We start from the raw sequence: 55,578 nt of genomic DNA, 5'->3' as shown, positions 1-55,578 counted from the left end.
CCCGATCCCCGGCTGTCCACCGGTTCCCTTTGGCTGCGCCATGCTCTAGAAGGCTCACCAGATACGATAGGAGTTTGATGATGCGGCCATCCGGCAGAAAAATCGACCAAATGCGCAAGGTTTCGTTCGAGCGCAATTTCTCCAAGCACGCGGAAGGCTCCTGTCTGGTGCGATTCGGCGATACGCACGTGCTGTGCACAGCCAGCCTTGAGGAAAAGGTTCCGGCCTGGCTGCGCAACGGCGGCAAGGGTTGGGTGACGGCCGAATACGGCATGCTGCCGCGCGCCACCGGCGAGCGCATGCGTCGCGAAGCCTCGAGCGGCAAGCAGAGCGGCCGCACCCAGGAAATCCAGCGCTTGATCGGCCGGTCGCTGCGCGCCGTCGTCGATCTGCCCGCACTCGGCGAACGCCAGATCTCGATCGACTGCGACGTCATCCAGGCTGATGGCGGCACGCGCACGGCCTCGATCACCGGCGCCTGGGTGGCGCTGCATGACTGCCTGAAGTGGATGGAAGCCCGCAACATGGTGAAGGTCGAGAAGGTCCTGAAGGACCATGTCGCCGCCATATCCTGTGGCATCTTCGCCAACCAGTCGATCATCGACCTCGACTACCTCGAAGATTCCGCCGCCGAGACCGACGCGAATTTCGTCATGACCGGCACCGGCGGCATTGTCGAGATCCAGGGCACGGCCGAAGGCAAACCCTTCAGCGAAGCGGAATTCGCAAGCCTGCTCGGACTGGCAAAGACCGGCATTGCCGAGCTTGTCGCACTGCAGAAGCAGGCGATCGCCGGCTGACGAGAAGGACGGAGACGATGGCCCCGGCGCTGGATGGCATTCTTGAGACTGCGCTCTATGCGTCGGATCTCGACGCCGCCGAGGCCTTCTACAGCGGTGTGCTGGGGCTGGAGAAGATTACACGGCGGGAGAACCGACATGTGTTCTTTCGCTGTGGCTCGGGCGTTCTGCTGATTTTCAATCCTGCGGAAACGGTCAAACCGCCTTCGCCGGATGCGGCCCTGCCGGTGCCGCCGCACGGCACCACCGGCCAGGGCCACATGTGCTTCCGCGTTTCCGCGTCGGCACTCGACGCCTGGAGGGCCAAGCTGGAAACGGCGGGTGTCACGATCGAAGCCGATGTTGTCTGGCCGAACGGCACGCGCTCCTTCTACTTCCGCGATCCGGCCGGCAACAGCCTCGAATGCGCGGAACCGGGCCTCTGGTCCATCGAATGAACCGCGGCCTTCGCGCCGCATCTTTTAAGAGACGACACATCATGCGCACACTGGATGACAAGACGCTCATCGTCGCCAGCCACAATGCCGGCAAGATCCGCGAGATCCGCGACCTGATCGGGCCGCTCGGCTTCGAGGCCAAGTCGGCAGCCGACCTCGACTTCGTCGAACCGGATGAGACCGGCACGACCTTCGAGGAAAACGCGACGATCAAGGCGCTCGCCTCGGCCAAGGCCTCGGGCCTGCCGGCGCTTTCGGACGATTCCGGCCTGGCGATCGACGCACTTGATGGCGCACCTGGCGTCTACACCGCCAACTGGGCCGAACGCGAAGACGGCAGCCGCGATTTCGCCATGGCGATGGAAAAGGTCGAAAAGGCGCTGCAGGGCAAGGGCGCAAGTGCGCCTGAAAAACGCACGGCCCGTTTCGTCTCGGTGCTTTGCCTTGCCTGGCCAGACGGCCATGTCGAACTTTTCCGCGGCGAGGTCGAGGGCCATGTCGTGTGGCCGCCGCGCGGCGACCAGGGTTTTGGCTACGATCCGGTCTTTCAGCCGAAGGGTTACGACACTACATTCGGCGAGATGAGCGCGGACGAGAAACACGGCTGGAAGCCGGGCGATGCTGAAGCGCTGTCGCACCGTGCCCGCGCCTTCAAGATCTTCGCCGAAACCTGCCTTGGAGCGGGCTGAGGAAACGTGTATGCGGTTTTCCGCAACATCCCGCTCCAATTTGTTAGAAGCGATCGCGGTCATGACTTCGGGTCGATCGGCCCAAGGTCAACGTGATCTACCGCATGAGAGACGCAACGATGCAGACGGCCACGCTATCGGCACTCGGTGACGGCATGGATCCCGGTTTCGGGATCTATGTGCACTGGCCGTTCTGCGCGGCCAAATGCCCCTATTGCGACTTCAACAGCCACGTGCGCCACCAGCCGATCGACCAGCCGCGTTTCGTCGCCGCTTTCCTCAAGGAAATGGCGGAGGCGCGTGAGCTTTCCGGTCCACGCACCGTCACCAGCATCTTCATCGGCGGCGGCACGCCGTCGTTGATGGATCCGGCAACGGTCGACGCTATCCTCTCGGGCATCGCCCGCGAATGGCATGTGCCCGATGGCATCGAGATCACCATGGAGGCGAACCCTTCGAGTGTCGAGGCGACGCGCTTCCACGGCTATCGCGCGGCCGGCGTCAACCGTGTCTCGCTCGGCGTGCAGGCGCTGAACGACCGGGACCTCAAATTTCTCGGCCGGCTGCACAATGTCGAAGACGCGCTGAAAGCGATCCGGCTGGCGCGCGAGATCTTCCCGCGCATGTCCTTCGACCTGATCTATGCCCGCCCCAACCAGACGGTCGAGGAATGGGAACGCGAGCTCAAGGAGGCCGTCTCCTATGCCGTCGACCACCTGTCGCTCTACCAGCTGACGATCGAGGAGGGCACGCCCTTCTTCGGCCTGCACAAGGCCGGCAAGCTGATCGTTCCTGATGGTGAGCAATCGGCGGTCCTCTACGAGGCGACCCAAGACATCACGGCGGCGATCGGCATGCCCGCCTACGAGGTCTCCAACCATGCCCGCCCTGGTGCCGAGAGCCGGCACAACCTCACCTACTGGCGCTATGGCGACTATGCCGGCGTCGGGCCTGGTGCCCATGGCCGCCTCAGCGTCGGCGGCGCCAAGCTGGCGACGGCGACCGAGCGCAAGCCGGAGGAATGGCTGCGGCTGGTCGAAACCTACGGCCACGGCATGGTCGAGCGCGAAGTGCTCGACCTCGAGGCCCAGTCCGACGAATTGTTACTGATGGGCCTGCGCCTCAAGGAAGGCGTCGATCTCGCCCGCTGGCAGACGCTGTCCGGCCGCGATCCCGATCCAGACCGCGAGCAGTTCCTGATCGACCACGGGTTCATCGAGCGGCTGGGAAATTCCCGCCTGCGCTGCACGCCTTCCGGCATGTTGATTCTCGACGCCGTCGTCGCCGACCTCGCCTGCTAGCGCTTTTCCAGGAAAAGTGCGAAGCGGTTTTCCGTCAGGAAATGCGTAGAGCAAGGAAATATCGCGTCTCGATGCCACCGTCTGAGACGCAAATGTTTTAGCGGCCGCCCTGCCTGCATCCAACGCAAGGAAACCGAAGGCTCAATCGTGGGTCTCGCCGGAGAGCGGCGTCGCGCGCATCGATGGTCGTTCCTCGAAGGCATCGAACCAGACGCTCAGCTTCGTCCGGTCACGGAACGACGGCAGGTCGCGGAACGCCATCCAGGACAGGGTCGTGGCGAGCGCGATGTGGCCGATATCAAGCGGCGCGTCGACATCGAGCGTCTGCTCCAGCCAGTCATAGGTCTGCTCGATCTTTTCGGCATAGCCGTCGGCGAGCGCCGGATAGCGCAAGGCTTCCGGGCGTCGCTCCGTTTCCCAACGCAACCCGATCCCCGCCTGCGCCAGCCCTTGCGCCACGGCCTGCAATCTCAGGGCATGCCAGCGCGCCTCGCCGCTTTCGGGGATGAGCTTGCGGCTATCATGCAGCGTATCGAAATAGGCGCAGATGACGTCGGAATCGAAGATCGCCGCATCCTCGGGGCGCAAGAGAACCGGCACCTTGCCGAGTGGATTTTCGGCATGGACCTCTTCATTGCGCAGCGTCGGGCTGGTCTCGTGGTGGATCACCTCCAGTCGCTCAGCGATGCCGACCTCGTGGGCGAAGACGAGTGCCTTGCGGGCGAAAGGGGAATGGGTCTGGTAATAGAGGATCATCGTGCCTCGCGGGTGTTGGAAGGAAATTATCCGGTCCCGCGAAGATGTATTGCATCGGACAAGAGAAAGGCGCTCTGTTTCGGAGCGCCCTTTGCAAGTTTGTTTCGTCGTTCAAGATTTGAACGGATCGCCCTTCTCGGCATTGAGGGCGATACCCTTGGCTACCAGCCGCGCCACCTGGGCGCCGTCGACCTCGCCGGTCGCTTTCACCTTGATGAAGGCCATGTCGCCCTTGCCGCCGCCCTTGGCCAGTCGTGGGTCGAGATCGAGCATATCGGCGCCGCGCCAGAAGCCGAGCGTCACATAGTCGTTGGCAGCCTTGATCAGGCAGACCGGTCCGCCGGCCTCATAGATCGGATGGCCCCATTTCACGCTGTCCCTGGTGCCGCCGGCGGCAAGAATGGCACCGTGCAACTCTTTCGCCACGGCAGCCGGCGTACCGGAAAGGCCTGCAATGTAGTCGCTAACCGTTTTGCTCATCGCGAAATTCTCCTTAGGCTTGCTCGTTCTTGAACGGGATCAGCGCGCGCACGCGACGGTCTCGGAGCCACAGGCCAGCCCAGGCGATGACGCCGAGATAGAACCCGAACAGCAGATGGGTGAAAAGAGGGCTATCCGCGCGCAGATGCGTCGCCATGGCACCGCCGAGATAACCGGTGAGCAGAATGGCGCCGAGGACCGACGTTCTCGGGATCGCATAGAGCAGCGCACACAGAAGCGTGAGTACGCCGAGCAGACGCGCAAGGCCAACATCGGCGGGATAGCCGAGCACCGCCAAAGTCTCAGTCACCACGTCCAGTGGCACGAGCTTGATCGCTCCGTCGAAGGCCAGGAACGCAACAACCAGACCGCTCAGCACGCGGCCGAGGATCACCATTTTTCCAGCCGGAGCCGTCATAACAAGAGCAGTGTTCATTCGGGGAGTTCTCCTCGTTTCCCGTTGTCACAAATCGTTCTTCAGTCTGTCTTCTTGGCCGGTCCGACGATGCCCCAGCGGATGCCAAAGGGGTCACGCAGCTGGCCATAGAGGTCGCCCCAGAAGGCGACCGCAAGCGGCATCGTCACTTCGGCGCCGGCGGCAACCGCGCGATCCCACCAGAATTGCGCGTCCTCGACCACCAGATGCAGCACGACGCCCTGCGGCGCGGCATAGGGCATGCCGTGTTCCGGGAAGGGATCGTTGAGCATCAATGCACCGCCATTGATCGTCAGATGGCAATGCATCAGCCGTTTACCGTCTTCGGCGAGCATCCGCCCGCCATCCGTTGCGGCGAAGGCGCGGACGTAGAAATCAGCGGTCGCGTACGCATCCTCGACGCAGAGGTAGGCGATCGGGCCTAGCATCGGTGGCGGCGCCGGCGCTTGCCCGTCGACCGTCGATTTCGGATTGAGATCGACGGCTGCCTTGAGGCTGCCATCCATGTAGAAAGGCACGGACTCGTGCTGGTGTGCGATCTTCCAGCCGGCAGCCATGCGCTTCAAACCGAGGGTCTGGCGGAACCAGACCGACATTTTCCCGGCATCGATCTTCTCGCCGGAAAGTTCGGTGAGCATACTGACGAATGCGACATCGCCGACGACTTCAGCGGCGGCGCCAGCGAAAAGAGGACACAATCAGGCGTCCCATGGCCGATGACGCGCTTGGCGTCCTTTACCCTCATGGCATCCGCCCAATCATCGATCACCGTACGGATTTCGGCGACGGCGGCACTCTTGTTGTCGATCACGGACATGGCGGGTCTCCCTTCCCGATGGTGGCAGGCGCGAGGGCGACGGCCGTCGAGCCCTGGGCTTGATCAGAGTTGCCTGGCTACCCCTTCGAGCTGGGTGGCGCATTGGCCCCAGCCTTCGTGAAAGCCCATCTTTTCGTGGGCTTCGCGATCCTCGACGGACCAATGGCGGACCCGTGCGGTGTAGCGGGTCTTGGCCCCGACGTCCTCGAAGGTGATGGTCACGACCATGAACGGCTTGTCGGATGGCGACCAGGCATCGGTGAAGGCGTCTGTGAAGACCAGCTTCTCGTTCGGCACCACTTCGAGATAGACGCCGAGATTGGGATAGTCCTCGCCCTCGGGCGAGCGCATGACGATGCGGTTGGCGCCGCCGGCGCGAACCTCGAGCTTTGCCTCCGGCGTCGTCCACGGCGAAGGCGCGAACCACTTCTTCAGCAGCTTGGCATCCGTCCAGCAGCGGTAGACGAGCGCGCGGGGCGCATCGATCAGGCGGGTGATGACCAGTTCGCGGTCGTCGGCAGGTTTGATTTCAGTGACAACGGTCATTGTTTGTTTCTCCGTCAGCGGGTTCAGTCCAAGGACGAAGTTGCAGCCACGGTTCCGACAACCGCCGACAAGATTTTTTATCTTTTTTCAGTGGCCAGGTTTTTCTCGCCCGCATCCTTGCTCAGATGATCGAGCTGCATGCGGATGTGGGAGGCCTCGGCGGCATTGGTGGCCAGCGCGATCGCCCGGTCAAAGGCGACGCGCGCCTCGCGAACCCGGCCTGCCTGCTTCAACAGCGCGCCATTCAACCCATGGAAGTAGAAATAACCCGCGAGTTTTTCGGCAAGTGGCTCGATCAGCGCGAGCGCCGCTTCAGGCCCGTCCCTCTTCGACACTGCGACGGCGCGGTTGAGCGTGATGACCGGCGACGGTTGCAGCCGCTCCAACGCCTGGTAGAGCAGGTCGATTTCTTCCCAATCGGTTTCTTCCGGGCGCGTCGCACGCGCATGCAAGGCGGCGATCGCGGCCTGGATCTGGTAGGGACCCGGCTGGCGATGGCGCACCGCCTTGTCGATCATGGCCAGCGCCTCGATGATCAGAGGCTTTTTCCAAAGGCTGCGATCCTGATCATCGAGCAGGATGATGCCGCCATCGGCATCGAAACGTGCGCGCGAGCGTGAGTGCTGCAGCAGGAGCAGAGCCGTCAGCCCCATCATTTCTGGCTCGGAGGGGAACAGCCGCAGGAGCAGCCGCGCGAGCCGGATCGCCTCCTCACAAAGATCGGCCGAGACGCTGTCCGGCCCGTTCATCGCCGAATAGCCCTCGTTGAAAACCAGATAGATCATGGTTGCGACGGCCGCCAGCCGCTCCGACCGATCGGCCGCGTCAGGCGTTTCGAAGGCGATGCCGGCGGCGGTGACCCGGGCCTTTGCCCGGGTGATGCGCTGCTCCATCGCCGCCTCGCCGACGAGAAAGGCACGGGCAATCTGCTTGACCGACAGGCCGGAGACGATGCGCAGCGCCAGCGCGATCTGCTGCGTTGCCGGAAGGACCGGATTGCTGCAGACAAACAAGAGCTTGAGAATGTCGTCCCGGTAGTGGGAGCCATCGAGACGTTCGGCAAGATCGCTCTCCTGATCCTCGAGATCGGAGAGCAATTCTTCCGGCGGCAACGCGGTCTCGCGAGATTGCCGGCGCACCTTGTCGATGCCGCTGTTGCGACCGACGAAGATCAGCCAGGCGGCCGGGTCACGCGGCGGGCCGCTCTTCGGCCAGGTCTTCAATGCCCGGATACAGGCCTCCTGGAATGCTTCCTCGGCCGTATCGAGATTGCGGAAATAGCGCAGAAGCGCGCCCATTGCCTGCGGCCGAGCGGAAACAAGTGCGAGGTCGATCCAGGTCGTGTCTGTCATGAGGGAAACTCACTTGGCTTGTAGATGGCAAGGGGACGAATTTCATAGGAGCCGTCTGCAGGATTGGCCGCACTGAGCTCGCGGGCGAAATCGAGCGCTTCGTCCAGTGAAGCGCAATCGACGACATAGAAGCCGAGCAGCTGCTCCTTCGTTTCGGCAAATGGGCCATCGATGACGACGGTCTCGCCAACGGCGTGGCGGAGCGTCGTTGCCGCCGTGGTCGGCAACAACCGCGCCACCGGCCCGAGCTTGCCGGCATCGCCATATTTGCGTTGGACGGCAGCAAGGTCACGCATGACCTTGTCGTCCTCGTCCTTGGTCCAGTTGGCAGTGACGTCTTCCTGGTTGTAACAAAATACGGCGTAAAGCATTGGAACTCTCCTGCTCCTGTAACAAGGACGATCTGGAGAAGAGATAGTCGACAAGACCGCCAAAAAAAATACCTGCAATCACGGGCCCAAACGCAATGATCGCGGCAGGTGCCTGCGCACCGCCGCGATCGTTCATGAGCTTGCCTGATTTCAGATATTTTCGCCGCAGGCGAGATCCGGATCGACCGTTTGTTTGCGACGGAAACGCCGGACCAGGCGACCGTCGATAGCGGCGAGGCCGGCGGCGATCAGCACCATGCCGAAGAAATGCTTGGGCTCGAGGTTTTCGCCGAGGAACAAGGCGCCGAGCAGAATGGCGCTGACCGGGATCAGAAACGTCACCAGCATCAGATTGGTGACACCCGCCGTTTCCAGGATGCGGAAGAACAGCACATAGGCAAGCGCGGTCGAGATCAAGGCAATGCCGATGATCGCTCCCCATACTTCAAGGCCCGGCACGGTCAGGGTCCAGGGGTGATCGACGAGCAGCGCGATCGGCACGAGCATGATGCTCGATGCACTGACCTGCCCGGTCGCGGTGACGATGGGCGCAACGCCCATCCGCTTGAAACGACGGGCGAAAACGCCGGCAAAGGCGTAGGAAAGGGCAGCTCCCAGCACGGCGAACTGCGCCAGCACATTCGAGCCGAGCCCGCCGAGCGCTGCAGGCCCGATCATCACCGCCACGCCGAGAAAACCGATCAACACGCCGGAGAGCTTGTTGGCGGTCAGCTTCTCGTCGTCGGTCAGCAGATGGGCGACGACGACGCCGAAGAGTGGCGTGGTGGCATTGAGGATGGAGGCAAGGCCGCTGGCGATATGAGTCTGGCCCCAGACGATCAGCGAAAACGGGATCAGGTTGTTGAGCAGACCCATGCCGAAGAAGGCAAGCCAGATGCGGGGATCGCGCGGCATCGCGCGGCCGGTGAAGCGCAGGAAAATCAAAAGCGCCGTCGCCGCGAGGCTGACCCGCAGGGCAACGATGGTGAACGGCGGCAGCGCCTTGACCGCAACGCCGACGAAGAAAAACGAGCCGCCCCACAACAGGGACAGTGTGATCAGCATGGCCCATTCACCGGGTCCCATCACCTTCGCCTTAAGTGTTTCCGGCATCTCCATACCCTCCTATGATTTAGTTCTTCGCCTTCATCTGAAACAACCATATTGGTTGACTTCGATTTACATAAATAGTGTCAGCATGTTAGTGTTTGCACAAACGAGCATTTCTCTTTCCATGATTGAGTATGGCTAAATCATAATGACACCTCTTCCTTCCCTTGCAGCACTGCGCGCATTCGAGGCCACGGCCCGACACCTGAGTGTGACGCTCGCGGCGCGCGAGCTCAGCGTCACACCTGGTGCGGTCAGTCTGCAGGTGCGTGAACTGGAGCAGACGCTGGGTGTGATGCTGTTTGAGCGACGGCCGCGGCAACTGGTTCTGACCGAGGATGGCAGCACCTATTTTTCGACGCTGCGCCGCGCCTTCCGGATGATGCGGGAAGCGACAGAGGAACTGACGGCGCGAAATCGCGCGCCGGTACTGACGGTGAGCTGCACGCCAACTTTTGCGGCGCAATGGCTGGTGCCGAGGATCAGCGACTTCGAGCAGCGTCTCAACGGCATCGACATCCGCATCAGCGCCTCTAACCGGCTGACCGACTTCGTGTCAGATGGCGTCGATATCGCTATCCGCCACGGTTTCGGTCGCTATGAGGGTCTGACGAGCGAGCGGCTGATCGATGACGAGCTGGTGCCGGTCGTCAACGCGGCCCTTGCCCGCAAGCATCCGCTCACCACGCCGGCCGATCTTTCGGCCCATGTGCTGTTGTATGACGTTCAGAGGTCGGATTGGCAGCTGTGGCTGGAGGCCGTCGGCGCCGAAGGCATAGACACGACGCGCGGTCCGGTGTTCGTCAACAGCAATGGCGCCATCGAGGCGGCAAGAGCCGGCGATGGCGTCGCTCTCGTGCGCCTGTCGCTGGTTTCGCGCGAGCTTGCCGAAGGCGTGTTGGTCGCGCCGTTTCCAACCGGCATCGCCACCGATCTCGCCTATCACCTGGTCTATCCGCCATCGGCCCTCGACCGGCCGGCCGTCACAGCATTCCGTGCCTGGATCGTCGCGCAGGCACGCGGCGCCTGAAACGAAAAAAGCCCGGTTTCCCGGGCCTTTCTCGCAATCGGAAAGTAAATCTATCTCGCGCCTATTCGTTGATCAGGCGCTTCAGAAGCTCGATCTCATGGCTGAGCTTGGTATCGCCGGAGATCAACTCCTCGATCTTGCGCACCGCATGCAGAACGGTCGTGTGGTCGCGACCACCGAAGCGGCGGCCGATTTCCGGGAAAGACCGCGGCGTCAGCGTCTTCGACAGATACATCGCGATCTGACGCGGCTTGACGATGACGCGGGTGCGGCGGTTCGACACCAGCTCCTGGCGCGATACGTTGTAATGCTTGGCAACGACACGCTGGATGTCCTCGATACGGACACGGCGCGGTTCGCCGGCATTGACGAGATGCCCAAGCAGTTCGTCAACGCGTTCGATCGACAGATGCGGTTCGAACGAGCGACGGAAGAGCAACTGGTTGAAGGCGCCTTCGAGTTCGCGGCCGCTGGCGGTGATGTTGCGTGCAACATGGCTCAGGATATCGCCGGGAATGTCCAGCGAAGTATCGTCCTGACGAGCGGAGTCGAGACGGCGCTTCAGCATTTCGAGGCGCATGTCGTAGTCCGGTCCGTCCATTTCGATGGCGACACCGCCCTGAAGACGCGAGCGAACACGGCTATCGAGCGATTCCAGCTCCCAAGGAGCGCGGTCGGCGGCGACGACGACCTGTTTGGCCGAGTCGAGAAGCATGTTCAGCAGATGGCAGAACTCGTGCTGGATCGACTTGCCCTGCAGGAACTGCATGTCGTCGATGACGAGGAGGTCGATGTTGCGCAGCGATTCCTTCAGCGACAGCGCGTCGTTGTCGCGGATTGCGGTGGCAAAGCGCCACATGAAGTATTCGGCCGTCAGATAGACGACGCGTGGAGCGCGGGCGCTCTGCAGCGCCTGGATGGCGATCGCCTGCAGAAGGTGGGTCTTGCCGAGCCCGACGCTTGAATGAATGAACAGCGGGTTGAAGCGCACGGCACCGGCGCCGGCTTCCGCAATCGTGCGGGCGGCTGCAAGCGCAACGCGGTTGGAAGAGCCCTCGACGAAGCTGTCGAAGGTGTAACGCTGGTCGAGCGGCGAGCCGAAAAGCGGCGCCTGGGTCGGCCGCTGAACGCTGGCAACCGCAGAGGCTGCGACCGAAGCCACGGACTGCGCCGTCGTCGGACGGCGTGCGGGCGTTGCAGGAGCCGATTCCGTTGCCTGCGGCAGCGTCTCTTCCTGTGAAACCGGACGGGCGCCACGGGTCGCGGTCCGCACCAGGATCTCGACCTTCAGGATTTCGCCGTCTTCCTGCTGGAAGATCTGGGTGATGATATCGAGATAGCGGTTGTTGATCCAGGACTTCAGGAATGTCGTGGGCACCGAGAGACGCACGACGCTCTTGGAAACCGAATGGAGCTTCAGACGCCCAAACCAGCTGGCGAAGACATCGGGACCGACCTGGGCTTTCAAACGCGCACTCACTCGTTCGAACAGTGCGTCATGCCTCATGTCGTGCTTATCTCCCGCCGCCTGAGATAGATTGCTTCCGGCCTGAAATACGTCGCCGTTCTTTTGAAACGCGCCCGCCGCCGTCACCAAGTTCATCCGCATTTTGCCGCCTTCCGATTATGTTCAGACGCCGTCATCTCTGCCGGCCCCATCTCTTATGTCCGGCACCCACGGCTTCCTCATCGAGGTCATGCCGCTTCACCGAACGTCACAGTCGCAATCCAACCGGGCTCCTCATCTCCCGACCGGGTGCGCGCTACGCGCATCTGCCAGGCCTTGCCGGCCGGCTGATGTCCCCTCGCGCCTCATTGTCAACAAATCCCCCAGTCCGCCCTGGACCGTGCCGGATCCTCCTCCTCGCCGACAACTGTCTCGCACCCTCGTACGAAGCGGACAGCCGAGCGCTGGATTCTATCTCTCGTCAGGCACCGCTTGCACCTGACTTTGAGCAGTGGCGCCACCGGCAACCAGAAGTCGAAATGTCCTCGTCCGGAATGGTTGGGCCATCCGGTTTTTCGTTCTCGACTTGTCTGATTGAACGACGTGGAGCCGCCCTGATACAGGGAACAGAAAGCCTGAAACCATCTCGTTGAAATGGCCTCCGTACTTCCCTTTACAGATATGGTCTGTGTCCCCTGTGGAGGGCATTTAGGCAGGATCGATGGGCAAGATCAATCGCGATTTTTACGCAACCTTAAGCGCTGCCCGTTGACTCTCATGCTGCCTTTTGCTTGCCGCAATCCGAGTCCGGGAAGAATCGCTTTTGAATCAAGGGTTTTGATTTTCGGCTCTTTGATTAGCTGGCGAAAAAGAAAAAAAATAAAAATTCGCTTGACTCATCACGGGCCCAGAAGACCCCCAGCCAGAGACACCCTATCACCAAGGACCTCTCGTAAGTCTCTGAAATTCCTATAGAAATTCTGTCATCGCATTGACACGAGAAATGTCGTGCAGGTTAACCATCGTGATGACACATGTATGAATCGGAAAAGCCCGACGCAAGGGTCGGGCTTTCAATTAACAGATTTTTATTAGCCGGATTAGGCCGAAAGTGCCTTCACGCGCTGTGCAAGGCGCGAAACCTTGCGCGAAGCGGTGTTGGAATGCAGCACGCCCTTGATGGCAGCGCGCATCAGCTCGGGCTGAGCGGCCTTCAGGGCTGCGGCTGCGACCGCCTGATCGCCGGTTGCGATCGCTTCTTCGACCTTGCGGACGAAGTTACGGACGCGCGAACGGCGGGCTTTGTTCACTGCAGTGCGGCGTGCGATCTTGCGGGTCGCCTTTTTCGCCGAAGTTGTATTGGCCATTGATGCCTCTCTTCGAAAACTGACATGAACTCCGCCCTCGCCGTGCCGGGTCACTGCGACCTGTCATCAAAGCAATTCGGGAGCATTATCGGAAAGCCCAGATTTGGCGTTCCAAACTGAGGGCGGCATATAGCGAGAAACGGCCGCCCCGTCAACGCGCAATTTGGAGAAAACTGCGCGTCGCCCCTTGATCTACCTGTGTTTGAACTCCGGCTTGCGCTTCGCTGCGAAGGCGGCCATGCCTTCCTTCTGGTCTTCAGTGGCAAACAGCGAATGGAAAAGCCGCCGTTCGAACCGCAGGCCTTCGGCAAGCGTGAGCTCCAGCGAGCGATTGACGGCCTCTTTTGCCATCATCACCGCCGGCAGCGAGAACGATGCGATCTTCTCGGCCGCAGCCAGCGCTTCCTCCATCAATTTCTCCGGCGCCACCACACGCGAAACGAGTCCTGCGCGTTCCGCCTCGGTCGCGTCCATCATCCGTCCGGTGAGGACGAGGTCCATCGCCTTCGCCTTGCCGACGGCACGGGTGAGGCGCTGCGACCCGCCCATGCCGGGGATGACGCCAAGGGTAATTTCCGGTTGGCCGAACTTTGCCGTCTCGGAAGCGATGATGAAGTCACACATCATCGCCAGTTCGCACCCGCCGCCGAGCGCGTAGCCGGAAACGGCTGCAATGACCGGTTTGCGGGCAGCAGCCACCTGATCCCAGCCGCCGATGAAATCGCCGAGATAGCTTTCGACGAAGTCCAGCGTCTGCATCTCCTTGATGTCGGCGCCGGCCGCAAAGGCCTTCTCCGAACCGGTGACAACAACGGCGCCGATCTCGTTATCGGCATCGAACGCTTTCAGCACCGCGGCAAGCTCGCGCATAACGGTCGAGTTCAGCGCATTCAGCGCCTGCGGGCGATTGAGCGTGACCAGGCCCACGCGTCCGCGCGTCTCGACCAGCAGCGTCTCGTAACTCATTGTCGTCTCCTCCGAATTCGTGTCAGCGGTCGGGTCCGGCCGGACCCGGATGTTCATTTCTGGCAGCGCGGGCAATGAAACGTCGAGCGTCCCGCCTGCACGATGCGGGCGACCGTACCGCCGCAACCCGGCGTGCGGCAAGCCTCCCCTTCCCGGTCATAGACGGAAAAGGAATGCTGGAAATAGCCGAGCGATCCGTCGGCCTGGATATGATCTTTCAGCGACGAGCCGCCCGCGGCGATGGCATCGGCAATGACCTCGCGGATTGCAACGGTCAGGCCCTGCAGTTCCGGCTTCGACCCACCTTGGCTGTCGACGAGGGCGCCTGCCGGCTTCAGCGGCGACAGGCCTGAACGCCAGAGCGCCTCGCACACATATATATTGCCGAGGCCGGCAATATTCTTCTGGTCGAGCAAGGCTACCTTCAGCGGTTGCGCCTTTCCGGCAAAGCGTGCCGCCAGATAGGCGGCGTCGAGCGCGTTGCCGGTCGGCTCTTCCCCGAGTGCGCGGAAGAAGGCGTGGGCCGCCACCGTGTCCCGTCGGGCGAGATCCATGAAACCGAAACGGCGCGGATCGTTATAGATGACACGGGCGGGGCCGACGGCACCTTCCAGATGGAAGATCACATGATCGTGCTTCTCATCCTTGGCGCGTGGGTGGTGAAATTCGTCCGGCGTTTCTGGCAGCGCGCCCTGTTCGATACGGAACGAACCTGACATGCCGAGATGGGCAATGATGACGTCACCGGCCTCCAGATCGATCATCAGATATTTTGCCCGGCGCGACAGCGAGACGATGCGCTGACCGGCAACGGTGGCTGCAAAATTGACAGGGAAGGGAAAACGCAGATCCGGCCGACGCAGTTCTGCACTGACGAGGAGCGCGCCTTCCATGGTCGGCGCCAGACCCCGTTTTACCGTTTCGACCTCCGGCAGTTCCGGCATGCGTCGTCTCCTTCTTTCTTAACCACCACACGCCCGGCATTCTTAACCACCATAAGCCCGGCCGTTGGCATTTCCTTGGCGGGCTACTTATCCTATAGGGGTGCGCTATGCCGCAGCCATGGCCCTGCCCCCGAGATAGCGCGGGTCGGACGATTTCGCTATGGTGCCGGAAAAATTGGTTCAGGTGGAGTTCTTCGTATGACGGATCAGCGGGTATCGGCCAATGGCGGAATGGAAACCTCCTTCGGTTTCCGCAACGTCGGTACGGGCGAAAAGCAGCCGCTCGTCAACGACGTCTTCCATAAGGTGGCCAAGCGCTACGACATCATGAACGACGTGATGTCGGCCGGGCTGCACCGCGCCTGGAAGGATGCGATGATTGCCGCGCTCAATCCGCCGCGCCGCGAGGGCTACAGGACGCTCGACGTCGCCGGCGGCACCGGCGACATCGCCTTCCGCATCATCGAAGCCTCCGACCGCAAGGCGCATTCGACGGTTCTCGACATCAACGGCTCGATGCTCGCCGTCGGCGCGGAACGGGCGGAAAAGAAGAAGCTTTCGGCCAATCTCGATTTTGTCGAGGCCAATGCTGAGGAACTGCCGTTCGACGCGAATTCCTTCGACGCCTATACGATCGCCTTCGGCATCCGCAACGTCCCGCGTATCGATGTCGCGCTCAAAGAAGCCTATCGTGTGTTGAAGCGCGGCGGGCGACTGCTGGTGCTCGAATTCTCCGAAGTGGAGATGCCGCTTCTCGACCGTTTCTACGATGCATGGTCGTTCAACGCGATCCCGAAATTCGGCAAGCTGATCACCGGCGACGAAGCGCCCTATCAGTATCTGGTGGAATCGATCCGCAAGTTCCCGAACCAGCGCGATTTTGCCGCCATGATCAAGGAGGCGGGCTTCTCGCGCGTCTCCTTCACCAATTACACCGGCGGCATCGCAGCGCTGCATTCCGGCTGGAAAATCTGATCTTATGAGCACAGCTGGAGCATATGTCCGCCTCGTGCGGATCGGCTGGGTTCTCGTGCGCGAAGGCGTCGTCTCGGCGGTCCCGACCGAACACCTGCCGCCCTTTGCCCGTTTCGCCCAGAAGGCAGCCGGGCTTTTCGCCCGCCGCAAGGTGCTAGGCGAGGAGCGCAGCGACCGGCTGTCGCGCGCCGTTGCACGCCTCGGCCCCTCCTATGTGAAAATCGGCCAGTTCCTGGCAACCCGCCCCGACGTCGTCGGCGCGGAATTTGCCGCTGACCTGTCGCTGCTGCAGGACCAGATGGCGACCTTTCCGCAAAGCGAAGCCAAGGCCGCGATCGAGGGATCGCTCGGCCGCAAGGTCGAAGACCTCTACGCCGAATTTTCCCTGCCGATGGCGGCCGCCTCGATCGCCCAGGTTCATCCGGCCATCGTCATGCGCGACGGCCGGCCCGACAAGGTTGCCGTCAAGGTCATCCGCCCCGGCATCCGCCAGCGTTTTGCCTCCGATATCGAGGCGATGTATCTCGTCAGCCACATGCAGGAGCGTTTCCTGCCCTATACGCGGCGGCTGAAACCGGTCGAGGTCACCAAGACGCTAGAGCAGACGACCAAGATCGAAATGGATCTTCGGTTGGAAGCAGCCGCCCTTTCCGAACTCGGCGAGAACACCAAGGAAGATTCCGGCTTTCGCGTACCGAAGGTCGATTGGGAACGCACCGGCCGCGACGTCGTCACCATGGAATGGATCGACGGCGTCAAGATGTCGGATATCGACGGGCTGAAGGCGGCGGGCCACGATCTCGACGCGCTGGGCGACACCCTGATCCAGTCCTTTCTCCGCCACACATTGCGCGACGGCTTCTTCCACGCCGACATGCATCAGGGCAACCTGTTCGTCGACGATGCCGGCCATATCGTCGCCGTCGACATGGGCATCGTCGGCCGTCTCGGCAAGAAGGAACGCCGCTTCCTCGCCGAGATCCTGTTCGGCTTCATCACCCGCGACTACCAGCGCGTCGCCGACGTGCATTTCGAGGCAGGCTACGTGCCGTCGCATCATGATGCCGCGAGCTTCGCCCAGGCGATCCGCGCCATTGGCGAGCCGATCCACGGCCAGCCGGCCGAGACCATCTCGATGGCAAAGCTGCTGACGCTTCTGTTCGAGGTGACCGAGCTCTTCGACATGCAGACACGGCCGGAACTGGTCATGCTGCAGAAGACCATGGTCGTCGTCGAGGGCGTCGCGCGCACGCTCAATCCGCGTTTCAACATGTGGAAAGCATCCGAGCCTGTGGTCGGCAAGTGGATCCGCGACAATCTCGGACCGAAGCGCATCGTCACCGACCTGCGCGACGGCCTGCACGCGGCCCTTCGTCTGGCCGAAGCAGCACCGGAAATCGCCGCCCGCACGGAAAAATTCTCCAGCGAGATCATGGCCATGAGCGAAAACGGCCTACGGTTCGACGCCGAGACGGCGCATGCCATCGGCAAGGCCGAGGCACGCCACACGCGCTCCGGCCGCCTGGCGCTGTGGCTGATTGCCGCCACGCTCGTCTATATCGCCTGGCAGGTGACCTGAGCGCCACCGGCAATCCGGTCGCCGAACCGGCTTGCAATTCCACTGCCGCTTGTTATCGTTCCGACATGGACAATCGTTCGATGATCGCAATGGTGCTTTGCACGCATATCCAGGGGTGTGCGGGAGACCACGTGCGTTAAACGGACTGTCCCCCGACCAACCCTGCCGAGGCGAGCAGGGTTTGGTCCTGTTTCCTCGGTGCCAGCGAGCTGATGAGGAAACAATGACCGAAGCCACCCCCTCCCCGACACTCAGGATTCGAGCGGCGCGCGTCGTCGACTGGGAAGCGATCGCCGCACTTATGAGCCAGCCGGGCATCCGCTCCGGCACGCTCAGACTGCCCTATTCGACACCGGAGCAGACGCGCAAGTGGATGGAGGGCCTGTCGGAGGACAACACTGTGATCGTGGCCGAGCGCGACGGCCGCATCGTCGGCATGGCCGGTCTGCACCGCAATAAGGGGCGCCGGCATCACTCCGCCGTGCTCGGCATCAGCGTCGATGACAACCACCGCGGCGAAGGCATCGGTAAGACACTTCTTACATCTCTGATCGATGCTGCCGATAACTGGCTTGGGATCAGCCGCATCGAGCTGACCGTCTTTACCGACAACGAAGCGGCAATCGCGCTTTATCGCAAGACCGGCTTCGAACCCGAAGGCACGCACAGGGCCTATGCTCTGCGCAATGGCGTGCTGGCCGACGTGCTGGCGATGGCGCGCATTCGCGCCTGATCGCGGCCGGACCATGCGTCCGGGTGGTGAGGAAGAGGTGGCAGGGCTTTCGGTTCTGCCGCCGGCTGCAACCATGTTCCATCCGGAACTGCGAATAAGCAGACGACATGCGATCTTCTCCCCATGGATGACGGGAGTTCATCCCTGGAGGAGAGAACACCATGCGCAAGATCATCATCGCCGCGGCCGTCGCAATCACCGCAGCCGTTTCCTTTGCCGCGCCGTCACAGGCTGGCGGTGTGACGATCGGCTTCAGCAACGGCGCCTACGGCCATGGCTGGAGCGGCCAGATCGGCTATGTCGACGGCTATTACGGTGGCTACTACGACGAGTATCGCCCCTATTGCTTCATCAAGAAAGTCAGGCGCTACGATCACTACGGCAATGTCTACTACGAGCGTATCCGCATCTGCCGTTAATAATAGCAAGGGGCGAGGGACACGAGGCCCGGCCGGTTTCCGGCCGGGCTTTTCGACGTCTGGCGCTCATCACCTTCATCCGAATTGCCGGTTCCCATCCGCTTACCCCATTGACGCCGCGTCGCTGCCGGGCTCCAAAAGCAGCAACGCAAATCGCATGGGAAGGTAGACCGTCATGGATCTCGGCATCACAGGCAAGAAGGCGCTCGTGCTCGGCGGCAGCAAGGGGCTTGGACGCGGCATCGCCGAAGCACTCGCGGCTGAAGGCGTTGCCGTCGCGGTGACCGGTCGCGACGCAACTACGGCCGAAAAGGTCGCAGCAGAGCTCAGTTCGAGCGCCCGCGGTTTTGCGCTCGATCTTTCCAAGCCCGAAAGCCTCGACGCGCTGCTCGATCGGCTCGCCGCCGATTTCGGCGCGATCGACATTCTCATCCTGAATGGCGGCGGGCCGCCGCCGTCGCTTGCGTCCACCATCGAGCCGGAGTTCTGGCGGACGCAGTTCGAGACCATGGTGCTCGCCGGCATGCGCATCACCGGCCGGGTTCTGCCCGGCATGAGGGAGCGCGGTTTCGGCCGCATCATTGCCGTCGCTTCGACCAGCATCCGCGAGCCGATCCCGGGCCTGACCGCCTCCAACGCGCTTCGAAGCGCTGTTGCCGGCTGGCTGAAGACGCTGGCCGGCGAAGTCGCCGCCGACGGCGTGACCGTCAACATGCTGTTGCCGGGGCGGCTTGCGACCGACCGCACCTTGGGCTTCGACCGCATGGACGCCGAGAACGAAGGCGTCGATATCGCCACGGTTGCCGCGCGCAGCCAGGCGGATATTCCAATCGGCCGCTATGGAACGCCGGCGGAATTCGGCGCTGCCGCCGCATTTCTCGCGGGCCGGCCCGCGGCCTATGTCACGGGCGTGGCACTTCCCGTCGACGGCGGTCTCAGCCGATCGATGCTCTGAGTTGCCGCGTCTGTCCGCCCTGCCCCTCCCTTGAAAATACAAGCGACCGGCTCAAGGCGGTCATTTATTATTGCATCGTGCGTCAGACATGGCGTTCAGAAGCTTCAATTTCGCAGGTGAACTTCACCGCAAATTGATGCTGGTTTCAGGGGTTATGCAGTAAAACCTGCAGCCGGGCGCCGTTTGCCCGGCTGACCATACGACTGGCTAAACGACTGGAATGACCCCCATGAACTCACCATCGACCGGGTGGCTGCTCGGGATTGCACTCTTCGCCTCAGCCCTTCTTCCCGCCGCTGCAGGAGCCGCCATGCTTGAAAAGGAAATGATTGCCGCAGCTTCGGCCGGCAACGCCGCCGAACTGCGCGAATTGATCAAGCGCGGAGCAACGCTCGACGCGCGTGACGCAAGCGGCGCGACCGCTCTGCTCGTCGCCACACACGAAAACCGCATCGACGCTGCCCGCGCGCTCATCGAAGCCGGCGCGGATGTCAATGCGAAGGACAAGATCGAGGACAGTCCCTACCTCTATGCTGGCGCGCGCGGCCATCTCGAAATCCTGAAGCTGACGCTTGCCAACGGCGCCGACCTCAAAAGCACCAACCGTTACGGCGGCACGGCGCTGATCCCTGCGGCAGAACGCGGCCACGTCGAAACGGTGAAGACGCTGATCGAGGCGGGCGTCGATGTCGATCACGTCAACCGGCTGGGCTGGACGGCGCTGATCGAAGCCATCATTCTCGGCACCGGCGGCGAAAAGCATACGGAGATCGTGCGATTGCTGATCGACGCGGGCGCGAACGTCAATCTTGCCGATGGCGAGGGCGTGAGCCCATTGAGCCACGCCCGGCAGCGCGGCTATGGCCGGATTGAAAAGCTGCTTACCGCCGCCGGCGCCCGTTGAAATCGGAGGGGACATGAAGCAGGAAAGACGCTTTCTCGGCGAGGCTGTCGCCCTTGCCCGCGCCAATGTCGAAAAAGGTGGCCGTCCCTTCGGCGCGGTTGCCGTTCGCAACGGCGAGGTTATCGCCAGCGGCGTCAACGAGATGCTTGAAACCGGCGATCCGACATCGCATGCCGAGATGAATGCCCTTCGCCTGGCGGCAAAGCGCCTCGGGTCTCCCCGTCTTGAAGGCGTTGCGATCTATGCCAGCGGCCAACCCTGCCCGATGTGCATTGCGGCCATGCGCATGGCCGGCATCACCGAGATCGCCTACGCCCACTCGAATGCCGACGCCGAACCCTACGGGCTGTCGACGGCGGCAGTCTATGCCGAACTGGCAAAACCCCTTGGCGAACAGTCGATGCGCTTTCGCCATGTGCCGGTCGACGATAACGACCTGGCACCGCTCTATGCGGAATGGCAGCATCGTCAAAAAGAGGGCTGACAAGCGGCCGGCACCGGTCAAGCCCAGCCACAGCTTGGGCAGCCCCCTGCGGCGGCCACTGCCAGCGCCGGCCGGTGGTGCCTCCGACGGGCGGACGGGCACGGCAAAGGCAGTGAGGCGCCGGAACAACCCGCCTGCTCACGCCGACCGACGGTGTCTCGACAACCAGAGCCCTTGCCGAACACACGCGGCGAGTGTAATCGCGAAGGTGAGATTGCCCTCTCCTCCCTGCCGCCCAGCGTTCCTCGGAGAACGTCGGCGGCCCAGCCCGCGGGTGCTGCGATGAATGCCTTTTCCGAACGCACGGGCCGCCTGGTGGCGCTGCTTCTCATCGCCGGCTCCGGCGTGGTGACGATCGCCAAGGGCATGAGCCTGACCTTCCTCGCGATCCGCCTGCAGCGGGATTTTGGCCTTACCCCGGCAGGTATCGGCGTCCTGATTGGCGCGGGCCCCCTGCTCGGCGCGATCATCAGCCCGTTTGCCGGCAGCCTGTCCGATCGCATCGGCCGAACGGGTGTGCTGACCATAGCGCTCTTCATGGCCGGACTGGCGCTGGCGGGGCTCGGGCTGGCGCACTCGATCGCCGCCTTCGCGCTGGCGCATATCGTCTCTGCGGTTGCCGCCGCCGTCTATGAACCGGTTTCGCGCGCATTGATGAGCGATGCCGCGCCAGCGCATCTGCGCCTGCGGGTATTCTCCTGGCGCTATCTGGCGATCAATGCCGGCTGGGCCGTCGGGCCGTTGATCGGCGTCTGGGTCGGCGCTGCCTATTCGACCCTATTCATCATTGCCGGCATCATGCATGCGGCCTTCGGCCTCGTGCTGTTCTTCACCGTGCCGGAAGCGAGCAACAGACGGGCGGTCGAGACGGGACCGGGGTCCAACACCACGGGCGGCTGGCGCGGGCTTGTCGCTGCCTTGCGCGACCGCCGACTGATCTTCTTCGTCATCGGCGGCACCCTGCTTTTGGCCGTTCATGGTCAATGGTCGGTGACATTGTCGCAATATCTCAACACCGGCTTCGAGGATGGCGTCACCCTGTTCGCGCTGCTGGTTTCGACCAACGCAGCAACGGTGCTCGTCGCCAGCACGCCCGCCCGCTTCGTCATTGAAAGGATCGGCGCGCTCAAGGCGCTGTCGCTCGGCTGCCTGCTGTTCCTGCTTGGTGAAATCGGCTTTGCAGCCTCGTCCGGCGTCGAAATGCTGGTCGCCTCGATGATCCTCTTCACCATCGGCGAGGTGCTCGTCGTGCCCTCGGAATATGTGCTGGTCGACGGCAGGATGCCGGCAATCGCGGCACCTATTTCGGCGCCCATTCACTGTCCACCGTCGGCAATTTCCTTGGGCCGCTCATCGGCGGCCTTGCACTCGGCGCAAGCGGCGGCGCCGGCATGTTCCTGCTGTTCGCGCTGCTTTCAGCGGCAAGCGCGCTCCTGTTTGCAATCGGCCATTCCATGCCGCCGCCCCGCCCGCAGGCGGCACGCACCGATGCGCTCGATGGCAGCGCCGTCGGCCGAGATCTCATGCGCTTCGGTCAATTCGCCTAGGGCCGGAGGCAGCATTGCCCCACGCAGGGGTGGTATTCGTGTTCACAATCATCATGCTTGGGCTCATCGATCGCCTCCCTGGTGCGACACGAGATCGCCGCAGGGCAGCGCTGCCGCCGCTTTTTCTTGCCAACCGGAAGCGCTACCATCGCCTCGTCTGCGTGATCACCGTCACCATTTCGTCACTGGCACAGCCTAAGCACCGCGTCGAAACAGGAGTGAATACAAGATCATGACCACCGCCACCGAACAAACCGTCCTCAAGCGATCGATCGCCGCCACCATCGTCGTCGGCGCGACAGGCGTGCTGTTCGGCCTGTTGTCCGGATCGGTGTCGATCGTGTTCGACGGGGTGTTTTCCGTCGTCGACGCCGCCATGACGCTGCTGGCGCTGGGAGTGACGCGGCTGATCCCACGGGAAAGCAGCCGCTTTCAAATGGGCTTCTGGCATATCGAGCCGATGGTCCTGCTGTTAAACGCCGGCCTACTCACGACGCTCTCCTTCTACGCCCTTATCAACGCCGTCGACTCGCTGCTGTCGGGCGGCCGCGAACTCGCCTTCGACTGGGCGATCGCCTATGCCGCCGTCGTCGTCGTCATCTGCATCGTGATGTTCATCTACGGGCGGCGGGCGAACCGCACGATCGGCTCGGAATTCCTGGCGTTGGATGTGCGTGCCTGGGCGATGTCGGGCACGATTACCGCAGCCCTGCTTGTTGCTTTCGTGGTCGCCGCGATGCTGAAGGGCACCGCCTATGAAGACTGGACGCCCTATGCCGACCCGGCAATTCTGGTGGTTCTGACACTTTGCCTGATCCCGCTTCCGCTGAAGACCGTCTATGCCGCGCTGAAGGAAATCTTCCTAGTCGCCCCGGCGGAACTGGACGAGAAAGTGCGCGAGGCAGCGCGCAATGCCGCCAGCCGCCACGGCTTTGCCGATTATCGCACATACGTCGCCAAGGTCGGCAGGGCCCGGCTGATCGAGATCTACCTGATCGGATCGGCCGAAACCCGGGTGGATACGCTTGCGAGCCTCGATGCGATCCGCGCCGAGATCGGCGCGGAAATCGGCGAGGCCGGGCGCGATCGCTGGCTGACGATCGCCTTTACCGGCGACGTGAAATGGGCGCAGTAGCGCCCACTGCCGGCGTGCCGCCCGAAATCATCCGCCTTTAACGAACGTTCGAGCGACGACCTGCCGACGGGGTCGTCAGATCGATCCGGCGCGTTATGCCGATCGCCTCCAGAAACGCCTCGTCGTGGCTGACGACGATGAGCGCCCCGTCGAAAGCCCGCAGTCCCGCCTCCACCGTCTCGATGGAATCGATATCGAGATGGTTGGTCGGCTCGTCGAGAATCAGGAGATCAGGCGGGCTCTCGCCGCCAAGCACGCAGGCGAGCCCCGCACGCAGCATCTGCCCGCCACTCAGGCTGGAGACGCGCTGCAGTGCCGCGTCGGCGCGGAACATGAACCGCGCGAGCGCCGCCCGACAGGCGTTTTCGCCGGCGCCGGGATGGAGCCGGCGGAAGTTGTCGCGGATCGACACCTGCGGATCGAGCAGGCTCACCTGTTGATCCAGAATGGCAAAGTCCGTCAGAACCCGAACCTGACCCGACCAGGGAGCAAGCTTGCCTGACATCAGCGACAGAAACGTCGTCTTGCCTGAACCGTTGCGGCCGGTGATCGCCACCCGCTCCGGCCCGGCAATCGTCAGCGACAGATTGGCGAGCACCGGACGGTCCGGGATATAACCGGCGCTGACATCATCGACCTGAAGAACGGCACGGCCGGGCGGCAGCCCGGTCGAAGGCAGCCGGACCGAAAACGGCTGGAGGGTCTCGATGCGTTCGCGGGCCGCGGCAAGATCGCCGAGCGCCTGATCGCGTCGCCGCTCGGAAAGCCGCGCGTTGTCGCCCGCCGTCTTTTCGCTGCGCTCCTTCTTCGCATCGAGCAGCAGAAGCGGCTCGTCACCTTTGGCGCGCTTTCTGCGGCCGGCGCTATCCTTTCGGGCCTTGCGCTCCGCGAGCTCCTGCGTCTTGCGGTCGACCTCCGCAAGGCGTCGTTCCGCGTCGGCAAGATCGTGCCGGGCCGATGCGAGTTCGATCGCCTTGCGCTCGCGATAGTGGCTCCAGTTGCCGCCGTAGCTGGTGGCGCCGAGAGAGGTGAGTTCGACGATCACATCCATCGTGTCGAGAAGCTCGCGATCGTGGCTCACGACGATGGCGCCGCCACGCCAGTTCGCCATCAGCTCGATCACTGCCTCGCGCCCGGCGCGGTCGAGATTGTTGGTGGGTTCGTCGAGCAGGATGAAATCGGGATCGGCAAAGACCAATGCCGCCAGCTTGGCACGGGTCAGCTGCCCGCCGGATAGCGATGAGAGCGGCGTCTGCGCTTCTGCCTCCAGCCCGAGGCGAGCGAGCGCTGCGGCCAGTCGCGCCTCCAGCGTCCAGTCGGCAATCGACAGCTCGTCGATGCTGGCGGTGCCTTCCTCCGCTCGGCGTAGAAGCGCCAGCGCATCGGCAATGCCGAAGAGGTCGGCGACGCTCTCCTGTTCGGCGACCTGCACCGTCTGGCGCAGGATGCCGAGGCTGCCGTCGACCGAGACTGTGCCGGCCTGCGGCTGGAGTGTTCCCGCAATCAGCTTCAGCAGCGTGCTTTTGCCGACGCCATTGCGCCCGACAAGGCCAGAGCGCGCCGGGCCGAACGTCAGGCTCAGGTCGGAAAAGAGGCTGCGGCCGTCAGGCGTTGACCAGGTGAGATGGGAGAGCGAGATCGAAACAGGCATGGATACGGATTTCCCTGATGGCAAAAAGAGTGGGCTTTGCTGTCAGGTGGAAATCCATCGATGCGTGTATCCTGTGGTAATTTCTATCGATGCAAAGATAACATCGATCGTGTTTTCTTCAAGGCAAGGATGCCATAGCCGCTCGCCGCGAACCGTGAGCACTTGGTCGCCGCTCAGTCTGGAAACATCCTTGGCGCCCGTGCAACCGGCATTCTGCTTGCTTTGAAGCCAGATCCGGCCGCGTTCGGCACTGATCGATTGGAGATGGTGTTGGAACACAGTGTGGGCGGCACACGAGCGTGGTCGCCCGGTCTGGAGCAGATGGTGCCGCCTTTGGACGATTACCAGACGAGACCGTTCAGCGTGATCAGCGCGATCACCAGCAGGGACAGGATGAGCGACATCTTGATTGCGGCAAGCGCGTAGTCATAGCGGCGAATATGCATTGCAAAGGTATGAAGCATGGCATTCTCCCTGGCGTCGAAATGCCCGACGGCCGTTGGGGCCGGGCCACGCGATCGCCTGCGTGTCATCTTATGAGGTGCGGGAGGCCCGCGCGGAAATCTGGAGCGGCATCCGCGACGCGTTTTGGCTGCTGAGGACGGCAGATCCGAAGGTCGACAGCTATTGGACCAGGGGCAGCCGACTTTCGACACGGCTGTGGTGCAAGTCCATGAGTCGGGCCAGGATTGCCTCGCCCTCTTCGCGATCAAGCGCCGGGTATCGCACCCGGACGGCATCCCGAAAAACATCGGCAACCATCGGGAATTCCTCGGGAAGGATCGGTCGCCCACGAAATCCGTCGATGGGGTGCATCACGCGATCTCCTCAGTTGGGGCGAAAGCGTAACGATCTCTCAGCCACCGACGCCCGTTCGATCGGTCGATGATGGATGCACTATGCGCCTTCGGCAGTGAGATACCAAGGGATATTCGCCGCTAGAAAGGGAACGCGGCCAGGCGCGCCATCTGGATCGGGTGATCTGCTGCCGGCGCGCAAGGATCGCCGAACGCCCCTCCAGGCGTGCGCCGCCACGGCTGCAATTGTGGCGTTCGGCCAGACACGTTGCGCCCGATGAAACGCTCAAGTAGGGTCGCTGCAACCGCGTCCCTCCGCCGGCGAAGCCGTCGAAAGGGATGCTGTTGAACACCATGGCTGAACCGGAAAGAACTCCGGTTAAGAAGGCGGCCGCAAGGCTGGGACGCAATGACACTGTCGGGCAAACGCATTCTCCTGATCATCTCCGGCGGCATTGCGGCCTATAAGAGCCTGGACCTTATCCGCCGGCTGCGCGAGCGCGGCGCCAGCGTCCGGCCAGTCATGACATCAGGTGCGCAACAGTTCGTGACACCGCTTGCCGTCGGCGCGCTTTCCGCCTCGCATGTCTATCTCGAGCTGTTTTCGCGCGAGGACGAACAGGATGTCGGCCATATCCGGCTGGCGCGCGAATGCGATCTGATCGTCGTCGCCCCTGTTACCGCCGACCTGATGGCGAAGATGGCGAACGGTCATGCCGACGATCTCGCCTCGACCATCCTGCTGGCCACCGACCGTCCGGTGCTGGTCGCGCCGGCGATGAACCCGAAGATGTGGGCGCACCCGGCAACCCGGCGCAACCGCGCGACGCTCGCCGCCGACGGCATCCATTTCATCGGCCCTGAAGCCGGCGAAATGGCGGAGAGCGGCGAGGCCGGAGAAGGACGGATGAGCGAGCCGCTGGCGATCGTCGCTGCCGTCGAAAACCTGCTTGCAGGCGGCGCGAAGCCACTTGCCGGACGCAAGGCGGTCGTCACATCCGGCCCGACGCATGAGCCGATCGACCCGGTGCGCTACATCGCCAACCGCTCGTCGGGCAAGCAGGGCCACGCCATTGCCGCGGCGCTCGCCAGGCTCGGCGCGGATGTGACGCTGGTGTCCGGCCCTGTGACGATCCCCGATCCCACAGGTGTCAACGTGATCCATGTCGAGCGCGCCGAGGAAATGCGCGATGCAGTGCTTGCCGCCCTTCCCGCCGACGTTGCGGTGATGGTCGCGGCCGTTGCCGACTGGCGGGTGGCAAGTGCGGCCGGCAACAAGATCAAGAAGAAGCCGGGCGAAGCGCCGCCACCGCTTCAATTGGCCGAGAACCCGGACATCCTCAAGACGGTCGGCCACCATGCAAACCGGCCGAAGCTGGTCGTCGGCTTTGCCGCCGAGACGGAGAACGTCGCCGACAACGGCCGCTCGAAGCTCGAGCGCAAGGGTGCCGATTACATTCTCGCCAACGACGTCTCGCCGGCAACCGGCATCATGGGTGGCGATCGCAACCGGGTGAAGCTGATCTCGGCCGACGGCAACGACGACTGGCCGGAGATGGACAAGGAAGCGGTTGCCGAAAAATTGGCGGCGCTGATTGCGGCTGAGCTGGAGCGAAGAGAACAGGGTTGATCAATCGCCGTACCTGGCCAAAAAGCCCCTCACCCTAACCCTCTCCCCGCAGGCGGGGCGAGGGAACGTGCCCTGTGTGGATGAAGCATCCGCAGCAAAAGGAACGCGCGAGTGCGGCGTATCCCTTCTCCCCGTGAAAACGGGGAGAAGGTGGCGGCAGCCGAATGAGGGGCCGCTCACTGCCCACCGATATGCTGAAAGCCTCAGGCCGAACGGTGCTTGCGTACCGGCGCGCCCTGCGTCGAGAACAGCCTGACATCGACGCCGTTTTCGCCGACGATCACGGCCGTGCCGTCAGGAATTTCGACCCAGGCGCCGTCGTCGTCGTTGAGCGGTTCGGAGACAAGACAGTAACCGCCGCTCGGGCCCATGGGTGCTGCGTAGAGCGTCGGCGCCTTCCAGTCGGAGGCATAGCGCACCGCATAAAGATCGTTGCCGTCAGAGAAGGCGGCGGTGAAGCGCACCAGAACCTGGCGCTCCAGATGTTCGGCAAGCTGTTCGATGAAGGCCAGCGCTTCGGCGATCGCGCCGAGCGGATTGTGGTCGAGACCAAACTGCATGGCGAGCAGGAACAGGAGTTCGGAATCCGTCGTGCCGGTGCGGGCCGAATAGAGGTCGTTGTCGAGCATGCTCTCCATCGGCCGGCGCAGATGTTCGAAGTCGCCGATCTGGCCGTTGTGCATGAAGGACCAGCGCCCGAAGACGAAGGGATGGCAGTTGTCGCGCCGGGTGCCGCCACCGGTCGACGCCCGCACATGGGCGAGGAACAGCGGCGAGCGGATCTGGCGGGCAATGCTCTTCAGATTGCAGTCGGACCAGGCGGGGAGAATGTCGCGGTAGCGCCCAGGTTCCGGATGGTCGCCGTACCAGGCAATGCCGAAGCCGTCGCCGTTGGTCGCCGTCTTTGCCCGCGTGGCGCAATGGGACTGCTCGATCAGCGAGTGCGCCGGAGAGGTCACCAGTTCCTCGAGATAGAGCGGCTCCCCGCGATAGGCTGCCCAGCGGCACATGCTGAAATCACTCCGGTTTCGCACCGTTCATACGGATGCGATTCGTTAACCATGAGCGATGTTCCGACGAAACATGGTAAAAATGCGTTAACAAATTCATCCAGGCTCTGCCGGGACCGTATTCTCGGCCACCCGATCGCGCTGTCTCGACAGAAACATCAACCAAGGCGCCTCCATAGACCTCCAATATATTTTCGAACAAATATTCCATGTTGACAAATCTTGCACATTTCATTTCATTCCGAGCCACGACACGGTCGTTGACCCCGGAGGAATGGCATGAGCAGCAAGAAGAAACTGGGTGTGGGCCTGATTGGCACGGGCTTCATGGGCAAGGCGCATGCGCTCGGCTTTACCATCGCCGCGCGGGTGTTCGATCTGCCCTTCGAGCTTGACCTGGTTTCGGTTGCCGATGTGACCACCGAAAGCGCGGAAAACGCCCGCCGGCGTCTCGGCTTTCGCAAGGCGACGGCGGACTGGCGCGAACTTTTGACCGACCCCGACATCGACATCATCGACATTACCACGCCGAACCTTCTGCACAAGGAGATGGCGTTGGCGGCCATTGCCCATGGCAAACATGTCTATTGCGAAAAGCCGCTGGCGCCGATGGTCACTGACTGCGCCGAAATGGTCGCGGCTGCGGAAAAGGCCGGCGTCACGACCCAGGTCGGTTTCAACTACCTGAAAAACCCGCTGATCTTCCTCGCCAAGGACATCATCGAGAGCGGCGAGATCGGCGAGATCCGCTCCATGCGCGGCGTCCATGCCGAAGACTTCATGGCCGATGCCTCGGTGCCGTGGGGCTGGCGGCTGAACCCGGCCAGCGGCGGCGGCGCGCTTGCCGATATCGGCAGCCACATCATCGCCTCCATGCGTCACCTCGTCGGGCCGATCAAATCGGTGCTTGCCGAAACCATCATCCAGATCCCTGAGCGCCCCGTCTCTGCCGGCGCCAGCGAGATGCGCGCCGTCGAGGTCGACGACATCACCCGCGCCTTCGTGCGCTTCGAAAACGGCGCGACCGGCAGCTTCGAGGCCAACTGGATCGCCACCGGCCGCAAGATGCAGCACGATTTCGAGATCTACGGCTCCAAGGGCAGCATCGTCTTCACGCAGGAGCGCCTGAACGAGATCCGCGTCTACTCCACCGGCGACGATATTCGCAGCCGCGGCTTCCGCACCATCTGGGCCGGGCCCGAGCATCCGCCCTACGGCGCCTTCTGCGTGGCACCCGGCCACCAGATCGGCTTCAATGATCTGAAGGCCATCGAGGTGAACGAGTTCCTTGAGGCGATCGCCAAGGGCAAACCGCCATCGACCGATTTCCGCGAGGGTTATGAGGTGCAGAAGGTGCTCTCGGCCACCTATCAATCGGCAAAGACCAACGAATGGGTCCAGATCGGCTGACGAAAAGTCGGAATGGAAAAGGCGGCAAAAAATGGAATGCCTGTTCTATCCCAGCCGCCGCTATTCGATTAGTGTGAGGTCACTAGAGAACACGGGTCAGACTGGAGACAGACAAGAATGGCAACGCCTGAAACGACGACGGAGGTCCCGCAGGATTTCGAAGCGCTGAAGGCGGTCATTCTGGAGCGAAAGGCGCAGCTGCCGAAACGGTTGAAGCAGGTGGCCGCCTATTCGCTTGACAATCCCGACGAGATTGCCTTCGGCACCGCCGCAAGCATCGCCACCTCGGCCGACGTCCAGCCGTCGACCCTGGTGCGCTTTGCCCAGCACTTCGGCTTCGAGGGCTTCTCCAGCCTGCAACAGATTTTCCGCGCCCGCCTGCGCGAGCGCACGCCTGGCTACGAAGACCGGCTGAAGGCACTGAGCGAGAACGAACACAGCAAGCTCGAGAGCGGCTCGATCTTCAACGGCTTCGTCGCCGCCGCCCACCGCTCGCTCGACAACATCGCAACCTCGGTCGACCCGGAAGCCTTTGAGCGCGCGGTCGACATCCTCGCCAAGGCCGAGACGGTCTATCTGATCGCCAAGCGCCGCTCCTATCCGATCTCCAGCTACATGGCCTATGCCTTCGGCAAGCTGAAGGTGAAATACCAGCTGGTCGGCACGGCCGCCGGCATCGATGACGACATGCTGGCGATGGCTGGCAAGAACGATGCCGCGTTTGCCGTCAGCTTCTCGCCTTACGCCTCCGAAAGCGCCACCCAGGCGCGGCTGCTTGCCGAGCGCAAGGTGCCGGTGGTGTCGCTGACCGACTCGGCGTTCTCGCCGCTGGCGGAATCTTCCAAGGTCTGGTTCGAACTGGTCGAGGCGGATCACGCCGGCTTCCGCTCGCTTTCCGCCAGCATGGCCTTCGCCATGGCGCTGACAGTCGCCATTGCCGAGAAGCGTCGCCGCCTGCTTGAAGAGACGAGGACGGAATAGAACGGATAGAATGAAAATTCTATATTGACGAAACGCCGGAATTTATGTTTCATACCTGCATCACCCACAGAACGAGAATGGTCGGGGCCGCAAAGGCGTCCGCGGGGAGGAAGCAGTGAGCCAGAACGTTTCGCCACAGGGAGCAAAGCCGCTCGACCTCATCACCATAGGCCGGGCATCGGTCGACCTCTATGGCCAGCAGATCGGCACCCGGCTTGAGGACGTTGCGAGCTTTGCCAAATCGGTCGGCGGCTGCCCCTGCAACATCTCCGTCGGCACCGCGCGCCTCGGGTTGAAGTCGGCGCTTTTGACCCGCGTCGGCGACGAGCAGATGGGCCGTTTCATTCGTGAGCAGCTGACCCGCGAAGGCGTCGAGACCCGCGGCATGGTAACCGACCCGGAGCGCCTGACGGCGCTCGCCATCCTCGCCGTCGAGAACGACAAGTCCTTTCCGCTGCTGTTCTACCGCGACAACTGCGCCGACAATGCGCTGTGCGAAGACGACGTTTCTGAAGACTTCATTCGTTCGGCGCGGGCCATCCTGGTTTCCGGCACGCACTTTTCCAAGCCCAACACCGATGCGGCGCAGCGCAAGGCGATGCGTATCGCCAAGGAAAACGGCGCGAAGATCGTCTTCGACATCGACTACCGCCCGAACCTCTGGGGCCTTGCCGGCCATGATGCCGGCGAAAGCCGCTACATCGCCTCCGACCGCGTCTCGGCCCATCTGAAGACAGTTCTCGCCGACTGCGACCTGATCGTCGGCACCGAGGAAGAAGTGTTGATCGCGTCGGGCGAAAGCGACCTGCTGCAAGCGCTGAAGACGATCCGGGCGCTGTCCACGGCGACGATCGTCCTGAAGCGCGGCCCGATGGGCTGTATCGTCTATGACGGTCCGATTTCCGATAACCTCGAAGACGGCATCGTCGGCAAGGGTTTCCCGATCGAAGTCTACAATGTGCTCGGCGCCGGAGACGCCTTCATGTCCGGCTTCCTGCGCGGCTGGCTGAAGAACGAACCGCATGCGACCTCCGCGACCTGGGCCAACGCCTGCGGCGCCTTTGCCGTCTCCCGCCTGCTCTGCGCGCCTGAGATCCCGACCTGGACCGAGCTGCAGTTCTTCCTGGAGAAGGGCAGCAAGGAACGGGCGCTGCGCAAGGACGAGGCGATCAATCACGTGCATTGGGCGACCACGCGCCGCCGCGAAATCCCGCTGTTGATGGCGCTGGCGATCGACCATCGCAGCCAGCTGGAAGATGTGGCCGCCGGCAACCCGGAGCTACTTGCCCGCATCCCGGCCTTCAAGGTTCTGGCAGTCAAGGCGGCGGCACAGGTGGCGGCCGGCCGTTCCGGCTTCGGCATGTTGATCGACGACAAATACGGCCGCGACGCGCTTTATGCTGCCGGCGCCCACCGCGACTTCTGGATCGGCAAGCCGATCGAGCTTCCGGGCTCGCGGCCGCTGCAGTTCGAATTCAGCCAGGACCTCGGCAGCCGCCTGATCGACTGGCCGGTCGACCACTGCATCAAGGTGCTGTCCTTCTACCATCCGGACGACCCGGCCGAGATGAAAGCGACGCAGGTGGCCAAGCTGCGCTCGGCCTTCGAGGCGGCTCGCAAGGTCGGCCGCGAAATCCTGATCGAGATCATCGCCGGCAAACACGGCAAGCTCGACGACCAGACCATTCCGCGCGCGCTCAACGAGCTTTACGATGCCGGCCTCAAGCCCGACTGGTGGAAGCTCGAGCCGCAGGCAAGCCGCAGCGCCTGGGCAGCGATCGATGCGGTCATCGAAAAGCGCGATCCGCTCTGCCGCGGCGTCGTGCTGCTCGGCCTCGAAGCCCCCTACGAGGCGCTGAAGGACGGCTTTGCCGCGGCCCGCACATCGAAGACGGTCAAGGGTTTTGCCGTCGGCCGCACCATCTTTGCCGATGCCAGCAAGGCCTGGCTCGGCGGCACCATGACCGACGAGCAGGCGATCGCCGACATGGCCGGAAAATTCAAGGCGCTGGTGGATCTCTGGCTGCAACTGGGTGAAACAAAGGCGGCGTAGGATCGGCGGAGTCCTTAACTCGATTCCGATCTGAGAAATTATACAGTCGGCGAAACGGGACGATTTCGCCACGAGGAGGAAACAGAGTATGAGCCAGAAGACCGTGCGCCTGACCATGGCACAGGCCGTGGCGCGGTTCCTGACCCGCCAGATGACCGTCATCGACGGCAACAAGGTACCGATCTTCGGCGGCGTCTTCGCCATCTTCGGCCATGGCAACGTCGCCGGCGTCGGCGAGGCGCTGCACGGCATCAAGGATACGCTGCCCACCTACCGCGCCCAGAACGAGCAGGGCATGGCCAATGCCGCGATCGCCTTTGCCAAGGCGAGCTTCCGCCGCCGCTTCATGGCCTGCACCACCTCGATCGGCCCCGGGGCGCTGAACATGGTGACGTCGGCAGCCCTTGCCCACGTCAACCGCCTGCCCGTTCTTTTCCTGCCCGGCGATGTCTTCGCCAATCGAAGGCCCGATCCGGTGCTGCAGCAGGTGGAAGGTTTTGCCGACGGCACGATCTCGGCCAACGACTGCTTCCGTCCGGTTTCGCGCTATTTCGACCGCATCACCCGGCCGGAGCAGATCATCCCGGCGCTGCGTCGCGCCATGCAGGTTTTGACGGATCCGGCCGATTGCGGCCCGGTCACGCTCTCGCTTTGCCAGGACGTGCAGGCGGAAGCCTATGACTATCCGGAAGCCTTCTTCGACGAGAAGGTCTGGTCTTCGCGCCGCATCGAGCCCGATGCCGATGAGCTCGCCTCTGCTATTGCTGCGCTGAAGGCAGCCGAGAAGCCGGTGATCGTCGCCGGCGGCGGCGTGCTCTATTCGGAAGCCAGCAAGGCGCTGGCCGCCTTCGCGGAAAAGCATGGCATTCCGGTTGTCGAGACCCAGGCCGGCAAGTCCTCCCTGCCGCACAGCCATCCGCTCAACATGGGTTCGGTCGGCGTCACCGGCACGTCAGCCTCCAACCAGCTGGCGGAAGCGGCCGACGTCGTGCTCGCCGTCGGCTCGCGGCTGCAGGACTTCACCACCGGCTCCTGGTCGCTGTTCAAGAACGAAGGGCTGAAGATCGTCGGCCTCAATGTCCAGCCGTTCGATGCGGCCAAGCATGAGGGGCTGCCGCTGGTCGCCGATGCGCGCATCGGCCTCGAACGCATTTCCGCCGGGCTCGGCAATCACAAGGCCGACACCGCCTGGACCGACAAGGCCAAGGCCGGCAAGGCCGAGTGGCTGAAGGCCGCCGACAAGGCGACGGCAACCACGAATGCGGCGCTGCCTTCGGACGCACAGGTCATCGGTGCGGTCCAGCGTGCACGCGGCGGAGCGGAGACGGTCCTCGTCTGTGCGGCAGGCGGGCTGCCCGGCGAGTTGCACAAGCTCTGGCAGGCGGAAACGCCCGGCGGCTACCACATGGAATACGGCTTCTCGACCATGGGCTATGAAGTCGCAGGCGGCCTCGGCGCCAAGCTCGCCCGCCCCGACAGCGACGTCATCGTCATGGTCGGCGACGGCAGCTACATGATGCTGAATTCAGAGATCGCCTCGTCGATCATGCTCGGCGCCAAGATCACCATCGTGCTGCTCGACAATGCCGGCTACGGCTGCATCAACCGGCTGCAGATGGCAACCGGCGGTGCCAACTTCAACAACCTCTTGCGCGACACGCACCATGTCGAGCTGCCGGTGATCGATTTCGCTGCGCACGCCGCGGCGATGGGCGCGCTCACCCGCAAGGTCGGCTCGATTTCCGAACTGGAATCGGCGCTGAAGGAAACGGCAGGCGAAGCCCGCACGACCGTGATCGTCATCGACACCGATCCGCTGATCACCACCGACGAAGGCGGCCATTGGTGGGATGTCGCAGTCCCCGAGGTTTCCAACCGTACGGAAGTCAACGAGGCCCGCAAGGGCTACGAGAAGGCGCTGACCTCCCAGCGCTTTGGCTGAGATTGCCCTTTCGGCGCCCGCGTTGTCCACGTGGGCGCCGTTGCGCATTTATGCCCCTCACCCTAACCGTCTCCCCGCCTGCGGGGAGAGGGAACTTCGGAGAGCGCGGCATATCCCTTCTCCCTGCAAGCGGGGAGAAGGTGGCGGCAGCCGGATGAGGAGCCATCGTCGCCCTCCCCTGCCGTACGAGTGAGACACAACAAACCTTCCGCCCCAAGCGGATGACGCAAGAGAAAGTGAAAGACATGATCCGCTACGGAACCAATCCGATCGCCTGGAGCAACGACGACGATCATTCGATCGGCGCGCATCTGACGCTCGAGGATTGCCTCTCCGATTGCCAGAAGATCGGCTTCGACGGCATCGAGAAGGGCCACAAGATGCCTTCCGATCCGGAAGCACTGAAGGCAAAGCTCGCCTCCTACGACCTCGTCTTCGTCTCCGGCTGGCACTCGACCAACCTGCTCACCCATGACGTCGAGACAGAGAAGAAGGCGATCCAGCCGCATCTCGACCTCCTGAAGCACAATGGCTGCAAGGTGGCGATCGTCTGCGAGACCTCGAACGCCATTCACGGCGATGACACCAAGTCGGTCGCCAACGACAAGCCGGTGCTGCCGGCAGACCAGTGGAAGAAATTCGGTGCAGACCTCGAAGCGATCGCGCAATATTGCGCCGACCAGGGCGTCGATCTCGTCTACCATCACCACATGGGCACGATCGTCCAGACCGGCGAGGAAATCGACCTGTTGATGCAGAACACCGGTCCGGCAACCAAGCTTTTGCTCGACACCGGCCATGCCTGGTTCGGCGGCTCCGACCCGGCCGAGGTTGCGAAAAAATGCATGCACCGCGTCCGCCATATCCATTGCAAGAACGTGCGCACTGCCGTGCGCAAGGTCGTCGAAGGCGAAGGCCTCTCCTTCCTCGAAGGCGTGCGCCGCGGCGTCTTCACCGTTCCGGGCGACAGCGAAGGCGGCGTCGATTTCCTCCCCGTCCTGAAAATCGCCGCCGAACACAATTACGATGGCTGGCTGGTGATCGAAGCCGAGCAGGATTCCGCCGTGCGCAATCCCTTCGAGTATCAGTCGCTCGGACTGAAATCGCTGAAGGCGTTTGCCAAGGAAGCCGGGCTCGATCGGGCTTAGCAGCCCCTCATCCGGCTGCCAGGTTCGAGGGGAACGCCCCTCATCCGGCTGCCGCCACCTTCTCCCGCTCGCGCGGAGAAGGGAAATGCCGCTAGCTCCGCGCCCCCCCTCGCAGCGTAAGGCGAAGAAGATCAGGCGCACTCCAGAATCCCCTCTCCCCGCTTGCGGGGAGAGGGCTAGGGTGAGGGGCAGGCCAAGAATGCCGCCGCCAAGTAAGAAGTCAGGAGACCGCCAAATGTCCAAACTGCTCGTCAAACCGAAGGCCAAGTCCGGCCTGATGCAGAACGTCACACCCGAAAGCGCCGGCTGGACCTATGTCGGTTTCGCGCTCAATCGGCTGAAGCCGGGCGAGACGACGCAGGGCGAGGCGGGCGACAAGGAAATTTGCCTTGTGCTGGTTTCGGGCAAGGCGAAGGTTTCGGTCGATGGCGAGGATTTCGGCGAGCTCGGTGAGCGCATGACGCCGTTCGAGGGGCAGCCCTATGCCGTCTACGTGCCGAAGGGCAGCCGCTGGCAAGTGGCGGCGACGACCGATCTCGATCTTGCGATCTGCTCGGCCCCGGGCGGCGAGGGTTTCAAGGCCAAGGTGATCAAGCCGGGAACACACCCGCAGCTGACCCGCGGCAAGGGCACCAACACCCGCTATGTCACCAACATCATGCCCGAGGACGACAGCTCCGCCCAGTCGCTGCTGGTGGTCGAAGTGATCACGCCGGGCGGACACACCTCTTCCTACCCGCCGCACAAGCACGACCAGGACGATCTGCCCGCCGAGAGCTACCTGGAAGAAACCTATTATCACCGCCTGAACCCGCCGCAGGGATTTGCCGTGCAGCGCGTCTATACCGACGATCGCTCGCTGGACGAGACCATGGCGGTGGAAGACGGGGACGTGACGCTGGTGCCGAGGGGATATCACCCCGTTGCGGCCGTGCACGGCTACGACGTCTATTATCTCAACGTCATGGCCGGGCCGAAGCGGGTCTGGAAGTTCCACAACGCCCGCGAACACGAGTGGCTGTTTACCGGCGTTTAGGAGCGACGTGGCGCACCTACCGATCAGGACCTTAGGTGTGCGCCGATCCGTACGGCACCGTGCCGTACCGTTGCACTGGGATGGACGGATGCGGGCCGCCCCAGAGCCGTTAGTGCGAAGCGGCTTTCCTTCAGGAAATGCGAAAAATGGAGCGTTTCCGTGACTCCGTTTAGGACGGAAACGCTCTAGGTTATGGTCTTTCAGGGAGGCTTTGCCATGCGGATCGACGGACAATGCCATTGCGGCTTCGTGACCTATGAGGCGGAGATCGATCCGGACGATGTCGCGATCTGCCACTGCACCGATTGCCAGCAACTGACGGGAACGGCCTACCGGGTGTCGGCCGGCACGGCCCGCGAGAATTTCCGACTGACCGGGGGCGAACCAAAGCTCTACGTCAAGACCGCAGAGAACGGCCGCAAGCGGCTGCAGTTCTTCTGCCCGAACTGCGGTTCGCCGGTTTACACCACCGGCACGGACGAGGACGCCGAAGAGGTCGGCATTCGCCTCGGGACGATCAACCAGCGCCGTGAGCTCACCCCGAAATCACAGATCTGGCGCTCGTCCGCCCTGCCCTGGATCAACGACGTCGGTGCACTGCCCGGTCACGACAGGGATTAATCCCGGTCATGCCTCGGCCGTCATCCTTATTTTCAAGTGTGCCCAGGCTTGGCCGATCACCTCGGGTGCCGGGGTTCCGGTCATCTGCGACGGACGCGCGTCCGGGTTGGCCGCGAGGTAGGCTTTGACGAGATGATAGCCGATCGAATAACCGGCCCAGCGGGGAAGCGGGTTGCCATGGCTGCTCCAGCCGAAGAACCAGGCGCTGTGGTTGTAGGCGTCGGCCCAGAGCTCCAGCTCGGCCTGCTCGATAACCCCCAACCAGTCTTCGGCAGGGATAGCGTGGTTCCAGCGATTGCCATCGCCACCGTTGATCTCGGCGTCGAAAGCGTCCGCCAGGCCCTCGGTGACCAAGACTTCTCCCAGCCTGAAACCATAACCGCACATCGCGTGGCGGAAGGAATGGTGAAGTTCGTGCGTGAGCGTCTTTCGCAGCTCGCCATTGGCGAGACTGGCGGCGAAGTTGGGATTGTCCGGATCGAGCGTGACCGTCACGAGCCCGCGGCGGTAGCAGGCACCCGACAACCCAAGCTCCGGAATCGTCTCGCCCGGCCGGCGCTCGACGATGACATCGACGGGCGCAGCCCTGTCGGCCGCGGAAACGCGACCGCCGACACGCTCTGCCGTCACTTGCACGTCTGCGAGGATCTGCTCGCGCCATTGTGCAAGGGCTCCATCGGCTTCGAGGAAGTGAACGCGCAGGTCCAGCATTCGGCACATCTCCGGTCGTCATCGTCATTCGACGGCGGAATTTAAGCATGCGGCCGTCGATTGCAACGCCGGAAGGACAAAAGCATCAGCCCATGCCTGCGCCCATTGTCGCGCCGACCTTGCGGCCGTCGCAGCGGTTACAGTCGATCGCCATGGCCGGAAAGGCGCGGCCGGTGTAAGAAAGAACTGAAACATCCGACGGGCCACCAGTGCCCGACCAGGCGAGGCGATGGCAAAGGGCCGATTCACGATATTCCCCGGCCGCATTGGCGGCATCGAGGCCGTCGAGGCGGCGTCGGGGCACGTGTTTGCCCGCCACACGCATGAGCAATTCGGCATCGGCCTCATCCACCAGGGCGCCCAGAAATCGCTGAGCGGTCGCGGCATGGTGGAAGCCGGCGCCGGCGACATGATCACGGTCAACCCCGGCGAGGTCCATGACGGCATGCCGATCGGCGATGCGGGACGGTCCTGGCGGATGCTCTATTTCGAGCCTTCCGCAATCGCCGACGCCATGGAGGACATCAGCCAGGGCAGGACGCGAAGTGCAGAATTCACCGCTCCCGCCTTCCATGATGAGCGAACGTCGAAACACTTCCAGGCTCTTTTTAGCGCGATCACCGCACCCGATGGCGATCGGACGGGGATGCAGGGCGAGGAGCACGTCCTGACGCTGCTGGCCGATGTGATGCGCGTGCGTGAGGGGAAAACGCATGGCGGACATGTGCCGTCGGCGATGCGCAGAGCGCAAAGCCTGATCGACGACGATCCGACCGTCGCCATCACCCTGTCCGACCTTGCGCAGGCAACCGGCCTCAGCCGATTTCAGGTGGTGCGCGGTTTTTCGAAAACCTTCGGGCTCACGCCGCATGCCTATCTCGTGCAACGCCGCATCGATCTGGCGCGGCGGCTGATTGCGCGGGGCGTGCCGCTTGCCGAGGCGGCAGTGGAAGGCGGCTTTGCCGACCAGAGCCACATGACCCGAATCTTCGTGCGCAAGTACGGCATTTCGCCGGGCGCCTATGCCGATGCATTCCATTGACCTGAAGACGCGCTTTGCGTTCTTGTTTTCGCGGATGTCGTCAATGCAGAATCGCTACACAGTTTTGCTCGCCACGCCTTAACGCCTGCAATTCCGTTCAAGACCGAAAGATCCGGATGAGGTTTTCTGCGCGCCAACGCAGGAGTGGCCGCATGACGGAAAAAATTCAGGGATACCTCTACCTCTCGCTGGCGATGATCACGGTCGGCAGCACGGTGATTGCCAGCAAGCTGATCGCTTCCGGCTTACCGCCGTTTAGCGCCACCGCCTTGCGCTTCGCGGTCGCCTTTCCGCTGTTCTTCACCTTGGTGCGACTGACCGGCACGCCTTGGCCAAGGTTGGAGCGGCGCGAGTGGCTGATCCTGCTCTTGCAGGCCGGAGCCGGCAGCGTCGGCTACACGACACTTCTGATTGCCGGGTTGCGCTACAGTTCGGCGACGGATGCCGGCGTCGTTATCGGCACTCTACCGGTCGTCTCTGCCGGAATCGCCATCCTGCTGCTCGGCGAACGGCCCAGCCGCTCGACCCTTGTCGCGATCGGGCTGGCGGCAGCGGGCGTTCTGACCATCGTGCTTCGGCCCGACGATGGTGCACACCATTCGCCGCTCGGCATCACTCTCGTCTTCGGCGCGGTGATCTGCGAAGGGCTGTTCATCCTGATCAACAAACGCATCCGAACGCCGATCGCACCTCTCGCCTTGTCCACCATCATGGCCGGCATGGGCGTTGCCGTCGCCATCGTGCCCGCTCTGTTCGAAGCGCCGTCGCAGCAAGGGGTCACGATGCAGTCGCTGGCAGCCGTGCTTTATTATGCCCTGGTCCCGACCGTTGCCGGCTTCATCCTCTGGTACGCAGGATCCGCCAGGGTGAGCGGAACGGAAGCCTCGGTTTTCACCGCTCTTGCACCCGTCTCCGCCGTGCTGCTGGCCTTCGTCATTCTCGGCGAACCCGTCAGCATCAACCAGCTCGCCGGCATCGGCTGCGTGCTTGTCGCCGTCCTCAGTCTTGCCATGCCGCATTTCCGGCCCAAGACTGCCGGCCAAACGCAGAGCTGACGCCGTCATCATCTCTTCCACTTCGAGGCATCCCATGCATTTCCAGCATTCAGACAGCATCTGGCGTGATTTTCCCGAGCTTGCAGCCGGCGCGCTCCACGTCGAGGGCATTCGCAGCGACGTTTCGGTCGCCGATGCCGTCGAGCGGTTTCAGGCGATCGCCAGGGACGTTCTTGCAACGCGCGCCGAAGGCGAACTTGCGGAAATTCAGGCGTGGCGCCGCACCTTCGCCAGGATGGGACTGAAGCCGACGCAGTATCGCTGCGCGTCCGAAGCCTTGCTGCGCCGGTTCAGGAAGGAGGGCGACCTGCCGTCGATCCATCCGTTGATCGACCTGTGCAACGCCGTGTCGCTGGCCTTTGCCATGCCCATCGCCGTCTTCGACGTTTCCCGCATCTCCGGCAATCTCGAGGTTACCCGCGCGGGCGGAGACGAGGTCTATGCAACCTTCTCCGGTGAAACGGAACACCCTGAACCTGATGAAGTGATCTTTCGCGATGCGGAGGGACGCGCCCATGCGCGCCGATGGACCAACCGGCAAAGCGGCTATTCGGCGATCCACCCGCAGACCACGTCGGCCCTCATCGTCGCGGAGGCGCTGCATGAAACCGCAGCGGCTGACGTGGCCGAACTCGTTGCCGCATTGGAGGAAGCCATCGCCGCCGCCTGGCATGTCCGCCCGACCTCTATGCTGCTCAGCCGAGCGGCGCCGCGGTTTGCCTTTGCCACACATGAGAGTCTTTGACGCAAGGCCACCGGTCATACTATCGCAGCCTCCCGGCAGCCTGCAGCGCCCCACGTCAAAAGGGGCGCGATGCTGCCGTTCTTTAAATTTGCCGCAAAGTTCCGCCTTTAACTCGACCCCGATTTAAGGATCATGCGGCGAGCAAGAGGCGATGATGACTGAAGGTACGCGATCAAAACTCGGTCTGGCGCGGCGAATGCTGTTCGATAATGGCGGGCTCGAAGAGATTTTTCGCCATGTGCGCAACCTGGTGATGGCGACCTTGGTGATCGCCGCCGGCATGCATGCGATCGAGAATGGCCGCAGCCTGGAGATCAAGGGCCTGCCCAACATCGCCGTGGCGGGCTACATCGTCTCCGTCATCGGCACAGTCCTGTTTCTGCTCAACCTGGCGGATGGTCTGCACAGGCTGTCGAAGGTGCGCCGGCACCTGGCGCTGCAGATCCTGCTTTTGGCGATCTACGTCTTCATAACCCTCAGGGTGACGCAGCTGGTGCTGGCGCTGCGCATGTCGGCCTTCTGATCGGCCGATGGTCAGCCGGCGAACGCCGCCGGCTGACAGTGTCATCGTTCACGCCGCCTTCTCACGCCGCTTTGGCGACGTGATATTCCTTGATCGCGACCATCTTGATCGCGGGATAACGTTCAGCCTCATAGCGCAGCGAGAAGCTGTCCTGCGCCAGGAACACCGGGTCGCCGTCGAGGTCGCGGGCGATATCGCCGCGACGGGCAGTGACGAACTTGTCGAGGTCACCAGGCTGATCGGCCGAAATCCAGCGGCAGACAGAGAAGCGCGACATTTCGAAGGAGACAGGCAGGCCGTATTCGGCCTGCAGGCGCTCCTTCAGAACGTCGAGCTGCAGCGCGCCGACGACGCCGACGATCGCCGGTGAGCCGTCTTCCGGCGAGAACAGCTGCACGACGCCCTCCTCCGCCATCTGCTGCAGGGCTTCCTTCAGCTTCTTGGCCTTCATCGCATCCTCAAGTCGCACGCGGCGCAGGATTTCCGGCGAGAAGTTCGGCACGCCCTGGAAAACGAGATGTTCGCCTTCCGTGAGCGTGTCGCCGATGCGCAGGGTTCCGTGGTTCGGAATGCCGACGACATCGCCCGCATAGGCCGTGTCGGCCAGCTGGCGCTGTGAAGCGAAGAAGAACTGCGGGGCGCTCAGACCCAGCTGCTTGCCGGTGCGCGACAGCCGCGCCTTCATGCCGCGCTCCAGCTTGCCGGAGCAGACGCGCGCAAAGGCGATGCGGTCGCGGTGGTTCGGGTCCATGTTCGCCTGAATCTTGAAGACAAAGGCGGTCATCTTGTCGTCGGTCGCATGCACCGTGCGCGTGTCGGCAACCTGGTCGCGCGGCGGCGGGGCGATCTCGCCAAGCGCGTTGATCAGGTCGCGCACACCGTAGTTGCGGAGCGCCGAGCCGAAGAAGACCGGCGTCAGGTGACCTTCAAGGAAGGCTTTCTTGTCGAACGGCTTGCAGGCCTCGATCGCCAGCGACGTCTCTTCGATGAAAGCATCGCGCTCGTTTTCCGGCAGGCGGTGAGCCACCATCTCAGGACCGTTGACCCTGGTCAGCACTTCCTGCGTATCGGCACCGCGCACGGTGTTGTCGGCAAGGTGATAGGAGCCGCAGAAGGTCTTGGAGCGACCGATCGGCCAGGTCACCGGCGCACAATCGAGCGCCAGCTTTTCTTCGACTTCATCGAGGATCTCGAAGGGGTCACGGCTCTCGCGGTCCATCTTGTTGACGAAGGTGATGATCGGGATGTCGCGCATGCGGCAGACTTCGAACAGCTTCAGCGTCCGCGGCTCGATACCCTTTGCCGCGTCGATGACCATGATCGCCGCATCGACCGCCGTCAGCGTGCGGTAGGTGTCGTCGGCGAAGTCTTCGTGACCGGGGGTGTCGAGAATGTTGAAGACATTGCCGCCATATTCGAAGGTCATCACCGAGGTGACGACCGAGATGCCGCGCTCGCGCTCGATCTTCATCCAGTCCGAACGGGTCTGGATGCGATCCTTCTTGGCCTTGACCTCGCCGGCGAGTTGGATGGCGCCGCCGAACAGCAGCAGCTTTTCGGTGAGTGTGGTTTTACCCGCGTCCGGGTGGGCGATGATCGCAAATGTGCGGCGGCGGGAGACCGCCTCGGCGAGACTTTCGGCCATGTCGTAGATTCCTGTGAGTTGCGGCGTCTTTACAGGCTCAGCCCTCATTATGCAATTGACCGGCGCAGTGAGCGCCCGGCTTATGAAACGATGACCATGCACACGCCCCAGACAAAACCCGCCTTGACCTTCATCCGCCTGCCGCATGCCGAGGCGTTGGACCTGCCGGCCTATGAGACCGAGGGTGCTGCCGGCATGGACCTGCGCGCCGCAGTGGCAGTCGGSGAGCCGATGACGCTTGCGCCAGGAAAGCGGGCGCTGGTGCCGACCGGCTTCATCTTCGAGATCCCGGCCGGCTATGAGGCGCAGATCCGTCCGCGCTCGGGCCTTGCCTTCAAGCACGGCATCACCTGCCTCAACACTCCGGGCACGATCGACAGCGATTATCGCGGCGAGGTGAAGGTTCTGCTGGTCAACCTCGGCGACGAGGACTTCGTCATCGAACGCGGCATGCGCATTGCGCAGATGGTGATCGCGCCAGTGACACAGGTGAGCGTTCGGGAAGCCGACAGCGCCAGCGACACGGCACGCGGTGCCGGTGGCTTCGGCTCCACGGGCGTCTAGACCATTTCCAGGAAAAGTGCGAAGCGGTTTTCCGTCCGGAATTGCGTGATCTCGAAACGTTGGATCAGATAAGCGGCGGCAAGCGCCGCTTGACCGGTGTCGACTTGACGATCGACGTATTGGTCTGCGCCTTCTCGGCGATGCGATCGAGCAGCGTGTCCAGTTCCCCCATATCGCGCACGAACAGCTTGGCGATGAAGCAATCGTCGCCGGTGACCTTGTCGCATTCGACGATCTGCGGCGTCTCCTGGATCAATTTCTCGACGATATGCAGCATGCCCGGCATCGGCCGCACGCGGATGATCGCCTGCAGCGGATAACCAAGCTTCACCGGATTGAGGGCGATGGTGAAGCCGTCGAGGACGCCGCGTTCCTCCAGTTTGCGCAAACGTTCGGCGGCACTTGGCGAGGACAGACCCACCTCCTGCGCCAGCTCCTTCAGCGACACGCGCGCATTCGCCGCCAGGATACCCAGAATGCGGCGATCGAGTTCATCGAGCATGGGCAACCTCATAAGCCAAAAGATCGAAACCATCTTAGATGATGAGGTATAATAGCAGAAACACCTGCGATCCTCCATATAAACCTGCGCTCTGGCCGATTAATCTTGGAGCCTCAACCGAGGAGTGATCGCCATGGGCGCAGACATTAAAAGAGGCAGTGCGGAGATGACGGCGGCCATGCTGATATCGGGCACGATCGGCTGGTTCGTGCTGATGTCGGGCCAGCCGGTGACGAGCGTCGTCTTCTGGCGCTGCGTATTCGGCGCGGTGACGCTGGTGGCGATCGCGGCCATGCTCGGCCTGCTCGACCGGCGCCATTTCACCCGGCGGACGGTGCTCCTGTCGATTGCCGGCGGCATCGCCATCGTCGTCAACTGGCTCTTGCTGTTTGCGGCCTATTCGCATGCCTCGATCTCGATCGCGACGATGGTCTACAACACCCAGCCGTTCATGCTTTTGGGGCTCGGAGCCTTGTTCCTCGGCGAAAAGATCACCGCGACCAAGGTGTTCTGGCTTTCGATCTCCTTTGCCGGCATGCTGGCGATCATTTCAGCCAAGCCCGGCGGCGGCTTTGCGCCGGAGGATTACCTGATCGGCATCGCGCTTGCGATCGGTGCCGCCTTCTTCTACGCGATCGCGGCCCTGTTGACGAAGTTGCTCAAGGGAACGCCTCCGCATCTGATCGCGTTGATCCAGGTGGTCACCGGCACGCTGATGCTGGCGCCGATGGCGCTTGCCGCCCCGGCACCTTCCGGCGCCGAACAGTGGTCGATCCTGATTGCCGTCGGCGTCATCCATACCGGCATCATGTATGTGCTGCTTTACGGCGCGATCCAGCGGCTGCCGACGCACATGACCGGGGCGCTATCCTTCATCTACCCGATCGCTGCCATCGTCGTCGATCGGCTGGCTTTCGGCCATGCGCTGCAGCCGATCCAGATCTTCGGTTCGATCGCCATCCTGGTCGCCGCAGCCGGCATGAATCTCGGCTGGAAACTTCGCCTGCCCTCGCCTATCAAGCGGAGACGCGAAGGGAGAACCGCATGATCACCTGCTATCTGAAATACGTTATCGACCCTTACAAGCTGGCCGAGTTCGAGCACTACGCCAAGCTCTGGATACCGCTCGTCAACCGGCTCGGCGGCACCCATCACGGCTATTTCATGCCGCACGAGGGCGCAAACAACATCGCACTGGCGCTCTTCACCTTCCCGAGCCTGGCCGAATATGAAGTCTATCGCGGGAAAATGGCCAAGGACCCGGAATGCCTGGAGGCTTTCGCCTTCGGCGAAAAGACGCGCTGCATCGTCAGCTACGAGCGCAGCTTCATGCGGCCGGTGTTCGAATAGGAAAGACCACGCCGCGTGTCGCCGTAGAGCGGCGCGCGGCAGCGAATTGCCTGAAGCCCGATAGAGGCCGCTTATCTGAAACGCGTCGCGATCTCTACAGCGCCGCGCGTCCTATTAGACGCGCAAAGGTCGCTGTAGCACTTTGAATGGCTGCATGTTTTTATCGCTAAATCGAATAGGATTTAACGAAACATGCAGTAGGATTCGCTGACTGCGCTTTAAGCTTTGGTTTTTGCGCATGTCGTGATCGCAAAGCCGCTGCCCACTTTTGCGCGACATGTGTCAACGGCGCGCTTCGGCGGCCATGCTGAGGGCAAAGCCGAACAGTGCCGTGCCCATCGCCCAGCGCTGCACGACCATGAACAGGGGACGCCCGGCCAGGAAGGCGGCGATAGAACTTGCCGCCAGCGCAATCATCGCGTTGACCGAGACACTGGTGGCGATCTGGATCGAGCCGAAGATCATCGACTGCGCCAGCACATTGCCCGCCTCCGGGCGGATGAACTGCGGCAGGAGCGAGAGATAGAGCACGGCCACCTTCGGGTTGAGCAGGCTCGTCAGGAAGCCCATCAGGAACAGCTTGCGCGGACCGTCCTTCGGCAGGTTCTTGATCTGGAACGGCGAGCGCCCGCCGGGCCTGACCGCCTGCCAGGCGAGATAGACGAGATATCCGGCACCGGCGAGCCGCAGGACATCATAGGCGAAAGGCACGGCCAAGAGCAGCGCGGTGATGCCGAGCGCCGCCGAGACCATATAGACGACGAAACCGAGCGCGACGCCGCCAAGCGAGATCAGGCCGGCCGCCGGCCCCTGGCTGATCGAGCGGGAGATCAGGTAGATCATGTTCGGCCCGGGTGTCAGCACCATGCCGAGAGCAATGAGGCCAAAGCCGATGATGTTTTGGATCTCGGGCATAACGCGCGCCTTTATTGAGTATTTCCCAAAGCTCTACGCATCTCCAAAAACCGGGCAACGCCAGACTTGTCACCCGATCAATTTTGTCGCGAAATTGCCGCTCGCCCGCCGATCCCGATTTCCATTTTCGACGCTCTTTGGTAAAAGCGGCGTCGCCACCCGGGAGGAACGATCATGACGCTTGCAGCCCTGCTTGCCTATAGCGGCGCTCTCTTCATCGCAGCCATCATTCCCGGCCCCGGCGTGACGGCGCTCGTTGCGCGAGCGCTCGGCTCCGGCTTTCGCGAGACCTTCTTCATGGGGCTCGGCCTGATCCTCGGCGACATGGTTTACCTGACCGCCGTGGTGCTCGGTCTGGCGCTGATCGCCCAGACCTTCACGACCGCTTTCCTGATCGTCAAGTTCGCCGGCGTGCTCTACCTCGGCTACATCGCATGGAAGCTTTGGACCGCCGGCCTGTTGCCGCAGGACATCAAGGCGAAGACATCCGCAAGCGTGTCGATGTCGTTCCTTTCGGGCCTATTCGTCACGCTCGGCAACCCGAAGACAATGCTGTTTTATGTGGCGCTGGTGCCGACGCTGATCGACATTGCGGTGATCGGGCCGCGCGAATACGGGCTGCTTTTGATCGCGACGTTCCTCGTGCTGCTGACCGTGCTTCTGCCCTATATCCTGCTTGCCGCACGGGCGCGCACGCTGCTCAAACAGCCCAAGGCATTGCTGGCGCTGAACCGCGTTGCCGCTGGCGTGCTGGCAGGCACCGCCGCCTATATCGCTACCCGCGCCGCCTGAAAAAACATTCCCCGGACTGGGCTTCCGCCGGTGGTTTTTCCTCCGGCTGATCGTCGCGTCGCGGTTACCGTTCTGGAATAGAACGGGCATGGCCCCTATTGTCACAACCAAATCGTCACACCCAAGGGAGAAACTTAATGTCTGACACGCGCAAGCCCGGCCGCGGCCGCGTCTACTCCTCGATCACGGAAACGATCGGCGACACTCCCATCGTGCGGCTCGACAAGCTTGCCAAGGAAAAGGGCGTGAAGGCCAACCTACTCGCCAAGCTCGAATTCTTCAACCCGATCGCTTCGGTCAAGGACCGCATCGGCGTTGCCATGATCGAGAGCCTGGAAGCGCAGGGCAAGATCGTTCCCGGCCGCACGACACTGGTCGAGCCGACCTCGGGCAACACCGGCATTGCGCTCGCCTTCGTCGCCGCCGCCAAGGGCTACAAGCTGATCCTCACCATGCCGGAAACCATGTCGGTCGAGCGCCGCAAGATGCTGGCGCTGTTCGGCGCCGAGCTGGTACTGACCGAGGGCGCCAAGGGCATGAAGGGCGCGATCGCCAAGGCGCAGGAGCTGGTCGAGACCTTGCCGTATGCCATCATCCCGCAGCAGTTCGAAAACCCGGCCAACCCGGAAATCCACCGCAAGACGACGGCCGAGGAGATCTGGAACGACACCGACGGCAGCGTCGACATCCTCGTCTCGGGCATCGGCACCGGCGGCACAATCACTGGCGCCGGCCAAGTGTTGAAGGCACGCAAGCCGTCGATCAAGGTGATCGCCGTCGAGCCAGAGGAATCGCCCGTGCTTTCGGGCGGAAACCCTGGCCCACACAAGATCCAGGGCATCGGCGCCGGCTTCGCGCCCGCGATCCTCGACACCAGCGTCTATGACGAAGTCGTCACCGTCAACAGCGGCGAAGCCGTCGAGATCGCCCGGCTCGTTGCCCGGCTCGAAGGCGTGCCGGTCGGCATCTCCTCGGGTGCGGCCCTCACCGCCGCCATCGAGATCGGCCAGCGCCCGGAAAACGCCGGCAAGAACATCGTCGTCATCATCCCATCCTTTGCCGAGCGGTACCTTTCGACGGTTCTGTTCGAAGGCCTGGGCGCGTAAGCCGATCATTGCAAAGTGCAAACGAAAGGGCGCTTCGGGCGCCCTTTTTTGTTGCCCACTGCTGGACTGCGGGCGTCACCGCCGGCCCCGCGTGCGCCAAACCGGACCTTCAAACCACGTCGCTGGCCTGAAACACCGGCATCCGTTCTCTTCATTGAGAATGTTCCGGTTTAAACGGAGGCGCAAAAGCGCTCTATCTTCTTGTTTTTACGAATTCTGACGAGATTCCGCTTCGTACTTTTTCTCGAAGCGCTCGAAAGCGCTTCACGATCTCCAGGATTCGCTTGCTGCCCTTTCAGCTCTTGTTTTTTGCGCATGTCGTGATCGCGAACCCGCTGAACACTTTGCGCGACATGCTTTTCGCGCCGCGATCTTTCAGATTCGCTTTCTGCGCTTTAAGCTCTTGTTTTTGCGCATGTCGTTATCGCAAAACCGCTGCACACTTTTGCGCGACATGCTTTAGGAAGCTATGCTCTGGGGTTTCGCTCGGTGAAACCAGCAAGATTGGCAAGCGTCGATGAAAGACCCGCCTCGTGATCCTCCCGCGATATGCCTTCAGGAACATTCGCGCAGGTTACACGCACCCGGGTGCCACCGGATATCGTCTCCGGTGCCCAGGTGATCGTCATGATCCCGGCAAATGCCGGATCTTCGGATTCGAACTCCACCTGCTGCACGACGCGTTCATTCGGGCGCAACTCGACGAAGCGCCCCTCGACAATATCGGTCTCATCCGACGTCTTGCCGCGATTGCCATGTTCGGATTTATCGTAGACGAGCGCCATGCGATAGCGACCGCCCTCTTTCGCCTCAAATGCATGGACATGGCCCGTCATCCCCTCCGGGGGCAGCCATCGCGTCACGGCTTTCGGATCAAGCAGTGCCAGATAAACCACCTGCGCGGACGCCACGATCACACGTTCGGCGCTATCCGTTCGTCTGAGCGAACCGTTCGTCATGACAAACCTCCCAAATTGAGCAGTGCGGCAAGTATCCGGTGCCGTCATCAAGATAGGGCACTCGACCGTTTCCGCCTATTGCCGACGGCAAGCGCGGAAGAAGCGTTGCAATGACCACTCGAGAGAACCTGCAACGAAGGACGACCATCGCCGCAGAGCGCCGCGACTCCGCCAGTCAGACATGGCGCCCAGTGGACGCGGCAAGGCTCCAAACTTGCCCCGTTAGTTTCCAACTTGGGTCGATGCGCATGTCAGGAATTGTGCGGCAGCATACAAAAGCAAAGTCGCCGACTTCCGAAACCGCAATTGCAGGTAACGCGGACGGCGACTGCCCGACGCCGTCAACGACCGTCAGGCGGCCGCTTGCAGACGCTCGCCGGCGATGCGGTAGGAGATCGCTTCGGCCAAGTGCAGCCGGCCGACGGTCGCGCTGCCATCGAGATCTGCGAGCGTACGCGCCACCTTCAGGACGCGGTGGTAGCCGCGCGCTGAGAACTTCAGTTTTTCGGCAGCGTCGCGCAGCAACTGCAGGCCGGCTGCATCCGGTTCGGCAATGCGTTCGATCATCGCCGTCGAGCAGCGGGCGTTGCTGGATGGCTCGCGACTGCCGAGCGCGGCGAAGCGATCGATCTGCAATTGCCGGGCGCGGGCGACACGTCTTGCCACAGCAGCACTGGCCTCTGCCGCCATCGGCCGGATCAGGTCTGCGGCGCTGACAGCCGGTACGTCGATGCGCAGATCGATCCGGTCCATCAGCGGGCCGGAGATGCGCGCCTGGTAATCGCTCATGCAGCGCGGGCCACGGGCGCAGGTGCGGCCGGGTTCACCCGCCATGCCGCACCGGCACGGGTTCATCGCTGCCACCAGTTGGATCGCGGCGGGATAGGTGACGCGATGGTTGGCACGGGCAATGATGCATTCCGCCGTTTCCAGCGGCTGACGCAGGGCATCAAGCACCTGCGGGGGGAACTCGGGAAACTCGTCAAGGAACAGAACGCCGTTGTGGGCGAGCGATGCCTCGCCTGGTTTCGCTCGCAAGCCGCCACCGATCATCGCCGCCATGGTGGCGGAATGGTGCGGCGTGCGGAACGGCCGCCGGTCGGACAGCTTGCCGCCCGGCAACTGGCCGGCGATCGAGTGGATCATCGAGACTTCGAGAAGCTCGGCAGGCGTCAAGGGCGGCAGGATCGACGGCAAACGCGAGGCCAGCATCGATTTGCCCGAGCCCGGCGGTCCAACCATCAGCAGATTGTGGTTGCCGGCGGCGGCGACTTCGAGCGCCCGCTTGGCGCTCTCCTGTCCCTTGATATCGGCAAGATCAGGCAGATCGGTAGCGCCGGCGCGAATGGCAGGCTCCGGCCGGGAGAGCACCTGCGTGCCCCTGAAATGATTGGCGATGGCGATCAGGCTGCGGGGTGCAAGAATATCGATCTCGGCGCCGGCCCAGGCGGCCTCCGGACCGCTTTCGGCCGGACAGATCAGCCCCTTGCCGAGCGCATTGGCGCCAATTGCGGCCGGCAGCGCGCCGGCGACGGCCGCGACCGTACCGTCGAGATTGAGCTCGCCGATCACCACATAGCCATTCAGCGCGTCGCCGGGGATCGCACCGAGCGCGGCCATCAGCCCTAGCGCGATCGCGAGATCAAAGTGGCTGCCTTCCTTGGGCAGATCCGCGGGCGCGAGATTGACGGTGACTTTCTTGGCTGGCAGCGCTAGACCAGACGCATGAAGGGCTGCCTGCACCCGCTCGCGGCTTTCGGCCACGGCCTTGTCGGGCAGGCAACGATCTGCATGCCGACCCGCCCGGGTGCAACCATCACCTGAACGTCGACCGGCACACCTTCTATACCCTGGAATGCAACCGTACTGACCCGCGCAACCATGACCGCCTCTTCGACCAGGGCGGCCCGCCATGCCGCCGCAACCCCGGTGGTTGCAGCGATAAATCTTGCACGGAAAACACACAAAAACAAGAACAATAACAGAACATCACGCCTTGCGTCGCGCAGATGCTTGAGCAGCACATCGCTCGACCGTCCCACCGTCACCAGACGTGCTGAAACCCAGAGATCGCCCGCCGGCCATCGGCGCGCGTTCGCAATCGGTCTCGAAACGTATCAACCGCTTGCGCTCAACTTGGATCCAAGCGGCCACAGGCGGATTGCCGATGCCATTCGAACGCCTACTTAGTCCTCATGTTTCCAGAGGGGATTGATGATGGTTGGCATCCGCGAACTGAAAAAGCGCACTCGATACTTTCTACATGGAGACAAAACGCTGCCTGGGTATGCCGCTGACGGCCTCAGGACGACGAACAAGAACACGTCGTTCATGGACGAGCCGCAGTTTGCAGCAGCATGGACCATTGCCGAGGAAGGCAACCGGGAGGCCTGGCGGAAGCGCGGCCGCGTTCCCGATGTTCGCTGGCGCGCGCACACGTGCTGTTGGGCGGCATCGCGGGCGCTTCGCCTGGAAGGCGACTTTGTGGAATTCGGCGTGAACGCCGGTCTTCTGTCAATGACGGTGTGCCGGTATCTCGGTTTCGAAGCGCTCGATCGCAAATTCTGGCTGTTCGACACGTTCGGCGGCATCCCGCACGGGCACATGACCGACGTGGAACGCCGCCTGACAACGCAGCGAAACACCGGCATCTACGAGGACGTTTTTGAGGTCGCGAAGCGCAACTTTGCACCTTTCCCCAATGCACATCTCATTCGCGGCGTGCTGCCCGATACCCTCGAAGGCGTTCCGCTCGGAAACATTGCCTATCTTTCGATCGACCTGAACGTCGCGCAATACGAGAAGGAATGCATCGAACGAGTGTGGGACAATCTCGTACTGGGGGCAACAATCGTTCTCGATGACTATGCGTTCCGCGGCAGCGAGGAACAAAACGCGATGTGGAACGACTTTGCGAGGAAAAACGGTCAGGCGATTTTGACGCTGCCGACCGGCCAGGGAGTGATTGTCGTCCAGTGAACCGTTTTGCTCCCGTTCATGATTCCGTCGGTAAAATGCTCGGGCAGTCAAAGGAGAGCCCTATGATCAGGATGATCAAAACATGTGCGATAGCCACCATCGCGTGCACCTTCGTAGTAGGAGCGGCAGCTTCCCAGGATCTGGATATTTATATCGACGGCGGTGGCCCGCGCTACCGTGATCAGCCACGCTACTATGACGAGCCCCGGTACTATGACGAAGACGACGGCTGGGGCGAGCAGCAATATCGCCGCCGACCGCCGGAAGCCTATCAGTGCACACCGCGCCAGGCGCTTAACAAAGCCCAAAGGTATCTTCGCAATCCACGCGTCGGCCGGACGTCGCAGGAGATTATTGAAATTCGCGGAATCGGCAGCCGTGGCGAACGCAATCGCATCATCTTCGGTACGCGACGCGGGTGCCCGCGCATAGGCTGACAAAGCAACCAATCACGGTCCAGGGAGCACTCGCTCGGCTGGCCTTTTTGGAACGGTATTGCTGGGAGCCTGTTCCCATAGAGCGTCTGCAACAGCTCGGTGATGGACGCCAGCCAATCAGCACCACGATCGGGATCGGCCAGAGCGCGTCTGCGCGCTGGTAGCATCTCGTGGCTACAGCGCGCGCCTGTCGTCTAACACGTGCGCCGCCTGCGCTAGGCGCGCTTGCGCTCGATCGCGTCCCAAAGCAGGCTGGCGACGTCGGCGCCGCCGAACTTCTTGACTTCGCGGATGCCGGTCGGCGACGTCACGTTGATTTCGGTCATGTAGTCGCCGATGACGTCGATACCGACGAAGAGGAAGCCGCGCTCCTTCAGCGCCGGTGCGATGCGGGCGCAGATTTCCTTCTCGCGCGCCGTCAGTTCGGTCGGCTCGGGCCGGCCACCGGCGTGCATGTTGGAGCGGGCGTCGTGCTCGGCAGGCACGCGGTTGATGGCGCCGACCGGCTCGCCGTCGACGAGCAGGATGCGCTTGTCGCCCTTGCGCACCGCCGGCAAATACTCCTGCGCGATGAAGGGCTCGCGGAACATCTGGCCGAACATTTCAAGCAGCGACGACATGTTGCGATCGTCGCGCGCGGAATGAAACACACCAGCGCCGCCATTGCCGTAGAGCGGCTTCAGGATGATGTCGCCCATTTCCTCGCGGAATCGCGCGATCTCGGCGGCATCGCGGGTAATCAGCGTCTTCGGCATCAGATCAGCGAATTCGGTGACGAAGATCTTTTCCGGCGAGTTGCGCACCCAGGCCGGGTCGTTGACGACAAGCGTCCTCGGATGCAGGCGCTCGAGCAGATGCGTCGAGGTGATGTAGGCCATGTCGAAGGGCGGATCCTGGCGCAACAGGATCACGTCCATGGTCGAAAGATCAAGCCGTTCCGGCTCGCCGAGCGTGAAGTGGTCGCCCTTGACGTCGCGCAACGTCATCTGCTGCGCAGTGGCGAAAACCTTGCCGTCACGCAGCGACAGCTTCTCCGGGGTGTAGTGGAAGAGCCGGTAGCCGCGGGCCTGTGCCTCAAGGCACATCGCGAAGGTGGAATCACCTGCGATGTTGATGCCCGACACATGGTCCATCTGGACCCCGACATTGACGATTTTCGCCATCTTCCTATCCCCGTTAGATCGCGATGACCTTGGAGCGGTCCAATCCAAGGTCATAAACGTGATCGATATTAATACGTTAGAGCGAGATGCGGGCGGAGAACCGAGCAAACGTTTCCTCATCCCGCTCTAGAAATGCCCGCAACATGTAGAATGCGGACTCGCCTTAGGCAAGGCTCGAGCGCCAAGCATCGAGCGCTTCAGCGGCAAGGCTATTCAAAGCCCTCGATGACGCAGGTGATGAGATCATGATCCGAAAGCGGACGGCCGTCCGCGTCGAGCGAAGGAATGATCCCGCTTTCGCCGATCTTCAAGCCCCGTGACAGAAACCAGTCGAGTTTCATCGCCCGCTCCGGCCAGCGCGTGATCAGGCTGGGGCGGGTCGTCATCAGCTCGATCGGCCCGCCATGGCGGGTGAAGCCGCGCGCAGCGCTCGTGGTGAACAGCCCTTCGGCCTCGAAATCACCGCCAGCGTGGTTGCCGGTGTTGAGGTCGCCGCCGATCAGCACAGGCAAGGCCAGGAAGGCTTCATCGAGCGCCTCGATCAGTTCCTTCACCTGGCGCTCGCGATAGGGCGCCGTGGTGGCGCTTTCGAGATGGGTGGAAACGGCAACGAAGGGCCCGGCTTGCGTCTCGATCACCGCGCCGATGGCAAAGCGTTCGCCGACGCGCGGCTGATCGCCGCCATCCATGAACCACAGCCGTTTGCCCCAGAGGCGGAGCATGAACGGCCGGCCGAGCGGCACCGCAGCCATCAACGCATTGCCGTGAAAACCCTTTTCGTTGAAGTCGTCCTTGCAGAATTCCAGTTCAGTATCGGAACCGAGGCCGAGCTCGATGAACTCGACGCCGTAGGCATATTGCATCTGGAGCGTGGCTGCGACCTCCGCGGTCGGGTGGCGCTGGCCGGTGCGGGCCATGCCGTTGTCCATTTCCGAGAGCAGCACGACCGGCGCGTCGGTTGCCGCCAGATGCGCGGCACTTTCCGGCGCAAACAGGCAGCGCTCCAGGTTCCAGGCGGCGATGGTAAACGGAAAGGCAAGCGGCTCGCCCGACGACGGCGCGCCGCCGATCTCGATGCTGTTCATCTCGGGAAGTGCTGCCATCACGGCATCATGGGCTGCGATCGAACGTTCAATCGCCGTGAAACCGGCGCGGGTTTCCTGCGAGGGCACGGTGAGGCTGATGACAGTCTTTTCGATCACAATGCCGGCTCCAGGCTGACGGGACGAGC

The 55,578-nt window shown here is 62.7% G+C and carries 56 protein-coding genes and 2 pseudogenes (1 of these 58 running past the window's edge); 34 read left to right on the top strand and 24 right to left on the bottom strand.

The window, feature by feature from the left end; genetic code table 11:
- Positions 1-80: 80 nt before the first annotated feature.
- From rph to hemW, 4 genes are all read left to right on the top strand, one after another.
- Positions 81-800 (top strand): ribonuclease PH, encoded by a 720-nt coding sequence (gene rph, locus ASD52_RS13075; protein WP_025425675.1) that lies wholly within the window; start codon positions 81-83, stop codon positions 798-800.
- Positions 801-817: 17 nt separating this feature from the next.
- On the top strand, positions 818-1,237 hold the full coding sequence (locus ASD52_RS13070) for a VOC family protein (protein ID WP_025425674.1): 420 nt from the start codon (positions 818-820) through the stop codon (positions 1,235-1,237).
- Between the two features lie 41 nt (positions 1,238-1,278).
- Positions 1,279-1,926: an RdgB/HAM1 family non-canonical purine NTP pyrophosphatase gene (gene rdgB / locus ASD52_RS13065; protein ID WP_025425673.1), complete on the top strand. Its 648-nt coding sequence runs from the start codon at positions 1,279-1,281 to the stop codon at positions 1,924-1,926.
- Between the two features lie 119 nt (positions 1,927-2,045).
- Complete coding sequence (gene hemW / locus ASD52_RS13060; RefSeq protein WP_025425672.1) at positions 2,046-3,227, top strand: radical SAM family heme chaperone HemW; 1,182 nt, start codon at positions 2,046-2,048, stop codon at positions 3,225-3,227.
- A gap of 141 nt (positions 3,228-3,368) precedes the next feature.
- On the opposite strand, the gene ASD52_RS13055 is transcribed toward hemW, so the two are convergent.
- The 4 genes and pseudogenes from ASD52_RS13055 to ASD52_RS37250 all read right to left on the bottom strand — a co-directional run bounded on the left by ASD52_RS13055 (position 3,369) and on the right by ASD52_RS37250 (position 5,668).
- Positions 3,369-3,983, bottom strand: coding sequence for a glutathione S-transferase (locus ASD52_RS13055; RefSeq protein ID WP_025425671.1), 615 nt, complete (start codon positions 3,981-3,983; stop codon positions 3,369-3,371).
- Between the two features lie 111 nt (positions 3,984-4,094).
- Positions 4,095-4,463 carry a DUF1801 domain-containing protein gene (locus tag ASD52_RS13050; protein ID WP_057224625.1) on the bottom strand — a complete coding sequence of 123 codons (369 nt, stop codon included), beginning with the start codon at positions 4,461-4,463 and terminating at the stop codon, positions 4,095-4,097.
- Between the two features lie 13 nt (positions 4,464-4,476).
- Positions 4,477-4,899 (bottom strand): DoxX family protein, encoded by a 423-nt coding sequence (locus tag ASD52_RS13045; RefSeq protein WP_025425669.1) that lies wholly within the window; start codon positions 4,897-4,899, stop codon positions 4,477-4,479.
- Positions 4,900-4,940: 41 nt separating this feature from the next.
- A pseudogene (locus ASD52_RS37250) lies at positions 4,941-5,668 on the bottom strand (VOC family protein).
- Between ASD52_RS37250 and ASD52_RS39970 the strand changes: the two are divergent.
- Complete coding sequence (locus tag ASD52_RS39970; protein WP_244497465.1) at positions 5,609-5,779, top strand: hypothetical protein; 171 nt, start codon at positions 5,609-5,611, stop codon at positions 5,777-5,779. The pseudogene ASD52_RS37250 and the gene ASD52_RS39970 sit on opposite strands and share 60 nt — an antisense overlap.
- On the opposite strand, the gene ASD52_RS13035 is transcribed toward ASD52_RS39970, so the two are convergent.
- From ASD52_RS13035 to ASD52_RS13020, 4 genes are all read right to left on the bottom strand, one after another.
- A complete protein-coding gene (locus ASD52_RS13035) occupies positions 5,780-6,262 on the bottom strand; it encodes an SRPBCC family protein (protein ID WP_025425667.1) in 483 nt (160 codons plus the stop codon). It lies immediately after the preceding gene.
- A gap of 77 nt (positions 6,263-6,339) precedes the next feature.
- Complete coding sequence (locus ASD52_RS13030; RefSeq protein ID WP_025425666.1) at positions 6,340-7,614, bottom strand: RNA polymerase sigma factor; 1,275 nt, start codon at positions 7,612-7,614, stop codon at positions 6,340-6,342.
- On the bottom strand, positions 7,611-7,985 hold the full coding sequence (locus tag ASD52_RS13025) for a YciI family protein (protein WP_025425665.1): 375 nt from the start codon (positions 7,983-7,985) through the stop codon (positions 7,611-7,613). Before ASD52_RS13025 ends, ASD52_RS13030 begins: the two co-directional genes overlap by 4 nt.
- Before the next feature lie 150 nt (positions 7,986-8,135).
- Positions 8,136-9,071, bottom strand: coding sequence for a DMT family transporter (locus ASD52_RS13020; RefSeq protein WP_025425664.1), 936 nt, complete (start codon positions 9,069-9,071; stop codon positions 8,136-8,138).
- Between the two features lie 169 nt (positions 9,072-9,240).
- Here ASD52_RS13020 and gcvA point away from each other — a divergent pair, with 169 nt between their 5' ends.
- Positions 9,241-10,125: a transcriptional regulator GcvA gene (gene gcvA / locus ASD52_RS13015; RefSeq protein ID WP_025425663.1), complete on the top strand. Its 885-nt coding sequence runs from the start codon at positions 9,241-9,243 to the stop codon at positions 10,123-10,125.
- A 61-nt stretch (positions 10,126-10,186) separates the two neighbouring features.
- On the opposite strand, the gene dnaA is transcribed toward gcvA, so the two are convergent.
- The 4 genes from dnaA to mutM all read right to left on the bottom strand — a co-directional run bounded on the left by dnaA (position 10,187) and on the right by mutM (position 14,849).
- Positions 10,187-11,734 carry a chromosomal replication initiator protein DnaA gene (dnaA, locus tag ASD52_RS13010; RefSeq protein WP_081788833.1) on the bottom strand — a complete coding sequence of 516 codons (1,548 nt, stop codon included), beginning with the start codon at positions 11,732-11,734 and terminating at the stop codon, positions 10,187-10,189.
- A gap of 938 nt (positions 11,735-12,672) precedes the next feature.
- Entirely contained in the window at positions 12,673-12,939 is a 267-nt protein-coding gene (gene rpsT, locus ASD52_RS13005; RefSeq protein WP_025425661.1) for a 30S ribosomal protein S20, read from the bottom strand.
- A gap of 192 nt (positions 12,940-13,131) precedes the next feature.
- Complete coding sequence (locus tag ASD52_RS13000) at positions 13,132-13,905, bottom strand: enoyl-CoA hydratase (RefSeq protein ID WP_025425660.1); 774 nt, start codon at positions 13,903-13,905, stop codon at positions 13,132-13,134.
- A 53-nt stretch (positions 13,906-13,958) separates the two neighbouring features.
- Entirely contained in the window at positions 13,959-14,849 is an 891-nt protein-coding gene (gene mutM, locus ASD52_RS12995; RefSeq protein WP_057204300.1) for a bifunctional DNA-formamidopyrimidine glycosylase/DNA-(apurinic or apyrimidinic site) lyase, read from the bottom strand.
- 198 nt (positions 14,850-15,047) lie between these two features.
- Here mutM and ubiE point away from each other — a divergent pair, with 198 nt between their 5' ends.
- The 9 genes from ubiE to ASD52_RS12950 all read left to right on the top strand — a co-directional run bounded on the left by ubiE (position 15,048) and on the right by ASD52_RS12950 (position 23,580).
- Positions 15,048-15,824 (top strand): bifunctional demethylmenaquinone methyltransferase/2-methoxy-6-polyprenyl-1,4-benzoquinol methylase UbiE, encoded by a 777-nt coding sequence (gene ubiE / locus ASD52_RS12990; RefSeq protein ID WP_025425658.1) that lies wholly within the window; start codon positions 15,048-15,050, stop codon positions 15,822-15,824.
- 4 nt (positions 15,825-15,828) lie between these two features.
- Positions 15,829-17,403: a 2-polyprenylphenol 6-hydroxylase gene (gene ubiB / locus ASD52_RS12985; protein ID WP_025425657.1), complete on the top strand. Its 1,575-nt coding sequence runs from the start codon at positions 15,829-15,831 to the stop codon at positions 17,401-17,403.
- A gap of 223 nt (positions 17,404-17,626) precedes the next feature.
- Complete coding sequence (locus ASD52_RS12980; RefSeq protein ID WP_025425656.1) at positions 17,627-18,136, top strand: GNAT family N-acetyltransferase; 510 nt, start codon at positions 17,627-17,629, stop codon at positions 18,134-18,136.
- A gap of 161 nt (positions 18,137-18,297) precedes the next feature.
- Entirely contained in the window at positions 18,298-18,555 is a 258-nt protein-coding gene (locus tag ASD52_RS12975; protein WP_025425655.1) for a hypothetical protein, read from the top strand.
- 175 nt (positions 18,556-18,730) lie between these two features.
- Positions 18,731-19,510: an SDR family oxidoreductase gene (locus tag ASD52_RS12970; RefSeq protein ID WP_025425654.1), complete on the top strand. Its 780-nt coding sequence runs from the start codon at positions 18,731-18,733 to the stop codon at positions 19,508-19,510.
- A gap of 310 nt (positions 19,511-19,820) precedes the next feature.
- Positions 19,821-20,414, top strand: a complete 594-nt coding sequence (locus ASD52_RS12965) for an ankyrin repeat domain-containing protein (RefSeq protein ID WP_025425653.1) — start codon at positions 19,821-19,823, stop codon at positions 20,412-20,414.
- A 13-nt stretch (positions 20,415-20,427) separates the two neighbouring features.
- Complete coding sequence (locus ASD52_RS12960) at positions 20,428-20,898, top strand: nucleoside deaminase (protein ID WP_025425652.1); 471 nt, start codon at positions 20,428-20,430, stop codon at positions 20,896-20,898.
- Positions 20,899-21,180: 282 nt separating this feature from the next.
- Positions 21,181-22,644 (top strand): MFS transporter, encoded by a 1,464-nt coding sequence (locus tag ASD52_RS12955; protein WP_057204302.1) that lies wholly within the window; start codon positions 21,181-21,183, stop codon positions 22,642-22,644.
- A gap of 33 nt (positions 22,645-22,677) precedes the next feature.
- Positions 22,678-23,580, top strand: coding sequence for a cation transporter (locus ASD52_RS12950; protein WP_025425651.1), 903 nt, complete (start codon positions 22,678-22,680; stop codon positions 23,578-23,580).
- A 37-nt stretch (positions 23,581-23,617) separates the two neighbouring features.
- On the opposite strand, the gene ASD52_RS12945 is transcribed toward ASD52_RS12950, so the two are convergent.
- Together ASD52_RS12945 and ASD52_RS40600 are read right to left on the bottom strand one after the other, a co-directional pair.
- Positions 23,618-25,231 carry an ABC-F family ATP-binding cassette domain-containing protein gene (locus tag ASD52_RS12945; RefSeq protein ID WP_057204303.1) on the bottom strand — a complete coding sequence of 538 codons (1,614 nt, stop codon included), beginning with the start codon at positions 25,229-25,231 and terminating at the stop codon, positions 23,618-23,620.
- A 341-nt stretch (positions 25,232-25,572) separates the two neighbouring features.
- On the bottom strand, positions 25,573-25,695 hold the full coding sequence (locus ASD52_RS40600) for a hypothetical protein (protein ID WP_255569781.1): 123 nt from the start codon (positions 25,693-25,695) through the stop codon (positions 25,573-25,575).
- A gap of 742 nt (positions 25,696-26,437) precedes the next feature.
- Between ASD52_RS40600 and coaBC the strand changes: the two genes are divergently transcribed.
- Entirely contained in the window at positions 26,438-27,658 is a 1,221-nt protein-coding gene (coaBC, locus tag ASD52_RS12930; protein ID WP_025425647.1) for a bifunctional phosphopantothenoylcysteine decarboxylase/phosphopantothenate--cysteine ligase CoaBC, read from the top strand.
- A gap of 203 nt (positions 27,659-27,861) precedes the next feature.
- Here coaBC and ASD52_RS12925 read toward each other — a convergent pair whose 3' ends face one another.
- Complete coding sequence (locus ASD52_RS12925) at positions 27,862-28,668, bottom strand: class II glutamine amidotransferase (RefSeq protein WP_025425646.1); 807 nt, start codon at positions 28,666-28,668, stop codon at positions 27,862-27,864.
- Between the two features lie 279 nt (positions 28,669-28,947).
- On the opposite strand from ASD52_RS12925, the gene ASD52_RS12920 reads away from it, so the two are divergent.
- The 7 genes from ASD52_RS12920 to ASD52_RS12890 all read left to right on the top strand — a co-directional run bounded on the left by ASD52_RS12920 (position 28,948) and on the right by ASD52_RS12890 (position 37,859).
- A complete protein-coding gene (locus ASD52_RS12920; protein WP_025425645.1) occupies positions 28,948-30,078 on the top strand; it encodes a Gfo/Idh/MocA family oxidoreductase in 1,131 nt (376 codons plus the stop codon).
- 117 nt (positions 30,079-30,195) lie between these two features.
- Complete coding sequence (locus tag ASD52_RS12915; protein WP_025425644.1) at positions 30,196-31,059, top strand: MurR/RpiR family transcriptional regulator; 864 nt, start codon at positions 30,196-30,198, stop codon at positions 31,057-31,059.
- Between the two features lie 115 nt (positions 31,060-31,174).
- The gene (gene iolC, locus ASD52_RS12910) at positions 31,175-33,112 is read left to right on the top strand and encodes a 5-dehydro-2-deoxygluconokinase (protein WP_025425643.1); all 1,938 of its coding nucleotides are present in this window, start codon (positions 31,175-31,177) and stop codon (positions 33,110-33,112) included.
- A gap of 88 nt (positions 33,113-33,200) precedes the next feature.
- A complete protein-coding gene (gene iolD / locus ASD52_RS12905) occupies positions 33,201-35,054 on the top strand; it encodes a 3D-(3,5/4)-trihydroxycyclohexane-1,2-dione acylhydrolase (decyclizing) (RefSeq protein WP_025425642.1) in 1,854 nt (617 codons plus the stop codon).
- A gap of 245 nt (positions 35,055-35,299) precedes the next feature.
- The gene (gene iolE / locus ASD52_RS12900) at positions 35,300-36,202 is read left to right on the top strand and encodes a myo-inosose-2 dehydratase (RefSeq protein ID WP_025425641.1); all 903 of its coding nucleotides are present in this window, start codon (positions 35,300-35,302) and stop codon (positions 36,200-36,202) included.
- Positions 36,203-36,437: 235 nt separating this feature from the next.
- Complete coding sequence (gene iolB, locus ASD52_RS12895; protein ID WP_025425640.1) at positions 36,438-37,238, top strand: 5-deoxy-glucuronate isomerase; 801 nt, start codon at positions 36,438-36,440, stop codon at positions 37,236-37,238.
- Between the two features lie 216 nt (positions 37,239-37,454).
- On the top strand, positions 37,455-37,859 hold the full coding sequence (locus ASD52_RS12890; RefSeq protein ID WP_025425639.1) for a GFA family protein: 405 nt from the start codon (positions 37,455-37,457) through the stop codon (positions 37,857-37,859).
- Positions 37,860-37,865: 6 nt separating this feature from the next.
- Here the strand turns inward: ASD52_RS12890 and ASD52_RS12885 are convergent, their stop codons facing one another.
- Positions 37,866-38,570 carry a DUF2268 domain-containing putative Zn-dependent protease gene (locus tag ASD52_RS12885; RefSeq protein WP_025425638.1) on the bottom strand — a complete coding sequence of 235 codons (705 nt, stop codon included), beginning with the start codon at positions 38,568-38,570 and terminating at the stop codon, positions 37,866-37,868.
- A gap of 229 nt (positions 38,571-38,799) precedes the next feature.
- On the opposite strand from ASD52_RS12885, the gene ASD52_RS12880 reads away from it, so the two are divergent.
- The 4 genes from ASD52_RS12880 (at position 38,800) to ASD52_RS12865 (ending at position 41,935) form a co-directional block, all read left to right on the top strand.
- Positions 38,800-39,612, top strand: coding sequence for an AraC family transcriptional regulator (locus tag ASD52_RS12880; RefSeq protein WP_025425637.1), 813 nt, complete (start codon positions 38,800-38,802; stop codon positions 39,610-39,612).
- A gap of 152 nt (positions 39,613-39,764) precedes the next feature.
- A complete protein-coding gene (locus ASD52_RS12875) occupies positions 39,765-40,667 on the top strand; it encodes a DMT family transporter (protein ID WP_025425636.1) in 903 nt (300 codons plus the stop codon).
- 34 nt (positions 40,668-40,701) lie between these two features.
- Complete coding sequence (locus tag ASD52_RS12870; RefSeq protein WP_025425635.1) at positions 40,702-41,412, top strand: phenylalanine--tRNA ligase beta subunit-related protein; 711 nt, start codon at positions 40,702-40,704, stop codon at positions 41,410-41,412.
- 154 nt (positions 41,413-41,566) lie between these two features.
- Complete coding sequence (locus ASD52_RS12865) at positions 41,567-41,935, top strand: hypothetical protein (RefSeq protein WP_225906196.1); 369 nt, start codon at positions 41,567-41,569, stop codon at positions 41,933-41,935.
- A 61-nt stretch (positions 41,936-41,996) separates the two neighbouring features.
- Here the strand turns inward: ASD52_RS12865 and ASD52_RS12860 are convergent, their stop codons facing one another.
- Positions 41,997-43,580 (bottom strand): peptide chain release factor 3, encoded by a 1,584-nt coding sequence (locus ASD52_RS12860; protein WP_025425633.1) that lies wholly within the window; start codon positions 43,578-43,580, stop codon positions 41,997-41,999.
- Between the two features lie 90 nt (positions 43,581-43,670).
- On the opposite strand from ASD52_RS12860, the gene dut reads away from it, so the two are divergent.
- Positions 43,671-44,144, top strand: coding sequence for a dUTP diphosphatase (gene dut / locus ASD52_RS12855; RefSeq protein WP_025425632.1), 474 nt, complete (start codon positions 43,671-43,673; stop codon positions 44,142-44,144).
- A gap of 64 nt (positions 44,145-44,208) precedes the next feature.
- On the opposite strand, the gene ASD52_RS12850 is transcribed toward dut, so the two are convergent.
- Positions 44,209-44,646 carry an Lrp/AsnC family transcriptional regulator gene (locus ASD52_RS12850; RefSeq protein WP_025425631.1) on the bottom strand — a complete coding sequence of 146 codons (438 nt, stop codon included), beginning with the start codon at positions 44,644-44,646 and terminating at the stop codon, positions 44,209-44,211.
- Positions 44,647-44,779: 133 nt separating this feature from the next.
- Here ASD52_RS12850 and ASD52_RS12845 point away from each other — a divergent pair, with 133 nt between their 5' ends.
- Positions 44,780-45,694 carry a DMT family transporter gene (locus ASD52_RS12845; RefSeq protein WP_025425630.1) on the top strand — a complete coding sequence of 305 codons (915 nt, stop codon included), beginning with the start codon at positions 44,780-44,782 and terminating at the stop codon, positions 45,692-45,694.
- Positions 45,691-45,996, top strand: a complete 306-nt coding sequence (locus tag ASD52_RS12840) for an NIPSNAP family protein (RefSeq protein ID WP_025425629.1) — start codon at positions 45,691-45,693, stop codon at positions 45,994-45,996. The genes ASD52_RS12845 and ASD52_RS12840 overlap by 4 nt, the downstream gene beginning before the upstream one ends.
- 282 nt (positions 45,997-46,278) lie before the next feature.
- Here ASD52_RS12840 and ASD52_RS12835 read toward each other — a convergent pair whose 3' ends face one another.
- On the bottom strand, positions 46,279-46,911 hold the full coding sequence (locus ASD52_RS12835) for a LysE family translocator (RefSeq protein WP_057224623.1): 633 nt from the start codon (positions 46,909-46,911) through the stop codon (positions 46,279-46,281).
- Between the two features lie 174 nt (positions 46,912-47,085).
- Between ASD52_RS12835 and ASD52_RS12830 the strand changes: the two genes are divergently transcribed.
- Both ASD52_RS12830 and cysK read left to right on the top strand, forming a co-directional pair.
- Complete coding sequence (locus tag ASD52_RS12830; protein ID WP_057204309.1) at positions 47,086-47,703, top strand: LysE family translocator; 618 nt, start codon at positions 47,086-47,088, stop codon at positions 47,701-47,703.
- A gap of 137 nt (positions 47,704-47,840) precedes the next feature.
- Positions 47,841-48,809 (top strand): cysteine synthase A, encoded by a 969-nt coding sequence (gene cysK, locus ASD52_RS12825; protein ID WP_025425626.1) that lies wholly within the window; start codon positions 47,841-47,843, stop codon positions 48,807-48,809.
- A 467-nt stretch (positions 48,810-49,276) separates the two neighbouring features.
- Here the strand turns inward: cysK and ASD52_RS12820 are convergent, their stop codons facing one another.
- Positions 49,277-49,768, bottom strand: coding sequence for an SRPBCC domain-containing protein (locus ASD52_RS12820; RefSeq protein WP_025425625.1), 492 nt, complete (start codon positions 49,766-49,768; stop codon positions 49,277-49,279).
- Between the two features lie 351 nt (positions 49,769-50,119).
- Positions 50,120-51,651, bottom strand: a pseudogene (locus ASD52_RS12815) (YifB family Mg chelatase-like AAA ATPase).
- Positions 51,652-51,982: 331 nt separating this feature from the next.
- Between ASD52_RS12815 and ASD52_RS12810 the strand changes: the two are divergent.
- The gene (locus ASD52_RS12810; protein WP_225906194.1) at positions 51,983-52,747 is read left to right on the top strand and encodes a TylF/MycF family methyltransferase; all 765 of its coding nucleotides are present in this window, start codon (positions 51,983-51,985) and stop codon (positions 52,745-52,747) included.
- 62 nt (positions 52,748-52,809) lie between these two features.
- The gene (locus ASD52_RS12805) at positions 52,810-53,184 is read left to right on the top strand and encodes a hypothetical protein (protein ID WP_025425623.1); all 375 of its coding nucleotides are present in this window, start codon (positions 52,810-52,812) and stop codon (positions 53,182-53,184) included.
- A gap of 215 nt (positions 53,185-53,399) precedes the next feature.
- Here ASD52_RS12805 and gshB read toward each other — a convergent pair whose 3' ends face one another.
- The 3 genes from gshB to ASD52_RS12790 all read right to left on the bottom strand — a co-directional run.
- A complete protein-coding gene (gshB, locus tag ASD52_RS12800) occupies positions 53,400-54,347 on the bottom strand; it encodes a glutathione synthase (protein ID WP_057204313.1) in 948 nt (315 codons plus the stop codon).
- Positions 54,348-54,556: 209 nt separating this feature from the next.
- A complete protein-coding gene (locus ASD52_RS12795; RefSeq protein ID WP_025425621.1) occupies positions 54,557-55,549 on the bottom strand; it encodes an endonuclease in 993 nt (330 codons plus the stop codon).
- A protein-coding gene (locus tag ASD52_RS12790) for a sn-glycerol-3-phosphate import ATP-binding protein UgpC (RefSeq protein WP_025425620.1) crosses the window boundary here: on the bottom strand, positions 55,546-55,578 show its end. The gene runs 1,083 nt beyond the window's last position; only the last 33 of its 1,116 coding nucleotides appear in the window; its start codon lies beyond the right edge, outside the window; it ends in the stop codon at positions 55,546-55,548. The genes ASD52_RS12795 and ASD52_RS12790 overlap by 4 nt, the downstream gene beginning before the upstream one ends.

It is taken from the genome of Ensifer sp. Root142 (genome assembly GCF_001426785.1).
Taxonomy (GTDB): Bacteria; Pseudomonadota; Alphaproteobacteria; order Rhizobiales; family Rhizobiaceae; genus Ensifer; species Ensifer canadensis.
This window is presented reverse-complemented; position numbering and strand designations above follow the sequence as displayed.

Excerpts from the sequence above, each read along its gene's own strand:
- rph (WP_025425675.1), top strand. The coding sequence starts at position 81 with ATGCGGCCATCCGGCAGAAAAATCGACCAAATGCGCAAGGTTTCGTTC.
- ASD52_RS13070 (WP_025425674.1), top strand. The coding sequence starts at position 818 with ATGGCCCCGGCGCTGGATGGCATTCTTGAGACTGCGCTCTATGCGTCG.
- rdgB (WP_025425673.1), top strand. The coding sequence starts at position 1,279 with ATGCGCACACTGGATGACAAGACGCTCATCGTCGCCAGCCACAATGCC.
- hemW (WP_025425672.1), top strand. The coding sequence starts at position 2,046 with ATGCAGACGGCCACGCTATCGGCACTCGGTGACGGCATGGATCCCGGT.
- ASD52_RS13055 (WP_025425671.1), bottom strand. The coding sequence starts at position 3,983 with ATGATCCTCTATTACCAGACCCATTCCCCTTTCGCCCGCAAGGCACTC.
- ASD52_RS13050 (WP_057224625.1), bottom strand. The coding sequence starts at position 4,463 with ATGAGCAAAACGGTTAGCGACTACATTGCAGGCCTTTCCGGTACGCCG.
- ASD52_RS13045 (WP_025425669.1), bottom strand. The coding sequence starts at position 4,899 with ATGAACACTGCTCTTGTTATGACGGCTCCGGCTGGAAAAATGGTGATC.
- ASD52_RS39970 (WP_244497465.1), top strand. The coding sequence starts at position 5,609 with ATGGCCGATGACGCGCTTGGCGTCCTTTACCCTCATGGCATCCGCCCA.
- ASD52_RS13035 (WP_025425667.1), bottom strand. The coding sequence starts at position 6,262 with ATGACCGTTGTCACTGAAATCAAACCTGCCGACGACCGCGAACTGGTC.
- ASD52_RS13030 (WP_025425666.1), bottom strand. The coding sequence starts at position 7,614 with ATGACAGACACGACCTGGATCGACCTCGCACTTGTTTCCGCTCGGCCG.
- ASD52_RS13025 (WP_025425665.1), bottom strand. The coding sequence starts at position 7,985 with ATGCTTTACGCCGTATTTTGTTACAACCAGGAAGACGTCACTGCCAAC.
- ASD52_RS13020 (WP_025425664.1), bottom strand. The coding sequence starts at position 9,071 with ATGGGACCCGGTGAATGGGCCATGCTGATCACACTGTCCCTGTTGTGG.
- dnaA (WP_081788833.1), bottom strand. The coding sequence starts at position 11,734 with ATGCGGATGAACTTGGTGACGGCGGCGGGCGCGTTTCAAAAGAACGGC.
- rpsT (WP_025425661.1), bottom strand. The coding sequence starts at position 12,939 with ATGGCCAATACAACTTCGGCGAAAAAGGCGACCCGCAAGATCGCACGC.
- ASD52_RS13000 (WP_025425660.1), bottom strand. The coding sequence starts at position 13,905 with ATGAGTTACGAGACGCTGCTGGTCGAGACGCGCGGACGCGTGGGCCTG.
- mutM (WP_057204300.1), bottom strand. The coding sequence starts at position 14,849 with ATGCCGGAACTGCCGGAGGTCGAAACGGTAAAACGGGGTCTGGCGCCG.
- ubiE (WP_025425658.1), top strand. The coding sequence starts at position 15,048 with ATGACGGATCAGCGGGTATCGGCCAATGGCGGAATGGAAACCTCCTTC.
- ubiB (WP_025425657.1), top strand. The coding sequence starts at position 15,829 with ATGAGCACAGCTGGAGCATATGTCCGCCTCGTGCGGATCGGCTGGGTT.
- ASD52_RS12980 (WP_025425656.1), top strand. The coding sequence starts at position 17,627 with ATGACCGAAGCCACCCCCTCCCCGACACTCAGGATTCGAGCGGCGCGC.
- ASD52_RS12975 (WP_025425655.1), top strand. The coding sequence starts at position 18,298 with ATGCGCAAGATCATCATCGCCGCGGCCGTCGCAATCACCGCAGCCGTT.
- ASD52_RS12970 (WP_025425654.1), top strand. The coding sequence starts at position 18,731 with ATGGATCTCGGCATCACAGGCAAGAAGGCGCTCGTGCTCGGCGGCAGC.
- ASD52_RS12965 (WP_025425653.1), top strand. The coding sequence starts at position 19,821 with ATGCTTGAAAAGGAAATGATTGCCGCAGCTTCGGCCGGCAACGCCGCC.
- ASD52_RS12960 (WP_025425652.1), top strand. The coding sequence starts at position 20,428 with ATGAAGCAGGAAAGACGCTTTCTCGGCGAGGCTGTCGCCCTTGCCCGC.
- ASD52_RS12955 (WP_057204302.1), top strand. The coding sequence starts at position 21,181 with ATGAATGCCTTTTCCGAACGCACGGGCCGCCTGGTGGCGCTGCTTCTC.
- ASD52_RS12950 (WP_025425651.1), top strand. The coding sequence starts at position 22,678 with ATGACCACCGCCACCGAACAAACCGTCCTCAAGCGATCGATCGCCGCC.
- ASD52_RS12945 (WP_057204303.1), bottom strand. The coding sequence starts at position 25,231 with ATGCCTGTTTCGATCTCGCTCTCCCATCTCACCTGGTCAACGCCTGAC.
- ASD52_RS40600 (WP_255569781.1), bottom strand. The coding sequence starts at position 25,695 with ATGCTTCATACCTTTGCAATGCATATTCGCCGCTATGACTACGCGCTT.
- coaBC (WP_025425647.1), top strand. The coding sequence starts at position 26,438 with ATGACACTGTCGGGCAAACGCATTCTCCTGATCATCTCCGGCGGCATT.
- ASD52_RS12925 (WP_025425646.1), bottom strand. The coding sequence starts at position 28,668 with ATGTGCCGCTGGGCAGCCTATCGCGGGGAGCCGCTCTATCTCGAGGAA.
- ASD52_RS12920 (WP_025425645.1), top strand. The coding sequence starts at position 28,948 with ATGAGCAGCAAGAAGAAACTGGGTGTGGGCCTGATTGGCACGGGCTTC.
- ASD52_RS12915 (WP_025425644.1), top strand. The coding sequence starts at position 30,196 with ATGGCAACGCCTGAAACGACGACGGAGGTCCCGCAGGATTTCGAAGCG.
- iolD (WP_025425642.1), top strand. The coding sequence starts at position 33,201 with ATGAGCCAGAAGACCGTGCGCCTGACCATGGCACAGGCCGTGGCGCGG.
- iolE (WP_025425641.1), top strand. The coding sequence starts at position 35,300 with ATGATCCGCTACGGAACCAATCCGATCGCCTGGAGCAACGACGACGAT.
- iolB (WP_025425640.1), top strand. The coding sequence starts at position 36,438 with ATGTCCAAACTGCTCGTCAAACCGAAGGCCAAGTCCGGCCTGATGCAG.
- ASD52_RS12890 (WP_025425639.1), top strand. The coding sequence starts at position 37,455 with ATGCGGATCGACGGACAATGCCATTGCGGCTTCGTGACCTATGAGGCG.
- ASD52_RS12885 (WP_025425638.1), bottom strand. The coding sequence starts at position 38,570 with ATGCTGGACCTGCGCGTTCACTTCCTCGAAGCCGATGGAGCCCTTGCA.
- ASD52_RS12880 (WP_025425637.1), top strand. The coding sequence starts at position 38,800 with ATGGCAAAGGGCCGATTCACGATATTCCCCGGCCGCATTGGCGGCATC.
- ASD52_RS12875 (WP_025425636.1), top strand. The coding sequence starts at position 39,765 with ATGACGGAAAAAATTCAGGGATACCTCTACCTCTCGCTGGCGATGATC.
- ASD52_RS12870 (WP_025425635.1), top strand. The coding sequence starts at position 40,702 with ATGCATTTCCAGCATTCAGACAGCATCTGGCGTGATTTTCCCGAGCTT.
- ASD52_RS12865 (WP_225906196.1), top strand. The coding sequence starts at position 41,567 with ATGACTGAAGGTACGCGATCAAAACTCGGTCTGGCGCGGCGAATGCTG.
- ASD52_RS12860 (WP_025425633.1), bottom strand. The coding sequence starts at position 43,580 with ATGGCCGAAAGTCTCGCCGAGGCGGTCTCCCGCCGCCGCACATTTGCG.
- ASD52_RS12850 (WP_025425631.1), bottom strand. The coding sequence starts at position 44,646 with ATGCTCGATGAACTCGATCGCCGCATTCTGGGTATCCTGGCGGCGAAT.
- ASD52_RS12845 (WP_025425630.1), top strand. The coding sequence starts at position 44,780 with ATGGGCGCAGACATTAAAAGAGGCAGTGCGGAGATGACGGCGGCCATG.
- ASD52_RS12840 (WP_025425629.1), top strand. The coding sequence starts at position 45,691 with ATGATCACCTGCTATCTGAAATACGTTATCGACCCTTACAAGCTGGCC.
- ASD52_RS12835 (WP_057224623.1), bottom strand. The coding sequence starts at position 46,911 with ATGCCCGAGATCCAAAACATCATCGGCTTTGGCCTCATTGCTCTCGGC.
- ASD52_RS12830 (WP_057204309.1), top strand. The coding sequence starts at position 47,086 with ATGACGCTTGCAGCCCTGCTTGCCTATAGCGGCGCTCTCTTCATCGCA.
- cysK (WP_025425626.1), top strand. The coding sequence starts at position 47,841 with ATGTCTGACACGCGCAAGCCCGGCCGCGGCCGCGTCTACTCCTCGATC.
- ASD52_RS12820 (WP_025425625.1), bottom strand. The coding sequence starts at position 49,768 with ATGACGAACGGTTCGCTCAGACGAACGGATAGCGCCGAACGTGTGATC.
- ASD52_RS12810 (WP_225906194.1), top strand. The coding sequence starts at position 51,983 with ATGATGGTTGGCATCCGCGAACTGAAAAAGCGCACTCGATACTTTCTA.
- ASD52_RS12805 (WP_025425623.1), top strand. The coding sequence starts at position 52,810 with ATGATCAGGATGATCAAAACATGTGCGATAGCCACCATCGCGTGCACC.
- gshB (WP_057204313.1), bottom strand. The coding sequence starts at position 54,347 with ATGGCGAAAATCGTCAATGTCGGGGTCCAGATGGACCATGTGTCGGGC.